Raw genomic sequence first — 56,488 nt, 5'->3', positions numbered from 1 at the left:
ATAAGCGCATCGAGGAGCCGCGTGCTCTGGCTGATCGTATCATCTCCATCACGGGCGTGGTCGATCACGGACTCTTCCTCGACATCACCTCCGAGGTGCTGGTTGCCGGTGCTTCGGGGCTGCAGAGGCTGACAGCATGAGTGGGGCGTCTTGCGGGGCAAAGCCCGGCCTGTTCGTCGTCATGGGGGTTTCGGGCTGCGGCAAGACAACCGTCGCCCAAGGGCTCGCCGCCTATCTGAAGGCGCCGTTTCAGGAGGGGGACAGCCTTCATCCCCCCGCGAATGTCGACAAGATGCATAGCGGCATTCCGCTCGATGATGCCGATCGTGCGCCTTGGCTGCGCATCTGTCATGAATGGCTGCGCACGCATGAGGCGACTGGCGGGGTCCTGACCTGCTCTGCGCTCAAACGCAAATATCGTGACACGCTGCGCAACGGGCTGGACGTGACCTTTGTCTATCTCGAGACAAGCGAACGCACGATCGCGGAGCGCCTCAAGCAGCGCATCGGCCATTTCATGCCGCCGAGCCTGCTGCCAAGCCAGCTTGCGACGCTTGAGCCGCCGGGAGCGGATGAGAATGTCATCACTGTGGATAGCGCGGGGACGCCTGAAATCGTCATGGCCAAGCTGACAGAGGCGCTCAAAGCCCGCAAAGCCTGAGCCGTATAGCCATGAGGGATCGATCCGGTTGCGAAAACTGGATCGATCCAACACCCGACCGGATCATTTTGTCCCCGAATACCAACAGCTTATGCACATCCTGATCCGCAGAGTTGTTCCTTGAATCTGGGGATAACTCGCATTGGGGGGGTCCTTGCCACGTGCGGTTGCCATGGCACGAAATCGCTGCGGTAGACACGCCATCCACGCCTCATTTCAGCCCTTAGTCATGCGTTATCGTATCTGTTCTGGGACGGATTTGAATAAAGGATGGAGGCGATGATGCTCCCGACACCCCCGCGGCCAGTTGCGCGCTTGATCGCGCTCGGCGCGATATCGGCCTGTGTGCTCATCCTGACCGGATGCAAGCATCGCCATACGGACAGCACGGCTTCACTGGATGTGCCCATGCCAGCCCCCTCGGTGGGGTCGTTCGGTGTGGCCCGCTTCGCAGGAATACCGGCCGCGCTCAAGGCCGGGCGAAGCGATATTGCTTATGATCACACCCTGACAATGACCGTCCCTTCGACGAAGGTGTCGACGCATTTCACCCATCTGCGCGATCTATGTCTCGGTATGGAGGGGTGCGCGCTCGTCTCAGCGAATATGGAGACCGAGGAAAGCGGCCCCGGCGAATTTACACATGAGGCCCGTATCTCCGCCCGTCTTCCACATGAGCGCATCGAGGCTTTCCTGAAAGTGGCCGGAGCCATCCTCCCGGGAGAGCGGCTGGACGACGTCGTGACGAGCAATGCGAACACGAACGAACTCGACCTTCATGGCAGCGTGACAGATGTTGAGCGCCGACTGGCACAGCTCACCACCTATCGCGACCGGCTGGAGGCGCTCGAGGGACAGAGCGCTGGGCGCACGGATGATCTGATCAAGATCGCCAAAGAGCTTTCTGAAACCCAAAGCGCTCTGGAGGCCGCGCAGAAGGAACGGGCGGATCTCTCCCGTCAGATCGATACCGAGAAGGTTACGGTCACCTATCAGAGCGCGCGCGAGGTCGTGAGCCCACTCCGTCAGAGCCTGCGAAAGACGCGGCAACTCTTCATGGAGAACCTGGCCGATCTCTGGGTGTTCCTTGTGCAGGTCATCGTCTGGGGGCCGCTCATTCTCCTTTCTCTCCTGGTGTTACATGGGCTGTGGCGCCGAGGATGGTTCAGCCGAAACTGAGGCAGGCCACGGGTGATTCCGATTGCCCAGGATGAGGTCTTTGAGGGGGCGAGGGCTCAGCGATTCGTGAGGAAACGAACCCTTGCCTCCGTCAAACGTCAGGACCCATACCGAAGGATAAATATTCTGTAATTCTTAAAGGCTGGCTCATTGCTTTTATCCCACGCTCGACCCAAGGATCAAGGCCGCCCCATCGAGACGGATATTCCAGCACGTCTGGATCGTCTCCCCTGGTCGCGTTTTCATATGCTGATCGTAGTCGCGCTGGGGATCACGTGGATCCTGGATGGACTTGAGGTCACAATCATCGGATCGCTCGCCCCGTCGCTTGAGCGTCGGGACACGCTCGGCCTTACGGAGACAGGAATTGGTTTTGCTTCTTCTGCCTATGTCGCCGGGGCCGTACTGGGGGCGCTGATCTTTGGCTGGATGACGGACCAGCTCGGGCGCAAGCAGATCTTCTTTCTTACATTGGCCCTCTATGTGGTGGGGGTGGGGGCATCGGCGCTTTCCTGGGGGCTGGGCAGCTTCGCCTGTGCACGTTTCATCACAGGGATGGGTATCGGCGGCGAGTATTCTGCCATCAATTCGGCGATCGATGAGCTCGTGCCGGCGCGTCTGCGTGGGCGTGTCGATGTCATGGTCAACGGCACGTTCTGGGCAGGAGCCGCCTTTGGAGCGCTCGGCTCGGTCTGGCTTCTCGACTCCGCCATCATCCCCGTGTGGCTGGCTTGGCGCATCGCCTTCGCACTCGGGGCTTTATTGGGTATTGCTGTGCTGCTGCTGCGCACTTTTGTTCCGGAAAGTCCGCGCTGGCTCATCACCCATCGCCGCGTGGAAGAGGCGGATGCTATCGTGTCGCTGGTGGAATCCCATTGTGCCGAGCCAAAAGGAGGGTGGAAAACCAAGCTTCCCAAGGTTTTGATCTATCCGGCGGGCGTGTTCAGTCCGATGGAGATGATCAAGATCATGATCCAGCGCTACCGTGCGCGTTCGCTGTACGTGCTCGTCCTGATGATCTCACAGGCATTCCTCTATAATGCGGTGTTTTTCACATACGGGATGGTGCTTACGAAATATCATGCGGTCGAGGCACGTAATGTCGGCTGGTACATCTTGCCTCTTGCTCTGGGAAATCTGCTGGGGCCGCTCATTCTTGCGCGCTGGTTCGATACATGGGGCCGTCGCCGCATGATCGGGCTGAGCTATGCTATCTCAGGGCTGATGATGCTGGGTGTTGCCTATGCCATGGGTGCCGATCTGCTGACAGCGTCGACCCAGACCCTCTCCTGGTGCGGTATCTTCTTCTTCGCCTCCGCTGCTGCTTCCTCTGCCTATCTTACGGCCAGTGAGCTTTTCCCGCTTGAAATGCGCGCCTTCGCGATCGCGGTGTTTTATGCGGTTGGGACCCTGTTCGGTGGCGTGGCGGCACCTGTGATCTTCGGGCATCTCATCGGGACCGGGAAGCTCTCACTCCTCGTAGTGGGTTATGTCGCAGCGGCCATTCTCATGATCGGCGCCAGCGTCGTTGCCTGGATCTGGGGGGTGGATGCGGAGAACCGGTCGCTGGAGGAGGTCGCCCCTCCGCTTTCCGAATTTTATGCCAAGCAGGAGCAGGGCCTTGTGTGATTGCCCTGGTCCTTCGCGTATGGATGAGCGCGGGCGGCGCTAGCGCACCCTGCAGGGGGCCGCCCTGATGGGCCTGTTTCGGGCGCCTTCAGCTCTGATAAAGTTCAAGAGGTAATCCATCAGGGTCAGTGAAGAAGGTGTAGAGCTTGCCCGTATAGGGATCCGTTCTCACTGGTTCGCAGCGGATCGCGTGATTCTCGAGATGCGCAACGGCTGCCTGCATATCGTCGACACTAAAGGCGAGATGACGCAGGCCCGCCGCTTCGGGCTGGGTAGGGCGCGTTGGGGGCGTCGGAAAGGAGAACAGCTCGATCTGCGTCGTCCCGATAGCGATATCGCATTTCCAGGACTGTCTCTGTGCCCGCCAGATTTCACGGATGATCTCAAGCCCTAGGATCTCGGTGTAGAAATGCCGGGATTTCTGATAATCCGAGGCGATGATCGCGATGTGATGGACGCATTGGAACATCGTCGGGGGACCTATTTCTGCCGGGCTTTGCGGCCATTGGACAATTCGGTCACGACGCCATGCATCGTGCGCAGTTCTTGTTCGGTGACTTCGCCGCGCTGGAAAAGATGGCGCAGGTTACGCACCATGCCGGGACGCTTCTGCTCATTGCGCAGAAACCCGCATTCATCGAGATCTCGGGTGAGATGCCCGAGGAAATTTTCCAACTCGCCCTTTGTGGCCACATGGGTCTCGTTCGTCATGAGTGTACGGGGCGGCGTGGTCTCGCACGCCATCCACCATTCATACGCCATGATCAGTACAGCCTGGGCCAGGTTGAGTGACATGAAATCCGGATTGAGCGGATAGCGTATCAGCACATCCGCACGGGCCATGTCCTCGTTATCCAGACCGGCACGCTCCGGCCCGAAAAGCAGCCCGGCCTTGAGCCCACGATCCGCAATGGCGCGCAATTCGGAGGCGGCGCCCCGTGCGGTCATGACCGTCTTCACGATATGGCGCGGGCGCGGGCAGGTGGCCATGACGTGGTGGAGGTCGGCCACTGCTTCATCAACCGTATCAAACACCTGGGCCGCATCGAGAATACGGTCAGCCCCGGATGACGCATACCAAGCACGTTCCTGTGGCCAGCCATCGCGTGGTGCGACAAGACGCAGATGAAACAGACCGCCATTCGCCATGGCGCGTGCTGTCGTGCCCACATTCTCGGCAAGCTGAGGGCGAACCAGAATGACGACCGGGCTGAATTCGCCGATCGGGCCGATATCGGCACCGCCATCGCGTCCGGTCATGCGCGCCTCCATGTCGTGCCTTGCGCCGTGTCTTCCAGGATGATGCCTTGCTCGGCAAGCTGGGCGCGCAGATTGTCAGCCAATGCGAAATCACGAGCCTTCTTGGCGGCACCACGCTGGGCAATCAGGGCGTCGATGGCGGCTTCATCAGAGCCCGCGCGGAACCAGCTATCCGGGGAAAGCTCCAGGATGCCGATCAGCTTGCCGCAGGCCTTGAGCGAGGCCGCGGCGCTTTCGTCACCCTGCAAGGCTGCATCGGCCAGCGGGTGAAGGCAGGAGAGCGCGAGGGGTGTATTCATATCGTCGCACAGGGCCTGCATGAAAGGCTCCGGTACGATACCCTGCTGGCTGGTCGGTGTCTTTTCGAGCGCGCGGTAAAATCGGTCGAGAATGCGTTTGGCCTCGTCCAGTTTTTCCCAGGTGAAATCGAGCACCGAGCGGTAATGCGTCCCCAACATGAGAAAGCGCAATGCCTCGGCGGGCGCCCGTGTCAGCACCTCACGGATAGAGAAGAAATTCCCGAGAGACTTGGACATCTTCTCGCCATTGGAGAGCAGCATGGCATTATGCAGCCAGTACCGTGCAAAACTGCTGCCTGGATGGCAGCAGAGGGACTGGGCGCGCTCATTCTCATGATGCGGGAACATCAGATCGTCCCCCCCGCCATGGATGTCGAAGCTTGCGCCCAGATACCGATAGGACATGGCGGAGCATTCGATATGCCATCCCGGTCTGCCGCGTCCATAAGGGCTCTCCCATCCCGGCTGCTCCAGCGTTGACGGCTTCCAGAGCACGAAGTCACCAGGATGGCGCTTATAGGGAGCGACCTCGACACGGGCCCCAGCGAGGAGATCATCCGGGCTTCGACCGGACAGGCTGCCATAGCTGGCACAACGATCTACGGCAAAAAGAACATGTCCCTCGGCTTCGTAGGCGTGGCCGTTCGCAATGAGCTGGGCAATCATGGCGAGCATGTCGACGATATGATGTGTCGCGCGCGGTTCGATATCGGGGGGCAGAATGCCCAGCGCCGCTACATCTTCATGAAAGGCGATGGTCGTACGAGCGGTCAGGCTCGCGATATCCTCGCCATTGGCCTGAGCACGTGCGGTGATCTTGTCGTCCACATCGGTGATATTGCGCACAAAGGTGACCTGCGTGAACAGCCTGCGCAGCAGACGCACGAGAATATCGGCGCTGAGCATGGCGCGCAGATTGCCGATATGTACGGCGTCATACACTGTGGGTCCACAGTAATAGACACGCACATTTTCCGGATCCAGCGGCGTGAAAACCTGTTTCCGCCGTGTCTGGCTGTCATGCAGGGACAAGGAATAGGGAGGGGTGGCCATGATCCAGAGTAGATGCGTCAGCCCCGCGTTGAGCGCAACTCTAATTTACGGCTTCTGATGCTGGTTTTCTGCCCGCACTGGTATAAGCAGGGCATCATGACAGAAATTCGCTCTTCCATGACGGCGCCGGGCTGGGGCCAGCACTTGCGCGCGCTGATCAGAATTGCCGCGCCGCTGAGTTTCTCGCAGTTGAGCGAGATGGCCATGAACGTGACCGATACCATCCTGCTGGGCGGGCTGGGGGCCACGGCACTCGCCGTCGGGGGCATGACCACCAATCTGTTCTTTTGCACTTTCATTACCTTCCAGGCGGCTCTGGGTGGGGCGAGTATCCTGATTTCCCGCGCACGGGGGCGTGCCTTCGCGGCTCAGGGGCAGCTGGAAGATCTCTCGGGTATTGTCACGTCGGGTGTGCTCCTCGCGCTCCTGCTCTGCCTTCCGGTCCTGGCTATCCTGCTGCCTGCGGGCTCTCTGCTACGCTTTTTCAATGAGCCTGCGATCATCGTCACGCAGGGCAGCCAGTTCATGCATCTGCTGCTTTGGGCACTTCTGCCTGATCTGGTGATCATCGGTCTGCTGCGGATCATTCTGCCCGCATTCGGCAGCGAGCGTCTGCTGCTCTGGACCATGCCAGGCATGGCCGTGCTGAACGGTCTGCTCAATTATGGGCTGATACACGGGCGGTTCGGCCTGCCACAAATGGGGCTCTGGGGCTCCGCCTGTGCGACCATCGCCACAGGCTGGTCGGTGGCTATCCTGCTGGTGGTCCTTGCACGTAGCCAGTCCCATCTGAAGCTGCATCTGCGCCTCACGCGTCCCGATCGGGCGGCATTAGGTGAAATGCTGCGCCTTGGGCTGCCCATGATGGGGGCGACCGGGGCGGAGCTTCTCGCCTTTCAGATGACGGGACTTCATGCTGGGGCGCTTGGCGCTGTGTCGTCTGCTGCGCATCAGATCGCGCTCAGCGTGACCAGCACGGCCTTCATGATCAGTCTTGCCCTCTCTCAGGCGGTCAATATCCGTGTCGCCTACTGGCTTGGCGCGGGGGCACCGGCGGCAGCGTTGAGATCGACACTTGGGGCGATCATGCTGGTGGTGCTCTGGACCAGTTTCACAGCCACGATGCTCCTCGTTTTTCCGCAGGTCGTCGCCGGGTTCTATCTGGATTCCGGGAGCGCAGACGCCGCTGCCGTGATGCCTGTAGCGATTTCGCTGCTGAAGATTGCAGGCATTTTCCAAATCCTCGACGGCGTGCAATGCGTCTGTTCCGGCGCGCTGCGTGGCTGCCATGACACGTTCATGCCCATGCTGATGATGGTGCTCACCTATGTTCCTGTCTCCATCCTGGGAGGAGACTGGTTGGCGTTCGAGGCTGGTTACGGGGCAGTCGGGCTCTGGATCGGGCTCGCAGGAGGTTTGGGAATTCTGTCGGTTCTGCTTTCGGTACGGCTGTTTTTTACTCTGCGGCGCGCCCTGGAGGGCACATTGAGCGCTGCCGGGCGGGGATGTGCCGATCCGGCTTGAGCGGATCGGCATGGATATTTCCGCCGCAATGATGTGGCTTTAGGCCTCGGGGATACGAATGGTCTGACCGGGATAGACCCCGTCATGATGGGCGAGTTCGGCCTCGTTGGCCTTGTGAAGGTCGTCGACGGTCACATCCGCGTCTGTCTTCTCGGCAATGGCCTGAAGTGTCTCGCCCGGTGACACCTGATGGAAGACGGGAGCGGGCGTTCCCTCAGGAACGGTGATATCGGCATGGACCGTATCGATACCGGCAATATTTCCGGCAGCAAGGATGATGGCGTCACGTTCTGCTGCCGTTTCCGCACGCCCCTTCACCGCGATGGTCGTATCGCGCACTGTGATATGGGATACGGAAAGCTGGGACATGCCGTATTGCTTGAAGGCGCGCTTGATGAGGTTCTCATGCGGTGCCTTGGGGGCAGGGGCGCCAGCCGGGTTGATGGCCGTGACTTCTGCCTGATCGTTCAGCTTGCGTCCCGCAGCACGGTTGAACTTGAAAATGGCCATTTCGGGTTCCTTTCCTTGGAATGACGCCAATGCGCCCCGCTGTGGCGCGATAGTATCCTGACGCATCGTGACGCAGGATGTTCCCCCGAGCGCGCTTTTGCCGAGGCTGGGGTCTAGTGATCCGCGTTTTTGATTGACAGTCGAGGGGGGGTCCTATAGGAGCCGCCGCTATTGCCGGGAACGTGGACATGCCGGCCGTTGTCATCTCGGGTTCTGCATCCCGTGACAGCGGTTCGAGGGATGCGCCCGTCTTTCCTAATTCGGGGAAAGGCCTACCGGCGCAACATGCGGTTGTAGCGCAGCGTCAGGACAACCCGAAGTCGAAGCGAGTTCTTGCACATGAGCAAGCGCCAAGAGAGCAAGTACAAAATCAATCGCCGTCTGGGCGTAAACCTGTGGGGCCGTGCCAAGTCGCCGGTCAACAAGCGGGAATACGGCCCCGGTCAGCATGGCCAGCGCCGCAAGCAGAAGCCCTCCGACTTCTCGATCCAGCTGATGGCCAAGCAGAAGCTCAAGGGCTATTACGGCAACATCAGCGAGAAGCAGTTCCGCAAGTACTATGACGAAGCCGTCCGTCGTAAGGGCGATACGTCAGAGAACCTGATCGACCTGCTGGAGCGTCGCCTGGATGCGGTGATCTACCGCCTCAAGTTCGCGATCACCCCGTTCGCTGCTCGTCAGTTCGTCAGCCATGGCCACGTGACGGTCAATGGCCGCAAGGTGAACATTCCCTCGTACCTCGTCCGTGACGGTGACGTCATCGAAGTACGTGAGAAGTCCAAGCAGCTTGCTGTCGTTCTCGATGCCGCGCAGTCCGCCGAGCGTGACGTACCGGAATACATCGAGGTCGATCATCGCCAGATGAAGGGCAAGTTCGTTCGCAGCCCGCGTCTGTCCGATGTGCCGTACCCCGTGCAGATGGAACCGAACCTCGTGGTTGAGTTCTACTCGCGCTAAAAGACCCGTCTCTACCGGGTGTTCTCTGGCCAATGCCGGATCAGGGTCACCCTGGTCCGGCATTCGTCATTTCTGGTCCCTGAATTCAAGCGAAGGTCCCCTCGATGTCCGAAGCCGCGTCCGCCCCCGTTTCCGCCACCGGTCTTGGCAGCGAGATCCGCCGCCGCCGGACCTTCGCCATCATTTCCCATCCAGACGCCGGTAAGACCACCCTGACAGAGCGTATCCTGCGTGCCGGTGGGGCGATCCAACTTGCGGGTAACGTGCGGGCAAAGGGTGAACGTCGCCGCACCAAATCAGACTGGATGGGCATCGAGCGCGATCGCGGGATCTCCGTCGTGACCTCGGTCATGACCTTCGAATATGGCGGGTGTGTCTTCAACCTGCTCGATACACCGGGTCATGAAGACTTCTCCGAGGATACCTATCGCACGCTCACCGCGGTCGATTGTGCCGTCATGGTGATCGACGCGGCAAAGGGGATCGAGGATCGCACACGCAAGCTCTTCGAGATCTGTCGCCTGCGTGACATTCCGATCGTCACCTTCATCAACAAGATGGATCGTGAGGCGCAGGATTGCTTCGGTCTGCTGGATGAGATCGCCTCGACACTGGCGCTCGATACCTCGCCAGCCACCTGGCCGATCGGCCGCGCCGGGCATTTTGCCGGGACATACGATATACGTACCCGTGAGATCCGGGGCGAGGCTGCGACGCTGGCGCAGTCAGATGCGCGCATGATTGCCCTGTCGGAAGAGCTCGAACTGGCGGAGGCTGCCCTGCCGCTCTTCGACCGCGAATCCTTCGATGCCGGGCATCTTACGCCGGTCTTCTTCGGGAGTGCCATGAAGGAGATCGGGGTGACCGACCTGCTCGATGCACTCGTGGCTTACGGCCCTGCGCCGCGTGCGCAGCCCAGCGAGACACGCGAGGTCAAGGCCGATGAGGAACAGGTGACGGCGCTGATCTTCAAGATCCAGGCCAATATGGACCCGAACCATCGTGACCGTATGGCCTTTGCCCGTATCTGCTCCGGGCGCCTGACACGCGGTATGCGTCTGAAGCATGTGCGTACCGGCAAGCAATTTGCGCTCCACACACCCCAATTCTTCTTTGCGCGTGACCGCCAGTTGGCGGAGGAAGCTTTTGCCGGGGATGTGGTGGGGCTGCCTAATCACGGCACGCTCCGCATCGGCGATACGCTCTCGGAAACCGAGGAGCTGCGTTTCACCGGAGTTCCGCATTTTGCGCCGGAAATCCTGCGTCGCGTGCGATTGGATGATGCCATGAAGGCCAAGAAGCTGCGTCAGGCGCTGGTCGAGCTGGCAGAGGAGGGGGTCGTGCAGCTTTTCCGGCCCCAGGACGGACTGCCCCCTATCGTGGGCGTGGTGGGAACCCTGCAGCTGGATGTGCTTCAATCCCGTCTGCAGGGCGAGTATGGCGTGGCAATCGGCTTTGAATCGACGCCCTACACCATAGCGCGCTGGGTCACCGGTGAGCGTACCAAGATCGAGGCGTTCTCGATGGCGAACCGTTCCGCTATGGCAGACGATCTCGACAGCGACCCTGTCTTCCTGGCGAGTTCGACCTTCATGATGCGTCGGATGGTGGAGATGAATCCGGATCTCGCTTTCCATGATATCAAGCAGATTGGCCTGAGTAGCTGACCGCCATAGGCGTGCTACTCGCTGCGCGGTGGGTAGGCTCAGGAATCCTTGCCAGAATACGACGGTAGCGGCGAGGCAGATGGCTGAGAAGAAGACGGTCGGGCATCTGTTGTAGCGTGTGGCGATGCGCCTGCAGTCCTTGAGCCGGCCGAACATGATCTCGATACGATTGCGGTGCCGGTATTTGCGTTTGTCGTAGTTCACGGGCGTCGTGCGGGATCTCCGGCCTGGAATGCAAGGTCTGATCCCCTTTTCCTCCAGCCCGTCCCTGAACCAAGCGGCATCATAACCACGATCAGCCAGGGGGCCCCTTTGCAGCGGGCAGATCGTCCAGCAGGGCAGCGGCCCCGGTGTAATCGCTGATCTGGCCTGCCGTCATGAAGAACCTGATCGGGCGGCCATTCCTGTCTGTCACCGCGTGCAACTTCGTGTTCATGCCGCCTTTGGTCCGCCCGGTCAGGCGGCCTGGACCCCCTTTCTGATTCGCAGGCTCGAGCCCGTGCTGCGCTCCTTCAGGTAGGTCGCGTTGATCATGATCGTCTGGTGATCCAGTCTGCCGGCCGCCAGACCATCCATCATCCGGGCAAAGATCCCCATGGCGCCCTACCGTTTCCAACGATTGCAGAGCATTTTTGTGCGAGCCACACTCTCGCGAAGCTTCCCCCTAGCGCAGCCCGTTGCGGTTCACGAAGATGATCCCGCTCAATACACGCCGGTCATGAACACGCGGTCTGCCATGGCGCCTTGGGAAAAACGGCTCCAGACGCGCCATTTGCTCGTTCGTCAGCCAATACGGGTCGCTCATCGTCAGTCTCCTCAAGGAGCCTGAGCCGAGTGCGCCTAGCCGGACTTACGATCATAAAAAAGCCCCGGCATACGTCGGGGCTTTTTTCGTGGTGACCGCCTCGTGATGGCCGGGCTACAGGATGAGCAAGGCGATCGCCCCCAGGGCGAAAAGCCCTCCCACAAGGGCTCCCAGCATGAGGAAGATATTCTCCCCCTCGTGATGCAGAGGCGTCATGCCAACGCGGTCTGAACGGTCGATACGATATGTCTGAGCCATGACCAACCTCCCATGAGGCCTGTCGCAGAAATTGCAAAGCCTCCTTAAACATTACCTATATGTAATGCGAGGCTTCGCTCGACAAGGGGAGGGGCAAAAAAGAAAAAGGCCCCCGGCATGAATGCCGGAGGCCTCTATTCTGGAACCGATCGAGAAGCCTCCGGAGACGCTTCTCTCTCAGGCCGAAATCAGCGCAGGATGATTTCGACGCGACGGTTCTGCGGCTCACGGGTGTTCGGACCCGTCGGGACCAGCGGGTGCTGCTCGCCGTAGCCGTGGATGTCGATCGCAGCGGAAGGAACGCCGTCACGGATCAGCTCAGCCTTGACCGACTGTGCGCGACGGACCGAGAGGCCCATGTTGTACTTCTGGCCGCGTGCACCGGGGTGAGCAGCAGAGTTGTCGGTGTAGCCGTTGACTTCGATGCGCGTCGTCTGGACGTGCGTGGAAGCCTGAGCTGCCTGGGCAACGATCTCACGAGCGCGACCCGTCAGGTTCGACTTGTCCCAATCGAAGAACACCAGATAGGTGCGAGCGGGCTGAACGGTCGGCGGAACGACAACCGGAGCAACCGGCACCGGCGGGGGAGCCGTGTCGAAAGCGTAGCGCAGGCCGACGATGAACTGATGATTGAAACGGTCATCAAAGTTCACGTTGCCCTTGTGCAGGCCCGAACCATTGCGGTTCCACGAGGTGGAGCGATATGCGCCATCCGTGAAGGTCTGGCCGATCATGCGGTATTCACCGGTGATGGCAAGACCCGGAACGCCCGGAATGTCATAAGCCGCACCGACGATGCCCTGATAAGCGAAGCCGCCCTGCGTGCCGCCAACGCGGTTCACAGCACCATTGGTGTAAGCCGTGGTGATCGGGTTGTAGTGCTGCCACAGGTAACCTGCACCGACACCGACGAACGGCGTGATCGGCAGGTTGATGCCGAACTGGGCGAGGTCGATGTCATACAGAACGTTGACAAAGCCACCATAGGACTGGTCGGAACCGCTGGTCGAACCAGGAGCGCCCGTCGTGTTGCGGTGGTTGATCTGGGAGTAGTTGTAGACGCCTTCGACTTCAGCGCGGAGGCCGTTACCGAAGCCCCAGCCGAACGAACCGAAGCCCGTGAAGCCGTCCTTGTGACGGAACTTGGAGCTGGTGCCGCCGTTGCCGGTCGTGCCGTCAGCCTGCGTCGTCGGGGAGAAGTGAGCGTGCTGGGTCTGAACCAGATTATAGCCACCGCCGATATTGACATACGGGCCGGTGATGGTGCTCGCCATGGCGATCGTCGGGGCGGCTGCCATCGACGTCATGGCCAGAAGTGCCGTGCGGAGACGCATTAGTTTCGTCCTCATAAATTCATCCAATCAAGCCTGCTGCGATCCCTCCAGGGAGGCGATGCAACAACAAGCTCAGCGCGATGCATAAGTGCGTATAGAGCCGTCAGTTCCGGTTCAGGAAGTGAGTTCCATGGGTATTTGACGATTAGACGAAATAGCCGTGTCCAAACTGCAACACTCCATTCCGTCCGATTAACAATTTCTTATGCAGCGACCCGTTCTAGCGGGTGTGTTCATGAATCCTGTCATCAACGGATCGTGAGGCGAGTGACTGATCTGCAAGGAAAATCGCCGGATCGTCACAGCGCACTCAGGCGCTGCAACCAGCTTCGACCAAAACGTCACGCACCGTGTCCATTTCAACATCGCGGGTCGTGAAGGCGCGTCCGATCCCGTGCATCAGAACAAAGGAAAGGCGGCCATCCTGGACCTTCTTGTCGCGGGCCATCGAACGGATGAGTTCCGACGCGCTTAGGGTCTCGTCGAGCCAGTCGAGTCCGGCTGGCATGCTCAGCCCGCGCAGATGACGATCAAGGCGCTGCAGGTCGTGCTCGGGGCAATAACCAAGCCTGACCGACAGCGATGCGGCGAGATGAAGGCCGATTGACACGGCTTCTCCGTGAAGCAGACGGCCGTCATAACGGAAATGCGCCTCCAGAGCGTGGCCGAAGGAGTGGCCGAGATTGAGAAGCGCGCGCCCATCTTGTGCGGCGGTTTCCTTCTCGTCTTCCATGACCACGCGTGCCTTGAACTGACAGGCGCGATGAACCGCCTCAGCGAGGGCGGCTGGATCGCCGTCGAGAATATCGGCGCCATGCGCTTCACACCAGGCGAAAAGGGCAGGGTCGGCGATCAACCCGGCTTTGACGATTTCGGCATAACCCGCGACACGCTCGCGGCGTGTCAGCGTGGCCAGGGCGGAGCTGTCGGCCAGAACGATCTGGGGCTGATAGAACGCGCCCACCAGATTTTTCCCGGCACGGGCGTTCAGTCCTGTCTTTCCGCCCACCGAACTATCCACCTGGGAGAGCAGGGTGGTGGGAATCTGGACGAAAGGCACACCGCGCAACACGCTTGCTGCCACGAAACCGGAGAGATCCCCCACTACCCCGCCGCCCAGGCCGATGATCGCGGTGCCTCGCTCCATTCCGTGATCGAGGATGTCGTTTATCAGCGCGGCATAACGCGTGAGGGATTTGGATTCCTCGCCCACGGGCACCACGAAAGGCTCGGCGTCGAATCCTGTTTCTGCAAGGCTGAAGAGCAGGCGCGGCAGATGCAGCGCCGCCACCGTTTCATCCGTGACGATCACGACACGCTTTTGCGGCAGAATCGGCGCGAGATAGGACCCCGCCCGACCGATCAGATCAGAGCCGATCAAGACCTCGTAATGATGCGATTCGAGAGTGACCGGCACCTTCAGAGGATGCGCATAGCTGTCGAGGGCTTCGACAATGCGTTGGGCGCCGTGATCGACGCTGTCATCTCCACAATCCACGATAATATCTGCCTCTGCATAAATAGGATGGCGCTGGGCCTGAAGCGTAGCGAGAGTCGTCTCGACGTTGCCCTTGTCCAGAAGGGGGCGGCCGGTCCGACCGGATACACGCCGGACGAGGATCGGCAACGGACAGCGCAGCCAGATCGAGCGGGCATGGGTTTTGACGAGTTTGCGTGTCTGGGCGTCGATGAAGGCACCGCCGCCGGTCGCAAGAACTTTGGGCCCTCCCTGGAGGAGGCGCTGAATCACACGACGCTCGCCATCGCGAAATGCCGGCTCCCCATGGCGAGCGAAGATTTCAGCGATCGTGCACCCGGCGGCGCGCTCGATCTCGTGGTCGGCGTCGATAAAGTCGAGGCCGAGTCGTGCGGCGAGACGGCGACCGATGGTCGTTTTTCCTGCCCCCATCAGCCCCACGAGCACGATAATCCCGGGAGGGGAACCGATCGGGGAGGGGACCGATCCGGGAGCGGGATCAGGCAGGTCGGGCATCGTTTCGGATCGATCAGCAAAAAAGGTGGGGCGTGACATTCCTGCAAGGCTAACATACAGGAGAGCACCTCGCCACCGAGCAGGCTCCAGCAGGGGCGGGCTCGGGACAGGCATTTCCGTCTTCGCGCCCTTTATGAGGAGCTTTCATGTCCACGCTGAGCTTTCCCAGGATCGCCCTGGCACTTCTCGTCCTGATCGTGCTGGGCCTCGGAGGGGTATTTCTCAAGCTGGGCATGAATCCGCCTCTGCCTGTGCAGACCATCGTGCACAAGGATCTGCCGGGAACGCAGTTTGCCGCCTCCACCCAGGCGCAAGCGCTCCCCGCCATGCCAGTTCCGGCTGCACAGGGGCCGATCAATACGGGGCAGCCCGCCCAGGCTCTGCCCACCATGCCTGAGCCCAAGGCCTCTCCGACGCTTCAGCACTAAGGTGATGAAGGAAGGTACCCTGCCGCCTGCGGCAGAGGCCTTTCTCGAAATGCTGGCGGCGGAGCGTAACGCTGCGCCGCGTACGCGTCAGGCCTATGCGGCCGATCTCACCGACTTCATCGCTTTTCTGACACTGTCCTGCGCGAGGGCGCCCGTTGCCCTGCTGGACGCCACTCAGGCAGAAATTTCGGCCTATAGCGTTTCCGGTGCCCAGTCCGGCCTTGCCTCGAGCAGCGCGGCACGACGCCTGTCCTGCCTGCGTCAATTCTACCGCTTCGCCCAGCGGGAAAACTGGTGCCCCAGAGATCCGACAGAGGGAGTCGGGATGCCGCGTCTCGACAGACCTCTTCCCAAATTGCTCTCTGAGGCGCAGATCGAAGCGCTACTCGATCAGGGATGCCGTGGCCATGACGACCCACGGCGTGATCTGGTCAGTCGGGCCGCGCTTGAATTGCTCTATACAACAGGGCTGCGCATTTCCGAGTTGCTGTCGCTTCCGGGACGGGTGTTCCAGAATAAGGCGCCCATGGTGCTGATCAGAGGCAAGGGAGGGCGAGAGCGCCTTATCCCGATCTCGCACGCAGCGCGTGAAGCAGCACGCGCGCTCCTGCATCATGACCGTGATATCGACAGCCCCTATCTGTTTCCCGGCCGCAACCCGCATAAACCGCTCACCCGACAGGGATTCGACAAGATCCTGTTCCATGCAGCGCTACGAGCTGGCCTCGATCCCGACCAGATCTCGCCCCATGTGCTCAGGCATTCCTTTGCAACGCATCTTCTCGAGCGCGGGGCGGATCTGCGCGCCTTGCAGATGCTGCTTGGCCACGCCGATATCGCCACCACTCAGATCTATACCCATGTGATGCAGGAGCGATTGCGTCAGGTGCTTGCCCAGCATCATCCGCTTTCGGACGGCGCAGGATCATGACGCAATGGATTGTTGTCGCACTGGAACCCGTGCTATCGGCGGGTCATGCGTCAGTATCTCGATTTCGAAAAGCCGGTTGCCGAGCTTGAAAACAAGATTGCCGAACTTCGCCAGATGGCCAAGGACGGCGAAGGCATCAACATTGCCGACGAAATCGGCAAGCTCTCCGACAAGGCGGAAAAGCAGCTCCGGGCCGCTTACACCAAGCTGACGCCCTGGCAGAAGGTCATGGTGGCGCGCCACGCCCAGCGTCCGCGCGCCCTCGATTATTTCCGGGGCCTGCTCGAGGACTATACGCCGCTCGCCGGTGATCGCCTCGGCCATGACGACCAGGCGATTGTCGGTGGTCTTGCCCGCTTCCGCGGTCAGGCGGTGATGGTGATTGGCACTGAGCGCGGTTTCGACATGGAGTCGCGCCTGCGCCATAATTTCGGCATGCCGAAGCCGGAAGGCTATCGCAAGGCCCAGCGTCTTGTTGAAATGGCCGGGCGTTTTGGTCTGCCGATCCTGACCTTCATTGATACCTCGGGCGCCTGGCCTGGTATCGATGCTGAGGAGCGCGGACAGGCCCAGGCCATCGCGCGTTCGACCGATTGCTGCCTGCGTGCACCCGTACCGCTGGTGGCCATCATCATCGGCGAAGGCGGCTCCGGCGGCGCTGTTGCGCTTGGCGCGGGCGATCGCGTGCTCATGCTTGAGCATTCGATTTACTCCGTCATTGCGCCGGAGGGCGCTGCCTCCATCCTGTGGCGCGATCCCAAGCAGGCGCCGACCGCGGCTGAGGCTCTCAAGCTGACGGCGCAGGATCTGTTGAAGCTGCGTCTGATCGACCGGATCATTCCTGAGCCGATCGGTGGAGCACAGCGTTTCCCGGATGAAGCAATTGCCGCAGTAGGCGATGCCATCGGGGATGTACTGGCCGAGCTGATTCCGTTTGAGGGCGAGGCCCTGGTGGCGAAGCGCCGCGAGAAGTTCCTCGCCATGGGTCGCGACGCTTTGTGAGTCATAGAGCGGGGTAAGCCGGCTTCTCGCCATGCTTGCCTCTCCCCTTGATGAGCTGCGAAAAATCGCCCGGTCAGCAGACCGGGCTTTTTTTTGCCGCCTTCGGGGAAATCAGACGGTGCTTTTATCTCCCGCTGTCAGGGAGCGGGCTCGCCCGGAAGCGGTGTCTCGCCGAGCGATTCGATCAGACTTCTTATCCGTTCACCCGCCTTGGTCACACTGGCTTCATCATAGCCCTTGGCGACCAGTGAGACGCCTTTTCGCCCGTCCTCTCGCTCGAACGGGTAGGAACCCAGATCGAGCAGGGGAAAGTCGTTCTGGATCTCCTCCAGCCCTTCTGCCAGTGTCCCCTCACGCAAATCGGCATGCCACGCGACAGAGCGGAGCGGTGCCCCGCCCTCAAGCCCGGGCAGGAGCGCCGTGAACATGGACTGCATGATGGAGGGCACGCCTGCCATCACATGCACATTGGCGATCGTGAAACCCGGCGCGATGGACACGCTGTTTGCGATCGGAATAGCCCCGCGCGGCAACCAGGCCATGCGCTGACGGGCCTTGTTGAATTTCTCCTTGCCCAGGTACGCCTCCAGCTTGCGATAGCTCTCCTCATGGATTTCGAGTGGCACCCCTACGGCCTCGGCTACGCAGCCTGCCGTGATGTCGTCATGGGTGGGGCCAATCCCGCCCGTGGTGAAAACATGATCGAACTGGGCGCGGCAGGTCGCGACCGTTTCGACAATCCGTTGAGCCTTGTCAGGAATGACTCGCACTTCTTCAAGGGCAATTCCCGCCTGAGCGAGGCCGGTCGCAATAAAGCGTATATTGGCATCCTGGGTCCGGCCGGAGAGGATTTCATTCCCGATGATCAGGAGGCAGGCTGTTGGCGTCATGAAAGGCTCGCTCTAACTCTGAAGACCTTGAAATACCGTCAACCATACCGGGTCCGTATGCGTTACGCCCGCATGGTTTTGATGACTTTTTCGCGGGAGTAGAGAAATGCCTGAACAGATTAGCGAGACCTGCGCTTCATGCGCGTATGATGTCCGCGCCGAGCTCGGTGAGGGGCCAGTCTGGATCTCCAGCGAAAACGCTGTCTATTTCGTCGATATCAACGGGCAGAAAGTCCATAGGTTCACTCCTTCTTTGGGCGAAGCCTGTCACTGGGCGGCGCCGGGAAAGGTGGCGTTTCTCATGCCGGTCGAGGATGGCAGCTTTCTCGCCGGGCTGCCGGATGGGCTCTACCGGTTCGATCCGACCGATGGGAGCTTTGCGAAACTGGTCGATGTCGAGAGTGACCTACCTGGTAACCGGCTTAATGATGCCTGCGTCGATCTGCATGGCCGTGGCTGGTTCGGGACAATGGATGATTCCGAGGAGGCACCGAGCGGGTCGCTCTACAGCATCACTCATACGGCCCAGGGATTCGAGCTCAGGCGCCATGATACGGGGTACACCGTGGCAAATGGTCCCGCCGTCTCTCCGGACGGAAAACTGCTCTATGCGTGCGATACGCCCAGCGGCAATATCTATCAGTTCGACATCACCTCTGAGGGGAACCTGGAGAACAAGCGTGTTTTCGTGCACCTCCCGGAGGAGAAGGGCTATCCCGATGGCGTGGTCACCGATTGCGAAGGGAATGTCTGGGCTTCTACCTGGAATGGCGGGCATGTCCGCTGCTTCACTCCGGAGGGAACCGAGCGTGTCTCGATACGTGTCCCGGCGACAAACATCACCAAGGTCTGTTTCGGCGGGGACGATCGCAAGACGGCCTACGTAACGAGCGCACGCCAAGGTGTCTCGGAGGAAATATTGCTGCGCGAGCCGCAATCAGGCAGCCTCTTCACTTTCCGTGCCGATAAGGCCGGACTCCCCCAGCATCCCCTGGTCCTCGCGCCTGCCGAGCCGAATTGAGAACAATGGGCCGGGGCCGGATAGTTTCCACTATCCGGCCATGAGCTCCCGGATCAGCGGTATAAGCGGCCGGTCCGGCGCGGGCATCGGATAGTCGCTGAGACGGTCGGCGCTCACCCACGCCAGTTCCTGCCCTTCGCGGGGAACTGGCGTGTTGCGCCAGCGTCGGCACAGATAGAGCGGCATCACCAGATGACGCGCTCCGATATTCTCGGACACGAAAGTAAAAGGGGCGAGGCACCCTGCCGAGATGTCGATCCCAAGCTCTTCATCGAGCTCCCGGATCAGTGCCTGCTCGGGTGACTCGTGTGGCTCGACTTTACCGCCCGGGAATTCCCAAAGGCCAGCTAGGGGTTTGCCTGGAGGACGTCTGGCGAGGAGAATCTGACCCATGTTGTCGACCAGGATGCCTGCCACGACGAGAAGGATGCGCGCGGCGGGCTGACTTGCGTCTGGCAAGCCGGGTTGGGTGACACGATTCATGGCATAGGTCAGAACAGGTTGCGGCTCAGGGCCACGGGAAAGGAACGGCACACGCGACGTGCCGGACTGGCCGAATCCCAGCCGGGTGAGCAAGGCGATCGATGGCTGATTATCCTCCGCCACATCGGCAATGATCGAGGCGATGGGCAGGGTCGCAAATGCCCAGTCGATAACGGGACGTACGCAGGTTGTAGCAACGCCCTTCCGCCAGTAGGCCCGCCCCACCCAGTAGCCGATCTTCGCTGCCTGTCCGGGATGACCGAGGGACAATCCGATGCAGCCAATCAGGTTCTCCCCGTCACAGATGGCGAAATGCCAGGCCTGGCCTGCGCTCTGACGTTCGATCGTGCTCGTGATCCACTGATCAGCCAGTTCCCGCGGATAGGGGAAAGGCAGGTGACTGAGCATACGCACAACGCTCCAGTCATTGACAAGGCGGTGCACGGCGGCACCGTCCGATGTCTGGAGCGGTCTCAGCGTATAGGGCGATACGTCGAGCGACAGATTCATTCAGCAGGCGCGGTGGGCTGGATGCCAGCGCGACGCAGCAGATCACGCAGCGCGTTGATGACCGGGAAGACCTCCTGATTCCGGTCACCGCCAAGCTCGCGCCAAGCGCTCTGCTCGAGTTCGACGATCTCGCGATCCTCGGCAAAGATACGATTGGTGAAGCCGACAAGAAGAGGCCAGGCCAGTTCGAGCGCGCCCTTGAGCTTGGGACGCCGAATCGAGAGCAGGCCGAAAACCCGGCAGGTCAGATGATCTTCATCCTGCGGGACATAGACGATCCACAGATCCATGACCGGGGGTTCATCCCCTGTGCGGATGCGCAACGTCTGATACGGATACTCCGTGCGGATCGTCATCACATCGCGATGGGCATATTTCGCGCTTGCATCACGGCGCTCGCCGAAGATCAGGGTTTCACCCCAGGGCTGTTTGCCCCCCACGCGGGCAAAGCTGTAGCGCGCCTCCACCATGCGGGGCTCATTCTCGCCTCCCAGATAGCGCGGCTTCATCTTGCCCATCTGCTTCGAGTGCATGAACTGATGATTCATATCCATCAGGTTCTCATGCATGAAGCTGTAATGGCAGTTCACATGCTCGCCGAAACGGCGTGTCTTGTAGGCGGGGTCTGCTACCGATCCTAGGCGGGGAAAGGGGACGGTCTCGGCTTTTTCGGGATCACCGGGGAATACGAAGATCAGTCCGTCGACCTCACGGCATGGATAGGTGCGTACCCCGTTGGGGAGCTTGCCCTTGCCAAGATAAGGCACGTCGATGCAACGCCCCGAGCGCCCATAGGCCCAGCCATGATAGCAGCACTGGACGGCCTCGCCCTCTACACGACCCTTGCTCAGCGGCACCTGTCTGTGAGCGCAGCGATCCTCCAGAGCAAATACGCTTCCTTCCTGCGGGCGGACCAGCGCAATGGGCTGCCCGGCAAAACGGGTGCCGATGGTCTTGCCCTTCTTTAGCTCATGGGACCAGGCGACAGGGTACCAGTAATCGGGATCGCATTTAACGCGGCGCAGATCCACAGCGTCCTTGCCCAGTCTCATGGCGTCGGAGCAGCGTCGTTCGGCCATTATGGTCGCTTCGTTGTCGGTAAGTAGGCTTTCCGTCATGGGTATCCTGTCGTGACCTCCTGCGAGCCGAACTCCGTCTGGAACATGGGCCCTTGGAACGTGCATGGTGATGCGCCAGCAAACGATAGCAGGCTTGATGCGCATGGGAACAGCGGCATTCGTCAGGACTGCGCATCCTGCCCGGCACAGTGAAATAAAGCTGCGCTGGAAACTGTTCCACGAAAGGATCTTGCGCACGAGGTCATTTTTGCTTGCGTCTTGTGCAACAAACTGTGTATTTTTTGCCTCAGTCGAACCGCTTCCGAAAGAAAATTCCCTTTCGATGTTGTAACGATTTCAGAACGCTGACTAGACTGTCTCTTGTTAATTCCCACGGAGAGACAGCTCGAACGATGTTCACAAAACGAAGAATTCTGACCGCAGCGACCCTTCTCTCCCTGCCTTTCGGGTTCAGTCTGGCCCAGGCGGCCACGCAACAGGCCGATCAGACACAGCCGAAGACGAAAAAGGCGGGCGCGGTCCATCACCGGACATCGATTGGTTCAGATCAGCCTCTGCATTCCGTCCCCAAGATCCGTACGCGCAAGGCTCGCGATGCGAGCGGTGATAGCGGGGAATCGGTCATCGTTACCGGTACGCATGCGTTCAACCGGAAGGCACGGGACAGTGCCGTGCCTGTCACCGTTGTTTCCGCAGCGACACTGCGTCGTTCTGGCCAGCTCAATCTCGCAGACGCCATCACCCGCGTTGATCCGTCGATCACGGTGACGGCCAATGGTGCCGATGCTGGTGCATTGACCTCCGCGATCCGTATGCGCGGCCTGAACCCGAACGAGGTGCTGGTTTTGGTCGATGGCAAGCGTCGCAATACGACCGCCAATATCTACGCCGATAACGGCCCGCAGCAGGGCTCGACGCCCGTCGATCTGAACATGATCCCGGCCGGCGCGATCGATCATATCGAGATCCTGCGTGACGGCGCTGCTGCGCTCTACGGATCAGATGCCATTGCGGGCGTGGTGAATATCATCACGAAAAAAACCAGCCATGGAATCAACACGGTCGCCCAGACCGGCGCCAATGCTTATAACGGTGATGGCTGGCAGTATCTGATCGGGGCTGATGGCGGTCTGAAATGGGGCAATGACGGCTTTGTCCATCTGAGCGGTCAGGTCTATCACACCGATCACTGGGTCTCGAACCTCAAGAGCACCAACGATCATCGCTGGACCCCTAACTCGAGCTGGCCCGCAAATTCGAACAAGATCCTCTCCAACCCCGAGGAGACCCGCGAAAATCTCTCCATCGAATGGGGTAAGGGAATCACCGAAGGTATCGAGACCTACGGTCTGATCACCTATGCCCATCGTCATTCCGAGGCGTATGAAAACTATCGTGTGCCCACCGTAGCGCCGAGCGCGTTTCCCTATGGCTTCTCGCCGCTCGAAACCATCGAGGAAAATGACTTCCAGGCCAATCTGGGCATCAAGGGCGATAATCTGTTCGGTTTCAGCTGGGATCTGAGCACGCTTTACGGGCAGGATGACGACGATATCGGGAACAAGAACACGTTCAACCCGAATTACTACAAGGCCTATGGGTTCTCCCCGACCACCGTGCGCGCCCAGAGCTATTCTCTTGCTCAGTGGACCAGCAATTTCGACGCGCGACGCAATTTCCGGATTGCCGACGTTGTGCCGATGACGCTGGCGTTCGGCGCCGAGCATCGTCTCGAGATGTACACAATCAAGGCGGGCGAACCAGCGTCATATGAACTTGGCGGCACACAGGGCTTTGCCGGTCTGACGCCGCAGAACGCGGGCAAGTGGCAGCGCAATATCTGGGCTGGGTATCTGGATGGCGACTTCCATCCGCTGCCGCATTGGGACCTCGATTTCGCCGGGCGATTCGAACATTACACCGATATGGGTAATACCGAGAACGGCAAGGTTACCACGCGCTATGACATCACGAGCAAGCTGGCCGTGCGCGGCACGATCAGCAATGGTTTCCGTGCACCGACCATGCCTGAGCAATATTACTCGGCGCTCAACGTGTCGCCAACCGGTGCGTCGGGCCTTCTTCAGACCGTTGGCGCTGCAGGCCAGTCAATCGGTGCGCAGCGCCTGAAGCCCGAGAGATCGACCAGTGCGGAAGGTGGCATTATCGCTGAGCCGCTGAAGGACTGGCATGTTTCTGTGGATGTCTATCAGATCAACATCCGTGATCGTATCATCGGCTCGGCTAACGTTAATGGTCAGACAGCGCTGGACGCGATCTCACTGACAGGCGTGAGCATTCCGAGCGGGATCGCGGATCTGAGCAATGTGACGGCCAACTACTTCGCTAACGTGGCCAGCACGCGTACGCAGGGTCTTGATCTGCAGTCCGATTATCTTCTGCATCTTCACCGCTACGGCACCCTCAACCTGAGCGCGATGCTCAACCTCAACCGGACCCGCATCAGTCACATCAACACCAATGCTTTCGGCGACCCTGCGGCCAATGCCCAGACGGTGGGCTACCTCACCACGGGCTCACCGCGCAGCAAGCTGATCCTGAATGCGTACTGGACCTACCATCAGTGGGATGTGAACCTGCGTCAGACCCGCTATGGCGAGACGAAGTCTCTGCTGACCTATGAGGATCTGGCTCCGAGCGCGATCAAGTACTCCAACACCGAATGGGCCGAATTCAAGAACACCCCGGCCTGGCTGACGGATATCGAAGTCGGATATCGCTTCACCGAGCACTGGCACTTCGCCATCGGCGCGAACAACATCTTCAACCAGCGTCCGCGCCACGTGAACCCGATCACCAACTATCTGGGTCCGAAGATCTACGACACCGACTCGTCGGGTGTTCCGATCTACGGTGCCTATTACTACGGTCGTCTGAACGCCACGTTCTGATCTGAGGCAGCCCCACGGGATCGACAGATCCGTCCTGTAGGTGTCACCGTTGACTTTCTCACTTTCCAACCGGGCTGGCGCTGTGCCAGTCCGGTTTTTATTTGCGGTTGATGCTGTCAGGCCAGCGTTGCGCTCAGATGATCGATGAACTGGGCAGCGACGCGTCCGGAGCGTCCGCCGCGCTCCATGGCCCATTCCAGCGCGTGACGGTGTAGGCTCTCTCTGGGGATATCGAGCCTGTGGTCGGCGGCGTAACCATCGACGATGGCAAGGTAGGTTTCCTGATTGCAGCCATGGACGCCGATCCAGAGCCCGAAACGGTCGGAGAGGGAAACTTTCTCCTCCACCGCTTCCTGGGGATTGATGGCACTGCCGCTCTCATTCTCCATCATGTCGCGCGGCATGAGATGGCGGCGGTTCGAGGTGGCGTAGAACAGGACATTTTCGGGGCGCCCCATGATGCCGCCATCGAGGACGGATTTGAGCGATTTGTAATCGGTATCCTGGGTCTCGAATGAGAGATCGTCGCAGAACACGATGCAGCGCCGGGGCTGCGCGCGCAGCATGTCCAGAAGGCGCGGAAGCGTGGACAGATCGTCGCGCTGGATCTCGATCAGAACCAGCGCGTGGGGGTGGGCGCGATTGGCCTCGGCAAAGCAGGCCTTGACCAGCGAAGACTTTCCCATGCCCCGCGCGCCCCACAGCATGACATTGTTACCGCTGCGGCCAGCAGCGAAATGACGCGTATTTTCGAGCACGAGACGCGCTTGGCGATCGATACCACGCAACAGGGACAGGTTGACCCCTTGTACCTTTTCAACGCCGCGCAGGCTTGCCGAGGCACCCTGCCAGAGAAATGCGTCATGGCTCTCCAGGCTGGCCGGGATGGCCGGAGCGGGAGCAAGGCGCTCGAGGGCGCAGACAATACGATCGAGTTTTTCGAGAAAAGTAGCGTCCATGGATTTGTCCCTTGCTCCGTGGCTGTGCTTGACGTGCGGGCGCGACCAATTATGGTCCGGGGCCATTCCGGCAGGCTTTCGGGCGCGTCCGGTCCCTGATCCTTCGACATATGGAAGAAACGCATGCTCGCCAACAGCGGGATTATCTCATTCCTCCCGATGATCCTCGTGTTCGTCGTTTTCTATTTCGTGCTCATTCGTCCGCAGCAGGCGCGCCAGAAGGAGCTCAAGGCGCAGCTCAGTGCCCTGCGTCGCGGTGATCGTATTGTGACCAGTGGCGGTATCGTTGGCGTTGTTCAGCTTGCGCGCGACGGCAGCAAGGAGATCGAAGTCGAGATCGCTCCCGGCGTGAAGATCCAGCTTATGCGCGAGAACGTGTCGCAGGTTCTCACCAGCACGGCGAAGCCAGCCAATGATGGCGGCAAGGCTGCCAAATAAGGCGCGACCTCCGGGCGCGTAAAAAAGGCCGGCTCCCGTTTGGGGCCGGCCTTTTTCATGCGCTGTGGCCACGCCGGGCCAGGCGCGCGGCGCGATAGCTGGCGATCAGGCGGAAAGCAGCTCTGCTTCGGCAAACTCGTAATTGGCGAGCTTATCGAGGTAGTTCGTGATGTAGTCCGGACGACGATTGCGGAAGTCCAGGTAATAGGCGTGCTCCCACACGTCCAGACCCAGCAGGGCGCGGCCCTGGCCTTCGGCCAGCGGGTTCGAGCCATTGGCCGTCTTGGTCACGGCGAGCTTGCCGTCGGATCCCAGAACGAGCCAGGCCCAGCCGGAGCCGAACTGCGAAATCGCGGCCTGTTTGAAGGCCGCCTTGAATGCGTCGAGGCCACCCAGATCTGACTCGATCTTGGCTGCCAGCTTCAAAGGGACCTGGCCACCGGTCGGAGAGAGGTTCTTCCAGAACAGGATATGGTTCCAGTGCTGGCCCGCATTGTTGAAGACCGGAGCCGAGGCCGCGTCACCCTTCACGGCAAGGATGATGTCTTCAAGGCTCTTGCCCTGGAGTTCCGGCTTGGCTTCGACAAAGCCATTCAGCGCCGTCACATAAGCCTGATGATGCTTGCCGTGATGCAGCTCAAGGGTTTCCTGGCACATGCCGGAGGCGGCAAGGGCGCTGGACTGATAGGGGAGGGACGGCAGTTCGAAAGCCATGATCACGTCTCCTGGACAAACATGGTGGGGACAAAGCGGGGCTGCTTGGTCACCCAAGGCAGCTATGGTGCCGGGCAGGTTTCGTCAACCCGCCGTAACGGAAAGGATGATCACGCCTCGTTGGCAGGCTCTCGCTGTTGCACGACGCTCTTCTCGATCGCGCCGAACAGGGCGGAATAATCATCATTGGGATGGCGCTTGCTCGACAGGGCCAATGCCTGATCGGCAATCGCAATCGACGGGCAGAAACTATGGGTACTGCGCGCTGCCGAAACGAGCAGGCCCATATCCTTGGACATGAGGCGCGTCGGGAATTGTGGCGCGAAATCGCCATGTTCGGCGCAGCCGAGCTTGCGTTTGTGGTGGGGCGAAATCACGGCGACCTGACCGAGTGCCTGGTAGAGCATGGTCCGGTCCAGCCCACTTGACAGGCCATAGCCTACCGCCTCGGCGATCACGTTGAGCGTTGCCCCCATGATCCCGTTGATCACCAGTTTAAGCCGTGTCCCGGCCCCGACGTCTCCTGCATGAATGGTCAGTTTCCCGATGGCGCTCAGCACGGGACGCGCCGCCTCGAGGTCGTCATGCGACGCGCCGACAAGCATTACCAGCTCGCCTTTTTCGGCCTCGGGCGTGCTGCCTGACATGGGGGCATCGACGAAACGGCCGCCATGATGACGGACGAGGCCGGCCAGACGTCCGGTCGCCTCCGGCGAGATTGTGCTGGTATTGAGTATCAGCGTATCGGGGCGCAGCCCGCTCAGAAATCCCTTCTCCCCCTCGGCGGACGCGAAGACCGCTGAATCATTGGGCACACAAAGGATGAGGATGTCAGACGTTCTGGCCAGTTCGGCGGCGGACTGGATGACCGGGGTCTGGGCGTCCTGTTGGCGACCGGAGGGTGTGTAGGCCTGAACTCGGTAGCCTGCGTTGCGCAAATTAGCACCCATCAGCGCACCCATGGCGCCATAGCCGACAAAACCGATTGTCTCGTTTTCCTGGGGTGTCATCGATCTTCGCTCCCATTGTCTTCGCAAGATGCGATCTAAATGCGAGCAGCGGGCATCGGTTGCGCTGCGCCCGAGGTCGAGTGTCGCACCTGACAGCCGTGGTTCTGCAGCGTGCGCTCGATTTGTGTCAATCCATGACAAGGGCGCGGCCCAGCGATAGCGCGCATAAAAGCGTCAGTGTCGGGGGATGACAGGGCGATTGGAAGCGACCGACAGCCCGATGGTTTGCCCGGAGTAGGGCGCTGGATGCGGAGTGCGGGGCGGTTACGACAGCCGCTTTGTGGCCAGGGAAGGAGCGGGCGCGATGGTCGGGAGCGAAATTGATGTGTTTGCGCCCGACCTGCCCCTGGCGGGGGACGATGTCAGATATCGTCATCCCCGTCGAGATCGACATCGGCGGGATGGCGGATCGGATTGGAGCGGCTTCTTGAAGGCGCATCTGATTGACGTCGTGTGAACTCCGCAGCGATTTCTCCCAGTTCCACGAAATGATCGACCTGACGCCTGAGATCATCACCAATCAGAGCTGGTGAAGCGCGAAGAGATGAAACCGCCGTCACACGCACGCCACGTCGCTGGATGGCCTCGACGGCGCGACGAAGGTCGGAGTCGCCGCTGAAGATCACAGCATGATCGATATGCTCGGCGAGCTCCATGAGGTCGACGGCGAGTTCGACATCCATATTACCCTTCAGCCGCCTGCGCCCCGAGTGGTCGGTGAACTCGCGAGCCGCTTTGCTCACGAGTCTGTATCCGTTGTAAGCCAGCCAGTCAGTCAGGGGCTTCAGAGGAGAGTATTCTTCCGTCTCAGGTATTGCGGCATAATAATAAGCGCGCAATAGGTTCGTATTAGTTCGAAAGTATTTCAGAAGCCTTCGGTAGTCTACCTCAAAGCCAACCGATTTCGCGGTGTAATACAGGCTAGACCCATCTATGAAGACAGCAGTTCTGTCGCTTTTCTCAAACATATCGTATCCGATTGGTAGTTTTGCAACACACTGCAGTTGAGGGCGCGGTACAGGCGTGCTCCGCGCTCCTCCCATAATATACGCTATATTAACATTTTGCAGAGTGAGGAAATATATAAGCCTCGAAATTAATCAATATAGTGTTGCGCTAATCTGTACCCTGTCGGTCAAGAAAGGGAGTTCTGTGATGGCGCCGCCACAGGCAGGGTCTGGTTCCTCATCCATGTTCCTTGTTTGCTCGGTGGGAGCCGCTATGCTAACAAGGAGAATTCACATAGATCTGCGCAATTGGGTGGGATGAGGTAATGGCACGTGTAACCGTTGAAGACTGCATCGAGAAGGTCCCCAACCGCTTCGAGCTGGTTCTTCTTGCAGCGCAGCGCGCCCGTGGTCTTTCGCGTGGCGAGGAGATGACGATCGACCGCGACAACGACAAGAATCCCGTTGTCGCCTTGCGTGAGATCGCAGACGAGAAGGTCAATCTCGGCGCGCTGAAGGACGGTATCGTGCGCTCCCTGGCCCGCGCCCCGGAACCCGAGCCCGTAGATGAGGAAGTGATGGATCTGATTCCGACCGATCAGAACATTTTCGGTCTTCAGGATGTGTCTTCTGAGGAAGAGCATGCTCATATGGCCGAAACCATGTCGCCGGCCGAGCTCGAGGCATCGTTCGAGGCGGAATTCGGGGGGCGTGGCCGCCGTTGATCCATGATGGGGGCCGGAGAATGAATCCGGGCCTCTCATGTTGAAATTCTGATTTATCTGGCATTATCGGGAGAGAAGTTTGTATGTCTGACGTGCTTCTTCCCGGTGCCGAAATGGCGGCGTCAATGCCGTCGATCAGCGGGTTGCTGAGGCGGATCGCGAGTTATGATCCGTCAGCCGATCTTACCCGCATCGAAGAGGCTTACGCCGTCGCCGAAAAGGCGCATCGCGAGCAAAAGCGTGACAACGGCGAGCCCTATATCATCCACCCCATAGCGGTCGCGAATATTCTGGCAGGCTTTCGTATGGATGTGCCCTCCATCATGGTGGGGCTGCTGCACGACACTGTCGAGGATACGGGAATTACCCCGGCGTTTCTGAAGGACCGCTTCGGTGAGACGGTAGCCAGTCTGGTCGATGGGGTGACGAAGCTGACTCGTCTGGAACTTCAGTCCGACCGGACCAAGCAGGCGGAGAATTTCCGCAAGCTGGTCCTGGCGATGTCGCGCGACATCCGCGTGCTGATCGTCAAGCTGGCTGATCGCCTGCACAACATGCGCACCCTGCATTATGTGCAGCGCCAGGACCGTCGCCTGCGCATTGCGCGCGAAACCATGGATATCTATGCGCCGCTTGCCGAGCGTATCGGCATGGATCGTGTCAAGACGGAGCTGCAGAATCTCTCCTTCGAGCAGCTTGAGCCTGAGGCCGACGCCACGATCCGGGCGCGCCTGAACTTCCTGCGTGGGCATGGCGCGGATATCATCGAGCAGATCCGGCGCGAATTGAAGGAGCTCTGCGCCGAGGTCGGTCTGCCGCAGGTTGACGTGACCGGGCGCGAGAAGTCGCCCTTTTCGATCTGGGCCAAGATGCAAAAGCGCAATGTCGCTTTCGAGCAGCTCTCTGACATCATGGCATTCCGAGTGATCGTGCCGAGCCGGGATGCCTGTTACGCGGCGCTCGGGGCCATCCACGGCGCCTATCCCATGATCGCCGGGCGCTTCAAGGACTATATTTCGACGCCCAAGGCCAACGGGTATCAGAGTCTGCATACGGGTGTGACGCTGCGTCAGCCCCGAAACCAGAAGATCGAAATTCAGATACGCACAGCCGACATGCACGACTTCGCCGAGAACGGCGTGGCGGCTCACTGGGCGTATAAGGAGCGTGACGAAGCGCAGGCGTCGAATACGGAAGTTGCCGCGCTTGGGCTGAACAAGCTGCGCTGGGTTCAGGATCTGCTCGAGATTCTCGAAGACTCCGAGGCGCCTGACGAATTCCTCGAAAACACGAAGCTCGAGCTTTATCAGGACCAGGTCTTCTGCTTCACCCCGAAGGGGCAGCTCATCTCTTTGCCGCGCAGGGCGACACCCGTTGATTTTGCCTATGCTGTGCATAGTCAGGTGGGCGATTCCTGCGTCGGGGCCAAGATCAACGGCCGACTGATGCCTCTGCGCCATGAGCTGCAGAACGGTGATCAGGTCGAGATCATGACGGCACGTGGAGGTACGCCCTCTGCGTCATGGGAGCGTTTCGTCGTCACGGGCAAGGCGCGGGCGCGTATCCGGCGGCACGTGGCGTTGCAGCAGCGCCAGGTCAATCTTGATACCGGACGCACGGCGCTCGCCAAGGCTTTCCGTCAGGAGGGTGTCGATGGCAGCGAAAAAATACTCGAGACCTTGCTGCGCGACCTGCGTCAGGCGAGCATCGACGATCTTTATGTGGCTGTGGGCAATGGTCAGCTTGGCCCGAAGGATGTGGTCAATGCGGCCTATCCCGAGCTCCGTCAGAGCCATCGTGCGCCCCGTATGGTGCCGGGGCTTTCCGGGCGCCTTGGGGGTGGCCTGGGCGCTGCACCGCGCTATGGTGCCAAAAGCGGCTCGATCATCAACGGGATCGGTTCAGGCATCGCGACCCACTTTGCCGGGTGCTGTCACCCGCTGCCCGGTGACCCGATCGTGGGTATCATCGCACAGGGCAAGGGCGTGACCATCCACCAGCGTGGCTGCCAGAATCTGAGCGGTTTCTCCTCCACGCCGGAGCGTTTCCTCGAAATTGACTGGGATTACGAGGCATTGGCGCAGGGCGAGCGGGGCGCGCCTCATATCGGGCGTGTCAGTGTCATCGCTGCGAATGAGTCTGCGGTGCTCACCACCCTCACCAATACGGCCTCAAAACATAATGGCAGCGTCGTAAACCTGCGTATTCTCAATCGTCAGCTTGATTTCATGGAAATCCTGGTCGATCTCGAGGTGCGTGACGTACGTCACCTCTCAGCCATGATCGCGGCCCTGCGTTCGGCGCAGGGGGTCATGCAGGTCGAGCGCGCACGGAACTGAGTGGCGGCGTGATCAGAGGAATCGGTACGGATCTATGCGACATGCGTCGCATTGCGCGTGCGGTCGAACGCTCGGGTGACCGGTTTCTCGAGCGCAGTTTCAGTCCTCATGAGATTGCTTACGCCAATACCCGCACTGGCGAGGGGCGGATCGGTGTCCTGGCCAAGCGCTGGGCGGCAAAAGAGGCCTGCGTCAAGGCGCTCGGCTGTGGGTTCCGGGACGGGATCCATCTTGTCGATATCGAGGTTCGTAACGACGCGCTCGGCAAGCCCATGCTCATCCTTGCGGGGCTCGCTGCCGAGCGCCTCGCAGCCATGGCGTTGCCGGGTCAGGCAGCGGATATCCAGCTGAGTCTGAGCGACGAGCCGCCTTATGCAATGGCCTATGTGATCATACAGTCGCTTTGACACGACACAGGATGCCGATTGCCTGCATCTCATGCCCTGTGCGTCCGTCCCGCCTCGCCAGATTCTCCGTCATGGCGTCGTGATTGAGTGTCGCCAAATCCAGTATTCCTGCGCTAAGAACCGACTATGACTGAAAACACCTCCGAGGCGACGTCCTCGACGCGCAAAGAAGATACCCCTCTGGAGATCATACGTTTCGTACTGATCTGGATTGTGTTTCTGCTCGCAATACGCACTGTCTTCATCGAGCCGTTCAACATTCCGAGCGCGTCAATGATTCCGACCCTGCAGGTGGGCGATTATATCGCCGTGACCAAGTATGATTATGGCTGGTCGCGTTTCTCGATGCCGTTTTCACCGCCTCTCTTCGAGGGGCGTATCTGGAACACGGCACCCCATCGTGGTGATGTTGCTGTATTCCGATACACGCAAAACACCTCGATCGATTACATCAAGCGCATCATCGGGCTTCCGGGTGATCATATCCAGATGCGCGCAGGCGAGCTCTATCTGAACGGCACCCTGGTACCGCGCCAGTCACTGGGTGCCTATTCGGTCATGGATGAAAATCGTATGCCCCAGACCGGCATACGCTATCTGGAAACCCTGCCCGGTAGTGCGGGTGCCGCGCCGGTTACCCATCAGATCCTGAAGCAGACCGATGAAGGGGAGCAGAACGACACGCGCGAATATGTCGTTCCAGACGGATATTTCTTCGCCATGGGCGATAATCGCGACAATAGTGGTGATAGCCGCTTCCAGCGCGACAACGGGCAGGATCTCGGCTACGTGCCCATGGTCAATCTCGTTGGCAAGGCACGCTTCGTCTTCTTCTCCTACGAGGCCATTCATCCGTTCTGGCAGTTCTGGCAATGGCCTTTCGAGATCCGCTGGAGCCATCTCTTTGCGACCATGCATTGAGAGGGCGCGATGAGCGTTCACGAATCGACCTTGGAGTCGATCCAGCAGGCGCTGGGTCATCGTTTCACCGATACGGCGCTGTTGCGTCAGGCCCTGACCCATCGTTCTGCGGTCTCCTCCCGTCAGGGACGGCGCGCACCGCGTGGGGCGGTGCGTCCGGCTGAGACGGCGTCGAATGAACGGCTCGAATTCATTGGCGACCGCGTGCTCGGATTGATCATGGCCGAATGGCTGCTCGAGCAGTTCCCGAATGAGCCCGAGGGGGCGCTTGGACCTCGTCACGCCTCGTTGGTGTCGCGCAATGCGCTCGCGCCGATTGCGGAAAGCATCGGTGTCGAGCATGCGCTGCGTATCGCAGAGCATGAGGAGCAGGCAAATATCAGGGGTCTTGCCAATATTCAGGCCGACGCGATGGAAGCGCTGCTGGGAGCGCTTTATCTGGATGGCGGGCTCGATCCCGCGCGGCGTTTCGTAAGAGAAAAATGGCAGGATCTGCTGGTCTCGCAGATCACCCCTCCCAAGGATCCGAAAACGGCGCTTCAGGAATTTGTTCTGGCGCGTGGCTCGGCCCTGCCGGATTATGAAACCCTGTCCATGGATGGGCCGTCACATGCACCGCGCTTTACTGTTGCGGTTTCTGCTATGGGTGAGACAGGCGAGGGCGTTGCAGGGAGCAAGCGCCAGGCCGAGAGCGAGGCGGCGACCGTTCTCCTCCGGCGATTGAACCGCAGCCGAAAAGGCGCGAAGGATAAAAAATGACGACACGTTGTGGTTTCGTCGCTCTTGTAGGAGCGCCGAATGCCGGAAAATCCACACTGATCAATCGCATGACGGGAGCCAAGCTCTCGATCGTGAGTCCGAAGGCACAGACGACGCGTTTTCGCGTGCTCGGCATTCTCATGCGCCAGACGACACAGATCCTGCTTGTCGACACGCCGGGCATTTTCAAGCCGCGTCGCAAGCTTGATCGCGCGATGGTGGCTGCAGCCTGGACCGGTTCGCAGGATGCCGATATCTCGCTGCTCCTGATCGACGCCAAGGCAGGTATTCGTGAAGAGGCGCAGTCGGTCATCGATACGCTGGCGAAGCAGAAACGTCGCGTCTGGCTGGTGCTCAACAAGACGGATCTGGTCAGCGCCCAGCAGCTTCTTCCGCTCACCAAGGCCATTACCGAGCAGCTCGCCGTGGAGCACGTATTCATGCTCAGCGCTCGGTCCGGTGACGGGGTGGAGGATCTGCTCGATCATCTCGCGGCAGAATTGCCGGAAGGGCCTTATCTCTACCCCGAGGATGATCTGACAGATTTGCCTGATCGCCTGCTGGCCGCCGAACTAGTCCGCGAGCAGATCTTCATGCAGACCCATGAGGAAATTCCCTACCAGGCGACCGTCGAGACCGAGAGCTTCAAGGAACGCCCCGATGGCTCCTTACGCATCGACGCCACCATTTATGTCTCGCGGCCGGGGCACAAGGCGATCCTGATCGGGGAGGGGGGGCGCAAGATTCGCAGTATCGGTGAACGTGCGCGTCTCGATCTGGGACGCCTGCTCGAGCGTCCCTGCCATCTTTTTCTGAACGTGCGCGAGCGTGCGGGCTGGGATGAGGAAAAAGCAAGACTGCGCGCCATCGGGCTGGACGACGCCTGAGAAGTTCTTGTGGGGACAGGCCGCGCCCTATAAGAGGGGCGCGGGTTCTGACTCGGGCTCGACCGGGCCGCTGTGAATAGAGGATGCGATGACCGAAACTCCTGCACGCTACAAGCGCGTTCTACTCAAGGTTTCGGGCGAGGCCCTCATGGGCAAGGGCTCTTTCGGCATCGAGCCGCAGATGGTCGAAGCGATCGCCAGCGACGTGGCTGCGGTATCACAGAGCGGTGTGCAGGTTTGCCTGGTGATCGGCGGCGGCAATATCTTCCGCGGCGTTGCAGCCGCAGCCAAGGGCATGGACCGTGCCCAGGGTGATTATGCGGGGATGCTCGCAACCGTCATCAACGCTTTGATGATGCAGAATGCGCTGGAGCGCGCCGGGATCGACACGCGCGTGATGTCCGCCATCCAGATGTCGTCGATCGCTGAGCCCTATATCCGGCGGCGTGCCGTGCGTCATATGGAAAAGGGGCGGGTGGTGATCTTTGCAGCCGGTACGGGTAATCCGTTCTTCACCACGGACACGGCCGCCGCTTTGCGCGCCAATGAGATGGAATGCGATGTGCTGCTCAAGGGCACGCAAGTCGATGGCGTCTATTCAGCCGATCCGCGTCGCGTGCCTGACGCCGAGCGTTATGACGAGTTGTCCTACATGGATGTGCTCTCACGCGATCTGAACGTGATGGATGCGACCGCGATTTCCCTCGCGCGTGAAAACCGTCTGCCGATCATCGTTTTCAATATTCATGCACCCGGCGCCTTTGCCAGCGTCATGCGCGGTGAAGGTCGCTTTACCCGGATCATCGAAGCCGCCTGATGGCGGTAGTTCCAATCATCCTCCCTGAGACCTCGTGAAGGAGAGACCTATGCCAGTTGAGCTGAATGACCTGCTCGAAGACCTGACGCGTCGTATGGACGGGGCCATCGAGAGCCTGCGTCGTGACCTGTCCGGCCTGCGCTCGGGCCGCGCCAGCCCGAACCTGCTCGAGCCGGTGCGTGTCGAGGCGTATGGGAGTGAGGTGCCGCTCGCGCAGGTCGGTTCCGTGGCGGTTCCCGAGGCGCGGATGCTGACCGTATCCGTCTGGGATCGCGGCCTCGTGGGTGCCGTCGAGCGCGCTATTCGCGACGCGGGCCTGGGTCTCAATCCAGCGGCTGATGGCCAGACCGTGCGCGTGCCAATTCCCCAGTTAACGGAAGAGCGTCGCAACGAGCTCGCACGTGCGGCCGGTCGCTATGCTGAAAACGGCAAGATCGCGGTGCGTAATGTGCGCCGTGACGGCATGGACCAGATCAAGACGCACGAAAAAAAGAGCGAGATCAGCCAGGATGATATGAAAGTCTGGTCCGAAGGTGTGCAGAAGCTCACCGACCAGTATGTCAAAAAGGTTGACGACATGCTCGCGGACAAGGAACGCGAGATCAAGCAGGTCTGACCCGGCTCCGTGTCGTCCTCACGCCTCTCTTCCCGTCCGGTTGTCGAAATGGCACCTGCTGCCGTGCCACGTCATGTTGCTGTGATCATGGACGGCAACGGGCGCTGGGCGAAGGCGCGGGGCAAGCCCGTTGTCATGGGGCATCGCGCCGGCGCCGAGGCGGTGCGTCGCTGCGTCAAGGCGGCACTGAGCACGGGCATACGCTTTCTGACTCTCTATGCCTTTTCCTCAGAGAACTGGAAGCGCAACACGGGAGAGGTGGCCGACCTCACCTCCCTGCTGCGCTTTTATCTGCGCCACAAGGTTGCGGAACTGCACGAGCAGAACGTGCGTCTCGAATTCATCGGCGATCTGACGCGGTTCGATGACGGGTTGTGTGCGGAGATCGACCGGGCCCGTACCCTCACGGCGCGGAACGGGCGCATGACGCTCATCCTCGCTCTGTCCTATGGTGCCCGACAGGATATGGTCATGGCAGCCAGAAGGCTGGCCGAGGCGGCGATGCGTGGAGAAATCGACCCTGCCAGAGTGACGGAGGAAGAGTTCGGAGATCTGTTGCAGACTTCGGCTTTTCCTGACCCTGATCTGATCGTGCGGACGAGTGGCGAGCAGCGCCTGTCCAATTTCCTGCTTTGGGAATCGGCCTATACGGAACTCGCTTTCGTTGATGTGTTGTGGCCCGATTTTGATGAGTCCCATTTTGCGGCATTGATCGCCGATTATGCCGGGCGGGAGCGCCGCTTCGGCAAGCGTCCTGACCCGGATGGCGCCCTGTGACCAGCAAGTCACCCAATCCGCGCTGGTCGGACCTCAGGCTGCGTCTCGTTTCCGCTGCGGTCATCGTGCCGATCGCGTTGGCCTGTATACTGGCCGGAGGGTTGGTCTATCGGGTCATGGTTCTGCTGGTCAGCATCGGTCTTGTCTATGAGGGCATCCCCATGGCGGGGCTAAGCTGGAGCCGCAATGCACCGGGCCGCTGGCGGCTGGGGCTGTTGCTCGTCTGGCCGGTGATTTCCCTCCTGGCCGCGATGAAGGGTGAATGGCGCGCTGCCCTCGCTCTTCCCCTGTTGGCGGGTATATTCGGGCGTGCACAATGGCTCTGCGTTGCGGTGGCAAGCATGGGCGGTCTGTCGCTGCTATGGCTGCGCGAGCAGCCGCCTGCGGACTGGTTGCCTGTACTTTTCGTCATCCTCGTAGTGATCGCGAGTGATAGCGGGGCCTATATTGCCGGACGGATCTTCGGGGGAGCGAAACTTGCGCCAAGTATCTCGCCGGGCAAAACGCGCTCGGGCGCGGTCGGCGGGCTGATTGCTGCAGGCCTTGCTGGCTTGTTCGTGGCGTGGGGCTCCGGGCATGGCGCGCTTACTTTGGGCGCTTTCTGGGGCGTGGTACTAGGATGCGTTGCGCAGACGGGTGATCTGGCGGAAAGCGCTGCCAAACGTCGCGTGGGGATCAAGGATTCCGGTTGGCTCATACCAGGGCATGGTGGTTTGCTCGATCGGTTTGACGGGCTCCTGGCTGCGGCGCCGCTCGCCGCTCTGATTTCTCTCGCTGTTCCCGGCCGTGTGTTCTGGTCCGCATCGCTTGTGGATTGCGCGCATGCGCTTACGCGACCCTTCTTTCTTTCCTAACACGACTCTTTTTTGTTGATCTGGAGTATCCTGGGATCATGACCTCCTCTCCCCGCAGCATTACCGTTCTCGGCAGCACTGGCAGTATCGGCTGCTCGACGATCGATCTTCTGCTGGCCGAGCCGACGCGATTCCAGGTTCGTGCGCTTGTCGGTGGCCGCAACGTCGCGCTTCTGGCCGAACAGGCACGCTCGCTGCGCGCTGAACTCGCTGTCATCAACGATGAGACGCTGCTGGGCGAACTCAAGGCGCGCCTGCACGGGAGCAATGTTCGAGTGGCCGGCGGGCGTCAGGCGGTGATCGAGGCGGCCGGTATGGAGGCCGACTGGACCATGGCCGCCATCACAGGTGCCGCCGGATTGGAGCCGACTCTGGCCGCCACGCGCAATGGCCGGTCGATTGCCTTGGCCAATAAGGAAGCGCTGGTCAGTGCGGGCGATGTCATGTTGCGCGAGGTCGCCGCTGCTGGCGCGACCCTACTGCCCGTAGATTCCGAACATAACGCGATCTTCCAGAGCCTGACAGGAAGCCCCATCGAGAGCGTCGAGAAGATCATTCTCACGGCCTCGGGCGGCCCTTTCCGCTGCGCCTCTATAGAAACCATGCGCGCGGCGACGCCAGAGCACGCGCTCAAGCATCCTACCTGGAGCATGGGTGCCAAGATTACCATTGATTCGGCCTCTATGGCCAATAAGGGTCTTGAAGTGATCGAGGCGGCTCGAATTTTCGGCCTGACGAATGATCAGATCGACGTGCTGATCCATCCGCAATCTGCTGTTCATGGTCTCGTGCAGTTCCGGGATGGCAGCCTCATCGCGCAGATGGGCGCGCCTGACATGCGCGTGCCGATTGCCAGCACGCTGGCCTGGCCCGATCGCATGCAGACCAATTCCCCGCGCCTTGATCTGGCCGCGTTGGCGCGCCTGGATTTCGAGGCGCCGGACGAGGTGAGATTCCCCGCGCTCCGCCTCGCGCGTGAGGCACTTTGCGCCGGTGCGGCCTCGCCCACGATCTTCTCGGCTGCCAATGAAATTGCCGTCGAGGCTTTCCTGAACCGCCGTATCGGCTTTCTCGGGATTGGCGACACGATCGCCTATGCCATGGACAAGCTCGGAGCGCCTGCGCTCGATACGCTGGATGATGTCCTCCACTGGGATGGTGAGGCGCGTCGCGTCGCCGAGATTTTCGTCGCGCGTGAGCGCAGCAATTCCCAGAACAGCGCGGAGACACTTCATGCATGAATTTGCAGTGACGATTCTTGCCTTCGCCCTCATCTTGGGCGTGCTCGTATTCGTGCATGAGATGGGCCATTACCTGGCGGCTCGCTGGCGCGGGGTGAAGGTTGATACATTCTCCATAGGGTTCGGTCCGGCGCTTTACCGCTGGCATGACCGAACCGGAACGGAGTGGCGCGTTGCCGCCATCCCGCTGGGGGGCTACGTCAAGCCGCACGGGTTCGAAGACCCCGAGGACGCGACCCCAGAGCAAAAGGCTTCCTGGGTTTCTGGCCAGACCTTTCATGACAAGCCGGTTGGCTCTCGAATGCTGGTCATCGTCATGGGGCCGGTATTCAACTTCATCTTTGCGATCCTGCTCTTCACCGTGCTCTACGTGTCAGTCGGTAAGCCGGAGATGAAGAATGAGATCGCGCAGGTCGTGCCGCACAGCGCCGCCGAGCGTGCCGGTTTGCAGAAGGGCGATATCATCACCCGGCTCGGGACGCTTGAGGTATTCAATTTCGCCGATATCCAGGCCCATGCGGTAAAGATGCCCGGCGAGCAGACCACGCTGGGCATTCAGCGCGGATCCCAGACGCTGAACCTGCCCATCACGCTTGATCGCGTGCCAGGCAGGAAGGGTGCGGCGGATACGGGCAGCATCGGCGTCATGGCGGAACTTGTTCCAGGCAAGCCCATGAGCGTCGGTCACGCTGTGACGGCCGGTCTTCATGAGACGTGGGCCGTGTCCGTCCAGACGCTCCAGGGCGTGTGGCAGATCGTCACGGGTCACCGCAGCGCCAAGGAACTGGGCGGTACGATCCGTATCGCACAGCTTTCGGGGCAGGTGGCGCATTACGGGCTTGCGAGCATCCTCTCTTTCATGGCGCTGCTCTCGATCAATCTGGGATTGATCAATCTTTTTCCGATTCCCCTGCTCGACGGGGGGCGGCTGGTTTTTTATGTGGCCGAGGCCGTGCGCGGAAAGCCGGTGTCACGTCGCGTGCAGGAAGTCAGCTATCAGGCGGGCTTCGCAATTATTGCGGCTCTGTTCCTGTTCTCGACCTTCAACGATCTCTCGAATCTCGGTCTGTTCCGCTAGGAAAACGCTCCACCCTCCACTATTTGACACAGAGTGTTACGACACTTCATACGGTGGGGCGCTTGCCTCGAGGGGCATAAGTCGGATACGTCCGATCTGTATGAGCGAAGTCTGGGGCTCTGGCTTCGTTGCGCAAATTTAAATTGTCTGAAATAAACCTTCACGTCGGGTTGATGAAGTTAAGGAACGTCCGTCTTGTCAGGTAAACGTCTCGTTCTCCTTGCTTCGGTCTGCATACTCCCTGTTTGGGCAGGGAAGGCCGAGGCTCAGAAGACCCGCCGTCCGTCTCATCATCACGCCGCCGAGCAGCGTCCCGGCAATGGCCAGGTGATCGAGGCGATTGATGTGAAGGGCAATACCCGCATCGAAACCAGTACCGTGCTGTCCTACATGGTGGTGCAGCCGGGTGACCGTTTCAATCAGGACGATCTCGATCGGTCCCTCAAGACGCTCTACGCGACCGGTTTGTTCAAGGACGTCACGATGCGCCGCTCGGGCGGCACACTCGTGGTTGATCTGGTGGAAAACCCGATCGTCAACCGTATCGCCTTTGAAGGCAATCATGCGGTCAAGGACGAGGATCTGCGCAAGGAAATCAGCATGCGTCCGCGTGCTGTCTTCTCGTCGCAGGCTGCCGCCGCGGACCGCCAGAAACTGCTCGACCTTTACGCATCCAAGGCACGTTTTGGCGCAACGGTAACGCCGCAGATCATCAAATTGTCTCATAACCGCGTCGATGTGATCTTCAAGATCAACGAAGCGCGCCAGACCCTGATCAACAAGGTCGTGTTTGTAGGCAACAAGGCGTTCAGTGAAGCCCGTCTGGCCTCGGTCATCTCGTCAAAAGAAACGGAATGGTACCGCTTCTTCTCGTCTTCCGACGAGTACAACCCCGAGCGCGTGAAATACGATGCAGAATTGCTGCGCCGCTTCTACCTGCATAATGGTTATGTGGACTTCCACATGATCAACGCGACGGGTGAACTTTCCGCCGACCGCAAGAATTTCATTATCACCTTCACCGTTGATGAAGGCCCGCGCTATCGCATTGGCAAGATGGATGTGCGCTCGAGCCTGCGTCACGTCGAGGCAAAGGATCTCAAGCAGTATATCGATCTGTTTCCACATCAGTGGTATGACGGTACAGCGATCCAGAACAATGTGACCGGCATGCAGGAGCGCCTGCAGGCGACAGGCCATCCCTTCGCGATGGTCCGTTCGGAAATCGCGCGTAACCCCGAAAAACACATTGTCGACCTGCTGTTCGATGTGAATGAGGGGCCGCATGTTTATGTCGAGCGCATCGACATCAACGGGAACACAGTCACGAAGGACAAGGTCATCCGTCGGGCGCTGCCAATGGCAGAGGGCGACCCGTACACCCCGTTTGATCGCAAATACTCGAAGGCGGCGCTTCAGGATCTCGGCTATTTCAGCACGGTTTCCGTGGACCAGACACAGGGTTCAGCCCCGGACAAGGTGAACGTCTCCGCCAATGTGGTCGAGAAGCCGACGGGCGAATTCTCTCTGGGCGGTGGCTACTCGACCGACGTGGGTATCCTGGGTAACGGCTCGGTCAAGCAGCACAACCTTCTGGGTACGGGCATGGATGCCGGTATTTCCGGAACGGTGGCGTATTATCAGAAGCAGGTCGATCTCTCATTGACCGATCCTTACTTCCTGAACCGTAACATCGTGGCCGGTATCGATATCTTCGGTATCGAGAATAATTACCAGACGTATCAGTCCTATAAGGAAGGGCGTTATGGTGCGACGCTGCGTATGGGGTATTCGTACAATAACTACCTCTCGCAGTCCTGGAGCTACTCGCTGATCGATCGCCGCGTTGGAAATATCTTCAGCCAGAGCGACATAGCGAGCTATGGCTATGCCTATGTACCGTCCTATTACGTTCAGGACTCCGCCGGCTGGTCGCTGCTTTCGCAGCTGAGCACCACCCTGACCTATGATCGCCGCGACAACCGTATGCGTCCGCGAAAGGGTTATGTACTGAACCTGAGCGGTGATTTCGCCGGTATTGGCGGTGATGTGAAGTATCTGCGCGCCAAGTTCGATGGCCAGTACTACGTCCCGCTCGACTCGGTCACGGGTAATCATGACTGGGGTCTGCAGTTCAAGGGCGGCGTCGGCTATATGGGCGACTGGTCCAAGAGCAGCAATGTAAGCATCATCGATAACTTCTATCTCGGTGGTGAAAACCTGCGCGGCTTCCTCCAGGGCGGTGCGGGTCCGCGTTCGGGTCATATCAACGAGACGACCCCGCAGCCGGGTCAGGAAGATCTGATCGGTGGCCGATTCATCTATACGGCTTCAGCGCAGTTGAACTTCCCGCTGCCGATGGGTGAGGATGTCGGTATATCGGGGCGCTACTTCGTCGATGCCGGTAGCCTTGCGGGGCTGCGCGTCAAGCATCTCTATACGAACGCGGCCACAGACGGGTCTCGGTTCACCCCTGTCACCGGTGATACGCTGACGCCGCGTGTCACGACGGGTCTCGGTATTTCCTGGAAGAGCCCGTTCGGTCTGGTCAATATCGATGCCGCCGTGCCGATCCGCAAATCGCGTAACGACCGTCTCTACCCGATCCGTTTCGGCTTCGGCCAGCAATTCTAATCTCAGCCTTACCGCCTTGCCCCGTTACCCTGCATATCTGATCTCCCCATACAGGGAGGTTCCGTGCAGGGGAGGGTCGTCAACCCGGTCTTGAACAGAGGTTTCCATGTCTTTCTTCTCGGCAGCCCGTTTCATGGCTGCTTCGGCTTTGCTCGCTTCCGTCAGCCTCCCGAGCCTGGCTGAGGCGCAGTCCGCCCCGAATTCCTCCGGCAACGGAGGCTGGTTCGTCCCCAAGACTGCCCAGCCCACAGCAGCGCCCGCCCCCCATCCGGTTCGTCGCGTTCCGGTCGCGCAGCAGCCCATGGCGCAGGAAGCCGACGAGCCGATGCAGCAGCCGGAAACACCGCCCGTTCTGCCGCAGCCGCCTATTCCTGACTCGCCTGACTTGCCCAAGGGCGCACCGCCACCGGCAGCCCTGCTTGGCGTGATCAGCATTCCGACGGTCATGCGCCTGTCCAGCGCCGCCGCCGAAGCGCAGCGCGTGCTCGGCGAGCGTCGTGACAAGCTCGCTGCGGCTGCGCAGAAGGAACAGGCCGGCTGGCGCGCTGAGCAGCAGAAGCTGCAGGAGAGCGCCCGTACGCTGACATCCGAGCAGATCCAGCTGCGTGAGCGGCATCTGCAGGAGCGTCGCGCCAAGGCTCAGCGCGATTTCGCCAATCGGGCGCGCATCATTCAGGAAGCGGCGAATGTGTCGCTCAACCAGATCGAGCGTGAACTGGTGCGTATCGTACGCCAAGTTGCCGCCTCGCACAGCATGAACCTTGTTCTGCATAGCGAGCAGGTCGCCCTGCACGTCGATGGTCAGGATATCACGGAAGAGACGGCAAAGGTCCTGAACAAGGTTCTGCCGCATGTCTTCATTCCAGCCGAAGACGTCGACCCCGAAGTTCTGGCCAAGTCCGGCAAGATGCCCACAACGGCGGACGAGGACACGACCTCCCAGGTCGGGCCCGGACCTGCAGCTCAGCCTGCCCCGGCACAGCCCGCCGAAGCGCCTGCCTCGATCCTTCGGAAGCACTGATCTGTCATGAGCCTGTCTCTCCCTGATGCTCTCCCCGGCGATCCCCGGTTTTTTTATCGTGAGGGCCCGCTTACGGTAGGCGCATTGGCCGAATGTGCCGAGGCGGAGATCGTCGGGCAGGAAGGGGCAGGGGACATCGTGCTGCGTGGCGTGGCACCCTTGCAGGCGGCCACACCGCAGGAAATTAGCTTTCTCGATAATCGCCGTTACCTGCCCCTCCTCGCCGAAACACGAGCAGGCGCGGTTATTCTCGGTCCAGCCTTCAAGGACAAGCTTCCCGAGGGCGTGGTCGGTCTCGTCAGCAAGAGCCCCTATCTCGCCTGGGCGCGTATCGCCGCCCGGTTCCACCCGGTATCGCCTGCAAGGCCAGGCATCCATCCTACGGCGCTTGTGGACGAGACGGCGGTAATTGGTGAGGGTGTGGAAATCGGGGCCTTCGTGACGATCGGCGCCCATGCCGAGATCGGCGCCCATACCGTGCTCGCGCCTCATGCCGCGATCGGTGAGGGCGTGATATTGGGAACCCATAATCGTATTGGCACCCATGTCTCGGTCTCGCACGCCATTCTGGGTGATCGCGTGACGCTCTATCCCGGTGCGCGGATTGGTCAGGATGGGTTCGGCTTTGCGGTCGGACCTGCCGGTTTCGAGACCGTGCCACAACTCGGCCGCGTCGTGCTCGGACATGATGTCGAGATTGGTGCGAATTCCACGATCGACCGCGGCTCGATGCGCGATACGCTGATCGGTGCGGGGACGCGTATCGATAACCTTGTCCAGATCGGGCATAATGCCCAGTTGGGCCGATGCTGTATCGTCGTTTCCCAGGCGGGGATCTCTGGCTCCACGGAGCTGGGGGATTTTGTGACCATCGCGGCGCAGGCCGGGCTGATTGGTCATATCAAGATCGGAGAAAAGGCGCGTATCGGCGCGCAATGTGGCGTTATGTCCGATGTTGAGGCTGGCGCGGATGTGATTGGTAGCCCGGCCATGCCTTTCAGAGAGTTCTTCCGCAATGTCGCTTTTCTGCGGCGCCTGGCCAAAAAGGACGGCAAGGCCGAAGGGTGAGCCTCTCCCCGCAGGCTGTGGTCACGACTACAGAGTTTTGCTAGAAGCGGGCGGACACGTTAAACCTGCCGTCATGTATGGTGACGGATGAGGGAGCCGATGTGATCGGCCTCGCTCAGGAACAAGAAGTGAGCAGAAAATTGGACGCCTCTGCGGAAGAGAAGAACAAGGAAGTGACAGCGCCGACTGATGCGGTTGATATCGAGGCGATCGATATCATGAAGATCATGTCGGCCATCCCGCATCGCTACCCTTTCCTGATGATCGACAAGATGATCGACATCAAGCTTGGTGAATCGGCGACCGGCATTAAGAATGTCACCATCAACGAGCCTTTCTTCACCGGGCATTTTCCGGCGCAGCCGGTCATGCCGGGCGTGCTCATCGTCGAGGCCATGGCCCAGACGGCCGCCACGCTCGTGGTGCTGACATTGGGTGAGGCCTTTGAGGGCAAGCTCGTCTATTTCATGACGATCGAGGGCGCCAAGTTCCGTCGCCCTGTCGGCCCTGGTGATCAGCTGCACATCACGGTCGTCAAGGAGCGCGCACGTGCAAATGTCTGGCGCTTCAAGGGTGTGGCACGCGTTGATGGCGTGTCGGTTGCCGAGGCAACCTTCAGCGCCATGATCATGGGTTAAAAACAGCTTCGTGGATCGTTCCGTGTCAAAATGGCCCAGCACTGTCAGCATACACCCGAGTGCCCTTGTCGCCCCTGAGGCGACTTTGGGCGAGAATGTCATTATCGGACCCTGGTGCTCGGTCGGTCCCGATGTTTCCCTCGGTGAAGGCACTAGGCTTCATGCCAATGTAATCATCGACGGGATTACCGAAATCGGTGCCCATGTCGAGATCTTCCCTTTCGTCACGGTCGGCCTTGCGCCGCAGGACCTCAAATATCGGGGCGAGCCCACGCGTTGCGTGGTTGGCGCCCATACGGTCATCCGCGAGAACGTCACCATTCATCGCGGAACGGCACAGGGCACTGCTCTGACGCGCGTCGGGGCGCATTGTCTGATCATGGCCAATGCCCACGTTGCCCATGACTGCGTCATTGGCGATGGCGTGATCATCGTGAACAACGTCGTCATGGGTGGGCATGTTGAGATCGGTGACGGTGCCCGCATCATGGGCGCCGCGGCATTGCATCAATTCGTTCGCATTGGTCGAGGCGCGCTTGTCGGCGGTGTTTGCGGCGTCGAAGCCGATGTGATTCCCTATGGAAGCGTTCTTGGCAACCGCGCGCGTCTGGTGGGTCTGCACTGGATCTGGCTGCGTCGTCAGGGCGTGAGCGCCGAGGAGATCCAGCAGATGCGCCGGGCTTTCCGTGTGCTTTATCCGCGGACTGGCCGCAATGAGGGGGTTCTCGAGTCCCGCCTCGCCTTGGTCAAGCGCGACTTCGCGGGGAATGCCCGCGTCCAGGAAATCATCGGCTTCATGGAAGCGGAGAGTCGGCGCGGTCTGGTACGCGCCGCAAGCCCGTCGCAGCTCTCGGCTGACACAGAGGGCGTTTAAGCGTGTCCCCTGTCGGTATTCTGGCAGGGGGCGGCCCGCTTCCTTTCCAGGTTGCGGCAGCGGTGCGCGATCAGGGGGGCGAGGTCTTCATTGTCGGGTTTCAGGACTTTGTCGACCAGGCCCAGATCGCTCACTGGCCGCATAGGATCATCCGTCTCGCGGCTGCCGGTGAGATTCTCTCCTCACTGCGAGACGCCGGATGCCGCGATATCGTCCTGATCGGACCGGTGCGTCGTCCTGCCCTGCGTGATCTACGCCCCGATGCCGAGGGCGCCCGGCTTCTGGCGCGCGTCGGACGTGCTCTCTTCTCAGGGGATGACGGTCTCCTCGGAGCTCTGGTGCGCATATTCGGCGAAGAGGGCTTCCGGGTGAGGGGAGCCCATGAGTTTCTGACGCGCTCTCTCGGACGCCCCGGACCACAGGGCAGCATCCATCCCGACGCCCAGGCCCGCGCAGATATGAAACGGGGTATCGCAGTGGTGCGTGGCCTGGGTGCACTCGATATCGGTCAGGGGTGCGTGGTGCAGGATAATCTTGTTCTGGCGGTCGAGGCGATCGAGGGGACGGATGCGATGCTGGCCCGCGTGGCCCGTTTGCGTCAGCCCGGACCGGGCGGTGTTCTGGTCAAGATGCTCAAGCCGGGTCAGGAAAAGCGCGCGGACATGCCCACTATTGGCCCCCAGACCGTCAGAAACGCTGCCGAGGCAGGTTTACGCGGAATCGCCTTTGAAACCGGGGGGACACTTCTGACCGATCCGGCAGCCTGCGAGGCAACCGCCGACCAGTCCGGATTGTTTCTCTATGGTCTGAGCAGCGCCGATTGGCAGGACGTTGACTGACCTCTGACCCTATCGTTTTTCGGAGAAAACTCATGGCAAGCTATCTGCACACGATGGTTCGCGTTCGCGACCTCGACAAGAGTGTCGCCTTCTACAAGGTGCTCGGCATGCGCGAGATCCGTCGCCGTGAAGTGCCCGACGGGCGCTACACGCTCGTCTATATGGGCTTCAATGATAATGCCCATGGCGAGGCCGAAATCGAACTGACCTATAACTGGGATCAGGAAGGTCCTTACGAAATCGGCAGCGGTTTCGGTCATTTCGCGGTTGGCGTTCCCGATGCCGCTCGTACGGTCGAGACGATCCGCAGCGCCGGGGGCAAGGTGACGCGAGAGGCGGGGCCGGTAAAATTCGGCACCACGATCATTGCTTTCGTGGAAGACCCCGATGGCTACAAGATCGAGATCATTCAGAAAGACACATTCTGACCGAGACTTGAAACCCCGCTCCTGCTACTGGCAGGAGCGGGCTCTCTCAGGAAAGCAGCGTGCTCAGCCACCCTGCTTCGACCGCTTAAGGCGTTCGGTTGCCTTGTCCAGCGCCGATATGATTGCCGTTGCATGACGCCGGACTGTCTCATCCTTGCTCGTGCTCAGCATGTCAGCGGCCAGAAGGGCAGTCGCCAGGTCGTTGCGCAGGGCGTGACGCAGGGTCTTCAGTCTCATTTCTGCATCGGAAAGCGACACGTCATCACGTGACGTCATGGCTGGACTCCTTGATTTGATTGACAGCGCAGTTCCGGGCCCGTAAAAGCCCGCGCACAGAGGAAGATGGCGTCAGCCTTGTGTCGTCTTCTTGTCGGGGTGAGGCTTGCGTGCTCCACCATCATTCATTGTCTGAGGAATGACGCCATGAAGCGTACATATCAACCGTCCAAGCTCGTCCGCAAGCGTCGTCACGGCTTCCGTGCCCGCATGGAAACCGTTGGTGGCCGTCGCGTCATCAACAACCGTCGCGCCAAGGGCCGCAAGAAGCTTTCGGCCTGATTCCGATTTGACGGGCCTGCCTCAGAAGCTCCGGAAGAGACCCGAGTTCCTTCGGATCGCCAGCCGGGGGCGCAAGGTAGCGACTTCAGGTCTCGTGCTTCAGGTGCTGAAGACCGAAGAAGACGCTCCGGCCCGTGTCGGCTATACCGTGACCAAAAAAGTCGGGAACGCTGTCGTGCGTAACCGCACCCGCCGCCGCCTTCGGGCGGCGTTGGCACATGTGGCGCATGAGACTGAGTTGAACGCTGTTGATCTGGTTCTGATCGGGCGCGATTCGACCCGGGGTCGCCCTTTCGACAAGCTGATCGCCGATTTGCAGCACGCCCTGAAGAAAGGGCAGGCTCTGTGATCGGCCTGGGCAGAAAGCTCGTTCTTTCCTGCCTTCTCACGCTGTTGTACCTATATCGGCGATATATCAGTCCCCAGCTTGGTACGAATTGTCGCTTCCACCCTTCCTGCAGCGCCTACGCGCAGGAAGCCTTGCAGCGACATGGGGTATTGAGGGGGCTGTGGTTTACGCTGCGCCGTGTGCTGCGTTGCCATCCCTATTGCAGTGGGGGCTACGACCCTGTGCCCTGAGGTCAGAAAACGCGTTATTCTGCCTCGCCCTATTGTTTTGTGGCCGAAATTCGGTCACTTCAACGGCTGCACTCGTGGCTCGCCGCTCAAGGCGGCGCCTTATTGTTTCATCCTCATGGAAAGACCGGCATTCGGCTGATGGATATCAAGCGCATCCTCGTGGCAACCAGTCTCTCGGCCGCGATCTTGATCGGTTTCGATTATTTCGTGCCCCAGCACGCTAAGAAAGACGCCGAGACCCAGACCACCGAGCAGACAAAGGGCAAGACGCCCGAGGCAGGCAAGGTCTCGCCCTTGCCTGTGGCCGCACCCGGTGGCGCGCCAGCCAATGGAGCAGCGGTTCCAAGCGGACCGGCCGGGCGTATCGCCATTGAGGGGCCGGATGCCACGGGATCTTTCAGCCTGCGCGGCGCGCGTTTCGATAATCTGGTGCTGACGCATTATTTCGAGACACTCGACAAGAATTCGCCGCTGGTACGTTTGCTTGAGACCCAGGAAGGCCCTCAGCCGAGCTTCGTCGAGTTGGGCTGGCAGGCTCCGGCCGGCTCGACCATCAAGCTGCCTGACGCGGATACCGACTGGTCGAGCGACGACAAGACGCTCTCCCCCGACCATCCCGTGTCCATGCAATGGGACAATGGCCAGGGGCTGCTTTTCCGAATCCAGATCAAGCTCGACCGGCGCTACCTGTTTGCAATCACCCAGAGTGTCGAGAACAAGGCGGGTGCTCCGGTCGCCCTGACACCCTTTCAGCGTGTCGAGCGTGATTACAAGCCGGTCGAAACCGGTGGCATGATCGTGCAGGAAGGTCCGCTATCGGTCACGAATGACCGACTGGATGAGGAATCCTACAAGACCATGCGCAAGGGCGCGGCCAAACCGGATAATACGGCGTGGTCGGCAGATGGCGTAGGCGGCTGGGCCGGTATTACCGATAAATACTGGCTGACAGCCGTCATTCCCGACCAGAAAGCGGGCGTAACGGTACGCTATCGCTTTGTGCCGAATGCCAAGGAGGGGTCATACATCGTCGACACGCTTGCAAGCCAGCCGATCCAGATCGCGCCGGGCTCGAGCGTTGCCACGACAAGCATGGTCTTCGCCGGTGCGAAGGAGGTCAATCTCCTCGATCAGTATACCGACGATCTGCATATTCCCTATTTCTACAAGGCGGTGGATTTTGGCTGGTTTGCGTTCCTGACGCGCCCGATGTTCCATGTGCTGCACTGGCTCTACAGTCATGTCGGCAATTTCGGCATCGCGCTGCTGATCATGACGCTGATCATCAAGCTCATCCTGTACCCGCTGGCCACAAAATCCTTTGCGTCCATGGCGCGTATGCGCACGCTTGCGCCACGCATCCAGTCCATTCGCGAGCATAACAAGGGCGACCAGCTGGCCCAGAACCAGCAGATCATGGCGCTCTACAAGGAAGAGGGCGTGAACCCGGCCGGTGGCTGTTTGCCTCTGCTGGTTCAGGCGCCTGTCGCGTTCTGTCTGTACAAGGTGCTGAACATCACCATCGAGATGCGTCACGCACCCTTTTATGGCTGGATCCGCGATCTCTCCGCGCCCGATCCGACCACACTCTTCAACCTGTTCGGTCTTCTGCCCTTCAGCACGGGTTTCATGCCTGAAATGCTGCATGTAGGCGTCTGGCCCATTCTCTTCGGTATCACCATCTGGCTGATGCAGCGTCAGAGTATGGTCAGCATGGACCCCGCCCAGCAGAAGATCATGCAGTTCATGCCGATCATCTACACCGTCTTCCTGGGGCGTCTCTCGGCGGGTATCGTGATCTATTACACCTGGAACAATATCCTCAGCTATGGTCAGCAGAAGCTGATCCAGATGCAGATCGATCGTGGCCAGAAGAAAGGCGGAAAGGCCGTCAGCAAGTCGTGAGCCAGAAAGAAGATCCGACTGTTTTCACGGAAGAGCAGGTTGAAGAGGGACGCCTGCTCTTCGCGTCAGAATGCGAGTTCTTCTTTGGCGCGCAGAAGCTTGAGCAATTGCCGCCGCTCGCCGGGCCCGAAGTTGCTTTCGCGGGACGCTCCAATGTCGGCAAGTCCAGCCTGATCAATGCACTTACGGGGCGCAACAGGCTTGCCCGTGCGTCATCCGAACCCGGACGCACGAAGCAGCTCAACTTCTTCAATCTCGGTGGACGCCTCGCACTGGTCGACATGCCGGGCTACGGCTTCGCCAAGGCGGCGAAATCGGTCAAGGAAGAATGGCAGACAATGATGTTTGCCTATCTGCGCGGCCGCCCGACGCTCACGCGCGTCTTTCTGCTGCTGGATTCCCGTATCGAGCTGAAGCAGGCAGATCGCGACGTGATGGAGATGCTTGATCGCGCCGCTGTGCTGTTTCAGGTGGTGCTGACGAAGGCGGATTCGGTAGGGCCAAACAAGCTCAAGGCGAAGATCGCCGAGGTTGAGAGCGTGTTGTCAAAACATGCGGCCGCCTATCCGCATATTGCCACGACCAGCAGCGAAACCGGGCTGGGTATCGAGACATTGCGCGCCGAAATTGCCCGGCTCATTGCCGGATCGATCGGGGAAGGGGAGCAAGGGTGAAGAAGGACACATCGGAGCTGACGCTCCCTGACACGCATGATGAAGGCCAGCAGCAGGCCGCCCTGCTTGCAAGCGCCCTGCCTTTTCTGCGCCGCTATGCCGGTGATACGATCGTCGTGAAATATGGCGGTAATGCCATGAGCAAGGATCACCTATCGAGCGCCTTTGGCCGTGATATTGCGCTTCTCAAGCTCGTGGGGATCAATCCCATCGTCGTGCACGGTGGCGGGCCGCAGATCAGCGCGATGCTCAAGCGTCTTGCGATCGACTCCCGCTTCGTCGACGGGCTGCGTGTGACCGATCAGGCCGCAATCGACGTGATCGAGATGGTACTCTCCGGCAGCGTCAATAAACAGGTGGCTGATCTGATCAATCGTGCAGGCGCGCTCGCTGTCGGTATCTCCGGCAAGGATGGCGGGCTCCTGCAGGCGCGCAAGCTGATGCATCGCAGCCGGGACTCCCGCTCGGGTGAGGAAGCCCTTCAAGATCTCGGTTTCGTCGGGGAGCCCGTCAAGATCGACCCGCGTGTCCTGTTCTCGCTGCTCGGCTCCGGCCTTATTCCGGTCATCGCCCCCGTCGGGGTCGGCGAGAAGGGCGAGACCTATAACATCAATGCCGATACGGCGGCGGGTGCCATTGCAGGAAGCGTAAATGCCTCGCGCCTGCTCATGCTGACCGATGTCGCAGGGGTGCTCGATGAAAATGGCGTCCTGATTCCTGAACTGACGGCCGAGGAAGCGCAGCGCCGTATTGCTGACGGGTCGATTTCAGGGGGCATGATCCCGAAGGTTGAAACCTGCCTCGCCGCCGTCAAGGCAGGCGCACGGGCCGCAGTCATCATGGATGGCCGTATTCCCCATGCCTGCCTGCTTGAGCTTTTCACAAGCAAGGGCTCCGGCACGCTGATCCGAGCCTCGTAACCGAGGCCTCCATTCGCAGGCTAAGGCCTGCGAATGGAGGAATACCAAATCCGGGCGCCTCTGGCGCAACGCTCAGGCGTTTTCGTGAGCGAAATACCAGTCCATGTTTTCTTCATGAGCGATCGAGAGCGCCAGTCTGGCGCGCTCGAAGAATGTCTCCAGCGTGTCATGGGACTGAGGCTCGCGGGTAACGAGCCCGATCTTGACCGAGACCAGGGGATTGGATCCCGCCGAGCACATATAGCGACGTTTGCAGATCAGTTCTGCCCGCTCGACCGAGGCAAACCGATCCCCCCCGTCCAGCCATAGAATATAGGACTCACGATCCAGTTGACCGATCAGATCGGTTGGCCTGATGGCGCGTTGCAGAAAATTGATGGCATCGCGTACATGCGCGATCTGCTCGACGGCCTCTTCCGCGGCCCCGGCCCCGTGCTGGGCCTGAAGCAGACCGGAAAAACTCACCAGCATCAGCGTCGCGGGCAGGTTCTCATGGTCAAGGCGTGCAAAGCGTCGTTCGACCCGGTCCTTGAAGAGCGACCAGACGGGGAGGTGGGTCAGGGGATCGAAGGGCAGCGCACGCAGGAGCACGCGATAGCGATGATCGACCTCGATCATGGCCGCAGCCGTCCGCACCAGCGTGCCTATGACGCGCTTGCACGCTTCCGCGGAATGTTTGGGGAACTGGGGGGGGAAATAGACGAATATGCCGATTTCACCCTGATGGCGGACCTCGTTGATCGCCCGCAGGCTGATATGCGTATCAATACGGTTACCGCCCATCTCGATCTGGGCTTTCTCCTGCTGGATGGGCCAGGTATGGAGAATCTTGAGCTGCGGTTCGGGGGGCGGCGGCACCTGAAGCGGACCGGAGCTGATGAGAATGCCGCGCTCGGGCTGCGTCGTTGCGCAGAACTCCTCAAACGCGCATCTGAGCCCGTCCGAAACCGAAATCGCCGATCGCAGGGTCTCCAGCAGGGAGTTCGAGAGATCCTCTTCCCATCGACGCAGCGTGGCTCGATTTCGCGTAGGCCAGTTTGTTCTGCTTCGTCCCGACAACCCCCTCATGAGCGCATGCACGGTTTTCGTCAGCAATGCGGTCATCGTGCGTTTCCTGAGAACATAAAAGAAGAGGAGTCTCGACAGGATAGGAGTGCGCTTCGCGTCGGACGGGTCCGGTGAGAGTCAGGCAGAGGATAGGGTATGAAATTTAATTACTCCTTAACGTCATCGGGATGGAAGATTCGTTGACTTCCGGAAGCGTCCTGAGCATGGTCCGCTCACCTGAGTAACCCTGTTGAAGGATGGCTGATAATGCCTGTTTCCGATCTGCGCACCGTGATCGACTCCCTGTGGGAGCGTCGTGATACGCTCAATGCTCACACGGAAGGTGAGGCGCGCGAGGCGATCGAACAGGCTCTGACATCCCTCGATGAAGGCAAGCTCCGTGTGGCCGAGCCCGGTGAAAATGGCTGGGTGGTGCATGAGTGGCTGAAAAAGGCCGTCCTGCTCTCCTTCCGTATCACCGATAGCCGTGTGGCCGAGCGCGGCTGCGGTGGGGTTCCGGGTTTCGACAAGGTGCCGCTGAAGTTCGATGGCTGGGACCAGTTCCGTTTTGCCGAGGCCGGGTTCCGTGCGGTGCCGGGCGCGATTGTCCGTCGTTCGGCCTATATCGCACCGGGCGTTGTGCTGATGCCCAGCTTCGTCAATGTCGGCGCCCGCGTCGATAGTGGCACGATGGTCGATACCTGGGCCACGGTTGGCTCCTGCGCCCAGATCGGCAAGAACGTGCATATCAGCGGCGGTGCCGGTATCGGCGGTGTGCTCGAGCCGCTTCAGGCAGCTCCCGTGATCATCGAGGATGATTGCTTCATCGGCGCGCGCTCTGAAGTGGCCGAGGGCGTGGTGGTCGAACGCGGCTCTGTACTGTCGATGGGCGTGTTCATCGGGGCTTCCACGAAGATCGTGGATCGTGCAACCGGCGAGATCTTCATGGGCCGCGTTCCGGCCTATTCTGTGGTCGTACCCGGCACACTGCCCGGTCGCACTCCTGACGCGCCGCATCTGGCCTGCGCCGTGATCGTCAAGCGCGTCGATGAGCGTACGCGTTCCAAGACCTCGATCAACGAATTGCTGCGCGACTGATCGTGTCGATCGACGTCGTTTCCCTGGCGGAGCAGCTCATCGCCTGTCGCTCCGTCACCCCGGCCGATGATGGGGCCATGGCCCTGCTGACGCGCACCCTGGCGGGGCTCGGTTTTTCTGTCGAGCGGGTCGATTCCGGCCCGGAGGGTGCCCAGACGCCCAACCTCTTTGCCAGAATGGGCGAGAGCGGTCCGCATCTGTGTTTCGCCGGTCATACGGATGTCGTCCCCCCCGGTCCGGGCTGGGTGCATGATCCGTTTGGTGCCCAGCGCGCAGGGGGCATGCTGTATGGACGGGGCGTTGCCGATATGAAGGGTGGCATTGCCGCTTTCATCGCGGCAGTATCGGCCCTTCAGGCCGACCGCCCACTCAAGGGGGTGGTCAGCCTTCTGATTACGGGAGACGAGGAAGGCCCGGCGCTGCACGGTACCAAGATTGTCCTGCCATGGATGGAGAAGAGGGGGCATATCCCCGATTTCTGCCTGCTGGGCGAGCCCACCAACCCCGATGCCTTGGGCGAGGTGATCAAGATCGGCCGACGCGGCAGCCTGAACGCGCTCATCACGGTCGATGGCGTGCAAGGCCATGTGGCTTATCCTCACCTGGCCGATAATCCGATCCATCGCCTGCTGCCGGCCCTGAGCGTTCTGACCACGCGCGTGCTGGATGAGGGTAACGCCCATTTCGCACCGTCATCGCTTCAGGTGGTGAGCGTGGATGTAGGGAATACGGCGACCAATGTGATTCCGAGCCGCGCGACCGCGCAGCTCAATATCCGCTTCAATACCGAGCATCGCGGTGAGGATCTCGTGGCGTGGATCAAAGCGGTTGTTGCCGAGCACGCCCCTGAGGGCCACGTCGAGGCGAGTATCAGCGGTGAAGCCTTTCTGACGGAGCCGGGCCCTGCGGTGCACGCGCTCGCATCGGTGGTGGCGTGTCACACCGGACGCGAGCCGCGTCTCGACACGGGTGGCGGCACGTCCGATGCCCGCTTTATCGCCGCGTATTGTCCCGTGGCGGAATTCGGTCTGGTTGGGGCGACCATGCATAAGGCGGATGAATGTGTGGCCATTGCTGATCTGCAGGCACTGACCCTGATCTATCGCGACTATCTAGAGGCATTCGGATTGTGAATTCCGGCTCTTCCAAACAGAATGAAACTCCCGCTGCGGCGGCCGCGCGTATCATGCGCGGGGTGATGCAGCTTGGCCGTGGCGACAAACAGGGTATCGACGCATTCCGCAATACGCCCGAGGCGTTGCTCGCTGCCATCGCGCCCAGTGCGGCCCTGTTTATCGTCCTTGCGCTTTCCGAGTTCGTGCAAGGCTATAATGCGGTCGAGATCACCAAAATTCTGATCTTGGTGACCGCATTGCTGACCCGCCTGGTCGTATCTCAGCTCATGGCGCGCTTCTGGTCTCGTGAGGCGGTCTGGCCGCGTTATGCCACGGCGCTTCTCTGGAGCAGCTGGCTCCCGATGGTGCTCTCCCTTATCGTGCTCTGCGTGATGCAGATCATCATGCCGGGGATGGCGACGTCGCGCTCTGCCCTCGCCGGTGTCATGATCGGCGTGGAACTCTATGAACTCTGGCTGGCCTGGTTTGTCGCTCGTGCAGGGTTGGAGATCACGGGGGGCAAGGCCGCGCTTTTGGTCGTTCTGATCAACGTTGCCGTTGCCGCGCTTTACCTGATCGCGGCTCTTTTGCCGCCGCATTACAACGCGCTGAAGGAAATCATGGGCCCTTTGCCCAAGCCGTGATGGGGCGCGTCTTCGCCTGAATGCCGCAGCAAGGTTGTCGGGTCAGACGAAGGGGTCGCTTTCATACCCGACGGCGACGAGGCAGAGACCTTCCGACGGGGCGGTCGGTCCCGCCTGACGCCGGTCGCAGGCGTCGAGCACCTCTCGCAGTCGTTCGACAGGCCATTGCCCGCTGCCGATCATCTGCAGTGATCCTGCGAGGTTACGCACCTGATGATGCAGGAATGAGCGAGCCTGCACATCGATATGCAGAGAGAGCCCTTCTCTCGTCACATCCAGAACATCGAGGGTCCGGATGGGGCTGCTCGCCTGGCAAGAGGCGGCCCGGAAGGACGAGAAATCATGCCGGCCCAGCAGGCTTTGTGCTGCCTCATGCATCAATACCTCATCGAGCGGTCGCCTCACATGCCAGACATGATCGGCATCCAGTACCGGGCGTGTCGGCCGGTTCAGGATAGTGTAGCGATAGCGGCGCCAGATCGCCGAGAACCGGGCATGCCAGCCCTCCGGCGCCGCAGCAGCAGCGAGCACGGCGACACGATGTGGCTTGAGATGGAAGCTGATCCCGTCTC

General features: G+C 60.3%; 58 protein-coding genes and 1 pseudogene (2 of these 59 cut by a window edge). 41 read left to right on the top strand and 18 right to left on the bottom strand.

Annotated elements, in window-relative coordinates:
• From rpiA to C0V97_RS05505, 4 genes are all read left to right on the top strand, one after another.
• Positions 1-140: the 3' end of a ribose-5-phosphate isomerase RpiA gene (rpiA, locus tag C0V97_RS05520; protein WP_127101464.1), read on the top strand. The gene continues 580 nt to the left of window position 1, outside the view; the window shows 140 of its 720 coding nt (coding positions 581-720); the start codon falls outside the window, past its left edge; it ends in the stop codon at positions 138-140.
• The gene (locus tag C0V97_RS05515; protein ID WP_127101462.1) at positions 137-661 is read left to right on the top strand and encodes a gluconokinase; all 525 of its coding nucleotides are present in this window, start codon (positions 137-139) and stop codon (positions 659-661) included. Before rpiA ends, C0V97_RS05515 begins: the two co-directional genes overlap by 4 nt.
• Positions 662-940: 279 nt before the next feature.
• The gene (locus C0V97_RS05510) at positions 941-1,840 is read left to right on the top strand and encodes a DUF4349 domain-containing protein (protein ID WP_158625350.1); all 900 of its coding nucleotides are present in this window, start codon (positions 941-943) and stop codon (positions 1,838-1,840) included.
• A gap of 150 nt (positions 1,841-1,990) precedes the next feature.
• Entirely contained in the window at positions 1,991-3,469 is a 1,479-nt protein-coding gene (locus tag C0V97_RS05505) for an MFS transporter (RefSeq protein ID WP_233581983.1), read from the top strand.
• Between the two features lie 88 nt (positions 3,470-3,557).
• On the opposite strand, the gene C0V97_RS05500 is transcribed toward C0V97_RS05505, so the two are convergent.
• Genes C0V97_RS05500 through cysS form a run of 3 tightly spaced genes read right to left on the bottom strand, consistent with a single transcriptional unit; the run spans position 3,558 to position 6,081 of the window.
• A complete protein-coding gene (locus C0V97_RS05500) occupies positions 3,558-3,938 on the bottom strand; it encodes a VOC family protein (protein WP_127101458.1) in 381 nt (126 codons plus the stop codon).
• An 11-nt stretch (positions 3,939-3,949) separates the two neighbouring features.
• The gene (locus C0V97_RS05495) at positions 3,950-4,729 is read right to left on the bottom strand and encodes an RNA methyltransferase (RefSeq protein WP_199751646.1); all 780 of its coding nucleotides are present in this window, start codon (positions 4,727-4,729) and stop codon (positions 3,950-3,952) included.
• On the bottom strand, positions 4,726-6,081 hold the full coding sequence (cysS, locus tag C0V97_RS05490) for a cysteine--tRNA ligase (protein WP_127101454.1): 1,356 nt from the start codon (positions 6,079-6,081) through the stop codon (positions 4,726-4,728). Before cysS ends, C0V97_RS05495 begins: the two co-directional genes overlap by 4 nt.
• A 96-nt stretch (positions 6,082-6,177) precedes the next feature.
• On the opposite strand from cysS, the gene C0V97_RS05485 reads away from it, so the two are divergent.
• On the top strand, positions 6,178-7,605 hold the full coding sequence (locus C0V97_RS05485) for an MATE family efflux transporter (RefSeq protein ID WP_158625349.1): 1,428 nt from the start codon (positions 6,178-6,180) through the stop codon (positions 7,603-7,605).
• Positions 7,606-7,644: 39 nt separating this feature from the next.
• Here the strand turns inward: C0V97_RS05485 and C0V97_RS05480 are convergent, their stop codons facing one another.
• Positions 7,645-8,115: a LysM peptidoglycan-binding domain-containing protein gene (locus C0V97_RS05480; protein WP_158625348.1), complete on the bottom strand. Its 471-nt coding sequence runs from the start codon at positions 8,113-8,115 to the stop codon at positions 7,645-7,647.
• 339 nt (positions 8,116-8,454) lie between these two features.
• On the opposite strand from C0V97_RS05480, the gene rpsD reads away from it, so the two are divergent.
• Both rpsD and C0V97_RS05470 read left to right on the top strand, forming a co-directional pair.
• A complete protein-coding gene (gene rpsD, locus C0V97_RS05475) occupies positions 8,455-9,072 on the top strand; it encodes a 30S ribosomal protein S4 (RefSeq protein ID WP_023978552.1) in 618 nt (205 codons plus the stop codon).
• Positions 9,073-9,176: 104 nt separating this feature from the next.
• Positions 9,177-10,739, top strand: a complete 1,563-nt coding sequence (locus tag C0V97_RS05470) for a peptide chain release factor 3 (protein ID WP_127101448.1) — start codon at positions 9,177-9,179, stop codon at positions 10,737-10,739.
• A 51-nt stretch (positions 10,740-10,790) separates the two neighbouring features.
• On the opposite strand, the pseudogene C0V97_RS05465 reads toward C0V97_RS05470, so the two are convergent.
• The 4 genes and pseudogenes from C0V97_RS05465 to aroB all read right to left on the bottom strand — a co-directional run.
• Positions 10,791-11,544: pseudogene (locus C0V97_RS05465) on the bottom strand (IS5 family transposase); the annotation flags it as partial.
• Between the two features lie 114 nt (positions 11,545-11,658).
• Positions 11,659-11,802 (bottom strand): hypothetical protein, encoded by a 144-nt coding sequence (locus tag C0V97_RS18305; RefSeq protein WP_158625347.1) that lies wholly within the window; start codon positions 11,800-11,802, stop codon positions 11,659-11,661.
• Positions 11,803-11,990: 188 nt separating this feature from the next.
• Positions 11,991-13,136 (bottom strand): OmpA family protein, encoded by a 1,146-nt coding sequence (locus C0V97_RS05460; protein ID WP_127101545.1) that lies wholly within the window; start codon positions 13,134-13,136, stop codon positions 11,991-11,993.
• A gap of 310 nt (positions 13,137-13,446) precedes the next feature.
• Complete coding sequence (gene aroB, locus C0V97_RS05455) at positions 13,447-15,129, bottom strand: 3-dehydroquinate synthase (RefSeq protein WP_127101446.1); 1,683 nt, start codon at positions 15,127-15,129, stop codon at positions 13,447-13,449.
• A gap of 146 nt (positions 15,130-15,275) precedes the next feature.
• Here aroB and C0V97_RS05450 point away from each other — a divergent pair, with 146 nt between their 5' ends.
• The 3 genes from C0V97_RS05450 to C0V97_RS05440 are packed head-to-tail and all read left to right on the top strand — an operon-like array spanning position 15,276 to position 17,490.
• Positions 15,276-15,557, top strand: a complete 282-nt coding sequence (locus C0V97_RS05450) for a hypothetical protein (RefSeq protein ID WP_127101444.1) — start codon at positions 15,276-15,278, stop codon at positions 15,555-15,557.
• Between the two features lie 4 nt (positions 15,558-15,561).
• On the top strand, positions 15,562-16,488 hold the full coding sequence (locus tag C0V97_RS05445; protein ID WP_127101442.1) for a tyrosine recombinase: 927 nt from the start codon (positions 15,562-15,564) through the stop codon (positions 16,486-16,488).
• Between the two features lie 45 nt (positions 16,489-16,533).
• The gene (locus C0V97_RS05440; RefSeq protein ID WP_127101440.1) at positions 16,534-17,490 is read left to right on the top strand and encodes an acetyl-CoA carboxylase carboxyltransferase subunit alpha; all 957 of its coding nucleotides are present in this window, start codon (positions 16,534-16,536) and stop codon (positions 17,488-17,490) included.
• A 137-nt stretch (positions 17,491-17,627) separates the two neighbouring features.
• Here C0V97_RS05440 and C0V97_RS05435 read toward each other — a convergent pair whose 3' ends face one another.
• A complete protein-coding gene (locus C0V97_RS05435; protein WP_127101438.1) occupies positions 17,628-18,380 on the bottom strand; it encodes a molybdopterin-binding protein in 753 nt (250 codons plus the stop codon).
• Positions 18,381-18,486: 106 nt separating this feature from the next.
• Between C0V97_RS05435 and C0V97_RS05430 the strand changes: the two genes are divergently transcribed.
• Positions 18,487-19,401 (top strand): SMP-30/gluconolactonase/LRE family protein, encoded by a 915-nt coding sequence (locus tag C0V97_RS05430; RefSeq protein ID WP_127101436.1) that lies wholly within the window; start codon positions 18,487-18,489, stop codon positions 19,399-19,401.
• 30 nt (positions 19,402-19,431) lie between these two features.
• Here C0V97_RS05430 and C0V97_RS05425 read toward each other — a convergent pair whose 3' ends face one another.
• Positions 19,432-20,394, bottom strand: coding sequence for a bifunctional GNAT family N-acetyltransferase/(deoxy)nucleoside triphosphate pyrophosphohydrolase (locus C0V97_RS05425; RefSeq protein ID WP_127101434.1), 963 nt, complete (start codon positions 20,392-20,394; stop codon positions 19,432-19,434).
• A complete protein-coding gene (locus tag C0V97_RS05420) occupies positions 20,391-21,473 on the bottom strand; it encodes an aromatic ring-hydroxylating dioxygenase subunit alpha (protein WP_127101543.1) in 1,083 nt (360 codons plus the stop codon). The genes C0V97_RS05425 and C0V97_RS05420 overlap by 4 nt, the downstream gene beginning before the upstream one ends.
• Positions 21,474-21,865: 392 nt before the next feature.
• Between C0V97_RS05420 and C0V97_RS05415 the strand changes: the two genes are divergently transcribed.
• On the top strand, positions 21,866-24,385 hold the full coding sequence (locus C0V97_RS05415; RefSeq protein WP_127101432.1) for a TonB-dependent siderophore receptor: 2,520 nt from the start codon (positions 21,866-21,868) through the stop codon (positions 24,383-24,385).
• 116 nt (positions 24,386-24,501) lie between these two features.
• Here the strand turns inward: C0V97_RS05415 and C0V97_RS05410 are convergent, their stop codons facing one another.
• The gene (locus C0V97_RS05410) at positions 24,502-25,344 is read right to left on the bottom strand and encodes an ATP-binding protein (protein WP_127101430.1); all 843 of its coding nucleotides are present in this window, start codon (positions 25,342-25,344) and stop codon (positions 24,502-24,504) included.
• A gap of 123 nt (positions 25,345-25,467) precedes the next feature.
• On the opposite strand from C0V97_RS05410, the gene yajC reads away from it, so the two are divergent.
• Positions 25,468-25,782: a preprotein translocase subunit YajC gene (gene yajC / locus C0V97_RS05405; protein WP_127101428.1), complete on the top strand. Its 315-nt coding sequence runs from the start codon at positions 25,468-25,470 to the stop codon at positions 25,780-25,782.
• A 105-nt stretch (positions 25,783-25,887) separates the two neighbouring features.
• Here the strand turns inward: yajC and C0V97_RS05400 are convergent, their stop codons facing one another.
• The 3 genes from C0V97_RS05400 to C0V97_RS05390 form a co-directional block, all read right to left on the bottom strand.
• On the bottom strand, positions 25,888-26,496 hold the full coding sequence (locus C0V97_RS05400) for a superoxide dismutase (protein WP_127101426.1): 609 nt from the start codon (positions 26,494-26,496) through the stop codon (positions 25,888-25,890).
• A gap of 110 nt (positions 26,497-26,606) precedes the next feature.
• Complete coding sequence (locus C0V97_RS05395; RefSeq protein WP_255424158.1) at positions 26,607-27,533, bottom strand: NAD(P)-dependent oxidoreductase; 927 nt, start codon at positions 27,531-27,533, stop codon at positions 26,607-26,609.
• A gap of 335 nt (positions 27,534-27,868) precedes the next feature.
• Positions 27,869-28,474 (bottom strand): NYN domain-containing protein, encoded by a 606-nt coding sequence (locus C0V97_RS05390; RefSeq protein ID WP_127101422.1) that lies wholly within the window; start codon positions 28,472-28,474, stop codon positions 27,869-27,871.
• Positions 28,475-28,779: 305 nt separating this feature from the next.
• On the opposite strand from C0V97_RS05390, the gene rpoZ reads away from it, so the two are divergent.
• The 19 genes from rpoZ (at position 28,780) to gloA (ending at position 47,376) form a co-directional block, all read left to right on the top strand.
• The gene (gene rpoZ / locus C0V97_RS05385) at positions 28,780-29,178 is read left to right on the top strand and encodes a DNA-directed RNA polymerase subunit omega (RefSeq protein WP_127101420.1); all 399 of its coding nucleotides are present in this window, start codon (positions 28,780-28,782) and stop codon (positions 29,176-29,178) included.
• A gap of 83 nt (positions 29,179-29,261) precedes the next feature.
• The gene (locus C0V97_RS05380) at positions 29,262-31,517 is read left to right on the top strand and encodes a bifunctional (p)ppGpp synthetase/guanosine-3',5'-bis(diphosphate) 3'-pyrophosphohydrolase (RefSeq protein ID WP_127101418.1); all 2,256 of its coding nucleotides are present in this window, start codon (positions 29,262-29,264) and stop codon (positions 31,515-31,517) included.
• 8 nt (positions 31,518-31,525) lie between these two features.
• Positions 31,526-31,924, top strand: coding sequence for a holo-ACP synthase (acpS, locus tag C0V97_RS05375; protein ID WP_127101416.1), 399 nt, complete (start codon positions 31,526-31,528; stop codon positions 31,922-31,924).
• 126 nt (positions 31,925-32,050) lie between these two features.
• Positions 32,051-32,845 carry a signal peptidase I gene (gene lepB / locus C0V97_RS05370; RefSeq protein WP_127101414.1) on the top strand — a complete coding sequence of 265 codons (795 nt, stop codon included), beginning with the start codon at positions 32,051-32,053 and terminating at the stop codon, positions 32,843-32,845.
• Positions 32,846-32,854: 9 nt separating this feature from the next.
• Entirely contained in the window at positions 32,855-33,604 is a 750-nt protein-coding gene (gene rnc, locus C0V97_RS05365; RefSeq protein WP_127101412.1) for a ribonuclease III, read from the top strand.
• Positions 33,601-34,491 (top strand): GTPase Era, encoded by an 891-nt coding sequence (era, locus tag C0V97_RS05360; RefSeq protein WP_127101410.1) that lies wholly within the window; start codon positions 33,601-33,603, stop codon positions 34,489-34,491. Before rnc ends, era begins: the two co-directional genes overlap by 4 nt.
• Positions 34,492-34,579: 88 nt before the next feature.
• Complete coding sequence (pyrH, locus tag C0V97_RS05355) at positions 34,580-35,308, top strand: UMP kinase (RefSeq protein WP_127101408.1); 729 nt, start codon at positions 34,580-34,582, stop codon at positions 35,306-35,308.
• 49 nt (positions 35,309-35,357) lie between these two features.
• Positions 35,358-35,924 (top strand): ribosome recycling factor, encoded by a 567-nt coding sequence (gene frr, locus C0V97_RS05350; protein ID WP_127101406.1) that lies wholly within the window; start codon positions 35,358-35,360, stop codon positions 35,922-35,924.
• Between the two features lie 48 nt (positions 35,925-35,972).
• On the top strand, positions 35,973-36,701 hold the full coding sequence (gene uppS / locus C0V97_RS05345) for a polyprenyl diphosphate synthase (RefSeq protein ID WP_127101541.1): 729 nt from the start codon (positions 35,973-35,975) through the stop codon (positions 36,699-36,701).
• The gene (locus tag C0V97_RS05340) at positions 36,698-37,555 is read left to right on the top strand and encodes a phosphatidate cytidylyltransferase (RefSeq protein WP_127101404.1); all 858 of its coding nucleotides are present in this window, start codon (positions 36,698-36,700) and stop codon (positions 37,553-37,555) included. Before uppS ends, C0V97_RS05340 begins: the two co-directional genes overlap by 4 nt.
• Positions 37,556-37,593: 38 nt before the next feature.
• Positions 37,594-38,796, top strand: a complete 1,203-nt coding sequence (dxr, locus tag C0V97_RS05335) for a 1-deoxy-D-xylulose-5-phosphate reductoisomerase (protein WP_127101402.1) — start codon at positions 37,594-37,596, stop codon at positions 38,794-38,796.
• Positions 38,789-39,874 carry an RIP metalloprotease RseP gene (gene rseP / locus C0V97_RS05330; protein ID WP_127101401.1) on the top strand — a complete coding sequence of 362 codons (1,086 nt, stop codon included), beginning with the start codon at positions 38,789-38,791 and terminating at the stop codon, positions 39,872-39,874. The genes dxr and rseP overlap by 8 nt, the downstream gene beginning before the upstream one ends.
• A 195-nt stretch (positions 39,875-40,069) precedes the next feature.
• Entirely contained in the window at positions 40,070-42,508 is a 2,439-nt protein-coding gene (bamA, locus tag C0V97_RS05325; RefSeq protein WP_127101399.1) for an outer membrane protein assembly factor BamA, read from the top strand.
• A 106-nt stretch (positions 42,509-42,614) separates the two neighbouring features.
• On the top strand, positions 42,615-43,529 hold the full coding sequence (locus C0V97_RS05320) for an OmpH family outer membrane protein (protein ID WP_127101397.1): 915 nt from the start codon (positions 42,615-42,617) through the stop codon (positions 43,527-43,529).
• A 6-nt stretch (positions 43,530-43,535) separates the two neighbouring features.
• Positions 43,536-44,597: a UDP-3-O-(3-hydroxymyristoyl)glucosamine N-acyltransferase gene (lpxD, locus tag C0V97_RS05315; RefSeq protein WP_127101395.1), complete on the top strand. Its 1,062-nt coding sequence runs from the start codon at positions 43,536-43,538 to the stop codon at positions 44,595-44,597.
• Between the two features lie 218 nt (positions 44,598-44,815).
• Complete coding sequence (gene fabZ / locus C0V97_RS05310) at positions 44,816-45,235, top strand: 3-hydroxyacyl-ACP dehydratase FabZ (protein WP_127101539.1); 420 nt, start codon at positions 44,816-44,818, stop codon at positions 45,233-45,235.
• 22 nt (positions 45,236-45,257) lie between these two features.
• A complete protein-coding gene (gene lpxA / locus C0V97_RS05305; RefSeq protein ID WP_127101393.1) occupies positions 45,258-46,109 on the top strand; it encodes an acyl-ACP--UDP-N-acetylglucosamine O-acyltransferase in 852 nt (283 codons plus the stop codon).
• Between the two features lie 2 nt (positions 46,110-46,111).
• Positions 46,112-46,948, top strand: a complete 837-nt coding sequence (locus tag C0V97_RS05300; RefSeq protein ID WP_127101391.1) for an LpxI family protein — start codon at positions 46,112-46,114, stop codon at positions 46,946-46,948.
• Positions 46,949-46,980: 32 nt separating this feature from the next.
• Positions 46,981-47,376, top strand: coding sequence for a lactoylglutathione lyase (gene gloA / locus C0V97_RS05295; protein WP_127101389.1), 396 nt, complete (start codon positions 46,981-46,983; stop codon positions 47,374-47,376).
• A gap of 63 nt (positions 47,377-47,439) precedes the next feature.
• Here the strand turns inward: gloA and C0V97_RS05290 are convergent, their stop codons facing one another.
• On the bottom strand, positions 47,440-47,652 hold the full coding sequence (locus tag C0V97_RS05290; RefSeq protein WP_127101387.1) for a hypothetical protein: 213 nt from the start codon (positions 47,650-47,652) through the stop codon (positions 47,440-47,442).
• 147 nt (positions 47,653-47,799) lie between these two features.
• Here C0V97_RS05290 and rpmH point away from each other — a divergent pair, with 147 nt between their 5' ends.
• The 6 genes from rpmH to argB all read left to right on the top strand — a co-directional run bounded on the left by rpmH (position 47,800) and on the right by argB (position 52,012).
• Positions 47,800-47,934 carry a 50S ribosomal protein L34 gene (gene rpmH / locus C0V97_RS05285; RefSeq protein WP_023978518.1) on the top strand — a complete coding sequence of 45 codons (135 nt, stop codon included), beginning with the start codon at positions 47,800-47,802 and terminating at the stop codon, positions 47,932-47,934.
• A 7-nt stretch (positions 47,935-47,941) separates the two neighbouring features.
• Positions 47,942-48,283, top strand: coding sequence for a ribonuclease P protein component (rnpA, locus tag C0V97_RS05280; protein ID WP_127101385.1), 342 nt, complete (start codon positions 47,942-47,944; stop codon positions 48,281-48,283).
• Positions 48,280-48,513, top strand: a complete 234-nt coding sequence (gene yidD, locus C0V97_RS05275; RefSeq protein ID WP_233581982.1) for a membrane protein insertion efficiency factor YidD — start codon at positions 48,280-48,282, stop codon at positions 48,511-48,513. The genes rnpA and yidD overlap by 4 nt, the downstream gene beginning before the upstream one ends.
• 138 nt (positions 48,514-48,651) lie before the next feature.
• A complete protein-coding gene (yidC, locus tag C0V97_RS05270) occupies positions 48,652-50,418 on the top strand; it encodes a membrane protein insertase YidC (protein ID WP_127101383.1) in 1,767 nt (588 codons plus the stop codon).
• Entirely contained in the window at positions 50,415-51,092 is a 678-nt protein-coding gene (gene yihA / locus C0V97_RS05265) for a ribosome biogenesis GTP-binding protein YihA/YsxC (protein WP_127101381.1), read from the top strand. Before yidC ends, yihA begins: the two co-directional genes overlap by 4 nt.
• Positions 51,089-52,012, top strand: a complete 924-nt coding sequence (argB, locus tag C0V97_RS05260) for an acetylglutamate kinase (protein WP_233581981.1) — start codon at positions 51,089-51,091, stop codon at positions 52,010-52,012. The genes yihA and argB overlap by 4 nt, the downstream gene beginning before the upstream one ends.
• 72 nt (positions 52,013-52,084) lie before the next feature.
• Here argB and C0V97_RS05255 read toward each other — a convergent pair whose 3' ends face one another.
• Positions 52,085-53,116 carry a GGDEF domain-containing protein gene (locus C0V97_RS05255; RefSeq protein ID WP_127101379.1) on the bottom strand — a complete coding sequence of 344 codons (1,032 nt, stop codon included), beginning with the start codon at positions 53,114-53,116 and terminating at the stop codon, positions 52,085-52,087.
• A gap of 210 nt (positions 53,117-53,326) precedes the next feature.
• Here C0V97_RS05255 and dapD point away from each other — a divergent pair, with 210 nt between their 5' ends.
• Genes dapD through C0V97_RS05240 form a run of 3 tightly spaced genes read left to right on the top strand, consistent with a single transcriptional unit; the run spans position 53,327 to position 55,916 of the window.
• A complete protein-coding gene (gene dapD / locus C0V97_RS05250; RefSeq protein WP_127101377.1) occupies positions 53,327-54,157 on the top strand; it encodes a 2,3,4,5-tetrahydropyridine-2,6-dicarboxylate N-succinyltransferase in 831 nt (276 codons plus the stop codon).
• A 2-nt stretch (positions 54,158-54,159) separates the two neighbouring features.
• Complete coding sequence (gene dapE, locus C0V97_RS05245; protein WP_233581980.1) at positions 54,160-55,290, top strand: succinyl-diaminopimelate desuccinylase; 1,131 nt, start codon at positions 54,160-54,162, stop codon at positions 55,288-55,290.
• Positions 55,287-55,916, top strand: a complete 630-nt coding sequence (locus C0V97_RS05240) for a hypothetical protein (protein WP_127101373.1) — start codon at positions 55,287-55,289, stop codon at positions 55,914-55,916. The genes dapE and C0V97_RS05240 overlap by 4 nt, the downstream gene beginning before the upstream one ends.
• Positions 55,917-55,958: 42 nt before the next feature.
• Here the strand turns inward: C0V97_RS05240 and truA are convergent, their stop codons facing one another.
• On the bottom strand, positions 55,959-56,488 hold the 3' portion of the coding sequence (gene truA, locus C0V97_RS05235; RefSeq protein WP_127101371.1) for a tRNA pseudouridine(38-40) synthase TruA. 262 nt of this gene lie beyond the right edge of the window; 530 of the gene's 792 nt are visible here — the last part of the coding sequence; its start codon lies off the right edge, out of view — the gene reads right to left on this strand; its stop codon occupies positions 55,959-55,961.

The organism is Asaia sp. W19 (assembly GCF_003994335.1).
Taxonomy (GTDB): Bacteria; Pseudomonadota; Alphaproteobacteria; order Acetobacterales; family Acetobacteraceae; genus Asaia.
The sequence above is the reverse complement of the archived record's forward strand: the minus strand, read 5'-3'. Positions and strand labels throughout refer to the sequence as shown.

Bases quoted from the DNA above. Each gene is read 5' to 3' on its own strand.
- C0V97_RS05515 (WP_127101462.1), top strand. From the start codon at position 137: ATGAGTGGGGCGTCTTGCGGGGCAAAGCCCGGCCTGTTCGTCGTCATG.
- C0V97_RS05510 (WP_158625350.1), top strand. From the start codon at position 941: ATGATGCTCCCGACACCCCCGCGGCCAGTTGCGCGCTTGATCGCGCTC.
- C0V97_RS05500 (WP_127101458.1), bottom strand. From the start codon at position 3,938: ATGTTCCAATGCGTCCATCACATCGCGATCATCGCCTCGGATTATCAG.
- C0V97_RS05495 (WP_199751646.1), bottom strand. From the start codon at position 4,729: ATGACCGGACGCGATGGCGGTGCCGATATCGGCCCGATCGGCGAATTC.
- cysS (WP_127101454.1), bottom strand. From the start codon at position 6,081: ATGGCCACCCCTCCCTATTCCTTGTCCCTGCATGACAGCCAGACACGG.
- C0V97_RS05485 (WP_158625349.1), top strand. From the start codon at position 6,178: ATGACAGAAATTCGCTCTTCCATGACGGCGCCGGGCTGGGGCCAGCAC.
- C0V97_RS05480 (WP_158625348.1), bottom strand. From the start codon at position 8,115: ATGGCCATTTTCAAGTTCAACCGTGCTGCGGGACGCAAGCTGAACGAT.
- rpsD (WP_023978552.1), top strand. From the start codon at position 8,455: ATGAGCAAGCGCCAAGAGAGCAAGTACAAAATCAATCGCCGTCTGGGC.
- C0V97_RS05470 (WP_127101448.1), top strand. From the start codon at position 9,177: ATGTCCGAAGCCGCGTCCGCCCCCGTTTCCGCCACCGGTCTTGGCAGC.
- C0V97_RS18305 (WP_158625347.1), bottom strand. From the start codon at position 11,802: ATGGCTCAGACATATCGTATCGACCGTTCAGACCGCGTTGGCATGACG.
- C0V97_RS05460 (WP_127101545.1), bottom strand. From the start codon at position 13,136: ATGCGTCTCCGCACGGCACTTCTGGCCATGACGTCGATGGCAGCCGCC.
- aroB (WP_127101446.1), bottom strand. From the start codon at position 15,129: ATGCCCGACCTGCCTGATCCCGCTCCCGGATCGGTCCCCTCCCCGATC.
- C0V97_RS05450 (WP_127101444.1), top strand. From the start codon at position 15,276: ATGTCCACGCTGAGCTTTCCCAGGATCGCCCTGGCACTTCTCGTCCTG.
- C0V97_RS05445 (WP_127101442.1), top strand. From the start codon at position 15,562: ATGAAGGAAGGTACCCTGCCGCCTGCGGCAGAGGCCTTTCTCGAAATG.
- C0V97_RS05440 (WP_127101440.1), top strand. From the start codon at position 16,534: ATGCGTCAGTATCTCGATTTCGAAAAGCCGGTTGCCGAGCTTGAAAAC.
- C0V97_RS05435 (WP_127101438.1), bottom strand. From the start codon at position 18,380: ATGACGCCAACAGCCTGCCTCCTGATCATCGGGAATGAAATCCTCTCC.
- C0V97_RS05430 (WP_127101436.1), top strand. From the start codon at position 18,487: ATGCCTGAACAGATTAGCGAGACCTGCGCTTCATGCGCGTATGATGTC.
- C0V97_RS05425 (WP_127101434.1), bottom strand. From the start codon at position 20,394: ATGAATCTGTCGCTCGACGTATCGCCCTATACGCTGAGACCGCTCCAG.
- C0V97_RS05420 (WP_127101543.1), bottom strand. From the start codon at position 21,473: ATGGCCGAACGACGCTGCTCCGACGCCATGAGACTGGGCAAGGACGCT.
- C0V97_RS05415 (WP_127101432.1), top strand. From the start codon at position 21,866: ATGTTCACAAAACGAAGAATTCTGACCGCAGCGACCCTTCTCTCCCTG.
- C0V97_RS05410 (WP_127101430.1), bottom strand. From the start codon at position 25,344: ATGGACGCTACTTTTCTCGAAAAACTCGATCGTATTGTCTGCGCCCTC.
- yajC (WP_127101428.1), top strand. From the start codon at position 25,468: ATGCTCGCCAACAGCGGGATTATCTCATTCCTCCCGATGATCCTCGTG.
- C0V97_RS05400 (WP_127101426.1), bottom strand. From the start codon at position 26,496: ATGGCTTTCGAACTGCCGTCCCTCCCCTATCAGTCCAGCGCCCTTGCC.
- C0V97_RS05390 (WP_127101422.1), bottom strand. From the start codon at position 28,474: ATGTTTGAGAAAAGCGACAGAACTGCTGTCTTCATAGATGGGTCTAGC.
- rpoZ (WP_127101420.1), top strand. From the start codon at position 28,780: ATGGCACGTGTAACCGTTGAAGACTGCATCGAGAAGGTCCCCAACCGC.
- C0V97_RS05380 (WP_127101418.1), top strand. From the start codon at position 29,262: ATGTCTGACGTGCTTCTTCCCGGTGCCGAAATGGCGGCGTCAATGCCG.
- lepB (WP_127101414.1), top strand. From the start codon at position 32,051: ATGACTGAAAACACCTCCGAGGCGACGTCCTCGACGCGCAAAGAAGAT.
- rnc (WP_127101412.1), top strand. From the start codon at position 32,855: ATGAGCGTTCACGAATCGACCTTGGAGTCGATCCAGCAGGCGCTGGGT.
- era (WP_127101410.1), top strand. From the start codon at position 33,601: ATGACGACACGTTGTGGTTTCGTCGCTCTTGTAGGAGCGCCGAATGCC.
- pyrH (WP_127101408.1), top strand. From the start codon at position 34,580: ATGACCGAAACTCCTGCACGCTACAAGCGCGTTCTACTCAAGGTTTCG.
- frr (WP_127101406.1), top strand. From the start codon at position 35,358: ATGCCAGTTGAGCTGAATGACCTGCTCGAAGACCTGACGCGTCGTATG.
- uppS (WP_127101541.1), top strand. From the start codon at position 35,973: ATGGCACCTGCTGCCGTGCCACGTCATGTTGCTGTGATCATGGACGGC.
- dxr (WP_127101402.1), top strand. From the start codon at position 37,594: ATGACCTCCTCTCCCCGCAGCATTACCGTTCTCGGCAGCACTGGCAGT.
- rseP (WP_127101401.1), top strand. From the start codon at position 38,789: ATGCATGAATTTGCAGTGACGATTCTTGCCTTCGCCCTCATCTTGGGC.
- C0V97_RS05320 (WP_127101397.1), top strand. From the start codon at position 42,615: ATGTCTTTCTTCTCGGCAGCCCGTTTCATGGCTGCTTCGGCTTTGCTC.
- lpxD (WP_127101395.1), top strand. From the start codon at position 43,536: ATGAGCCTGTCTCTCCCTGATGCTCTCCCCGGCGATCCCCGGTTTTTT.
- fabZ (WP_127101539.1), top strand. From the start codon at position 44,816: ATGAAGATCATGTCGGCCATCCCGCATCGCTACCCTTTCCTGATGATC.
- gloA (WP_127101389.1), top strand. From the start codon at position 46,981: ATGGCAAGCTATCTGCACACGATGGTTCGCGTTCGCGACCTCGACAAG.
- C0V97_RS05290 (WP_127101387.1), bottom strand. From the start codon at position 47,652: ATGACGTCACGTGATGACGTGTCGCTTTCCGATGCAGAAATGAGACTG.
- rpmH (WP_023978518.1), top strand. From the start codon at position 47,800: ATGAAGCGTACATATCAACCGTCCAAGCTCGTCCGCAAGCGTCGTCAC.
- yidC (WP_127101383.1), top strand. From the start codon at position 48,652: ATGGATATCAAGCGCATCCTCGTGGCAACCAGTCTCTCGGCCGCGATC.
- C0V97_RS05255 (WP_127101379.1), bottom strand. From the start codon at position 53,116: ATGACCGCATTGCTGACGAAAACCGTGCATGCGCTCATGAGGGGGTTG.
- dapD (WP_127101377.1), top strand. From the start codon at position 53,327: ATGCCTGTTTCCGATCTGCGCACCGTGATCGACTCCCTGTGGGAGCGT.